Genomic DNA, 57671 nt, shown 5'->3' on the forward strand with positions numbered 1-57671 from the left:
TATTCTCTCCCGCTCACCTTAGCCACAGCTCAAGCGGACGATAGATTCTGAATCATGCTCGTCCCTCACTGTTCAGAATGACGGTTAAAATAGCAAGCTCTAGATCAAAAAAGCTAGTCATTCTAGCGAGCTCCAGCGAGACTAAGAATCAAGTAACAGCAAACTCCTATTCTTTCCCACTCACCTTAGCTACTGCTCAAGCGGACGATAGATTCTGAATCACGCTCGTACCTCGTTGTTCAGAATGACGGGTACAATAGCAAGCTCTAGATCAAAGGAGTTCGTCATTCTAGCGAGCCTCAGCGAGACTAAGAATCTACTTTCAGCACGCACGATACTTGAAGCGATTACTCCGGCTCAGGGCCATATTGGTTTGGTCCTGATGTTCCTTTTAATAAGCCACATTCAATTAGAATCCATAAACCACAAATCAGAGAAATGGAAGCAACGAACATTTGCGGTGTCGACGGCTCTTGTGCAACAGGGCTAGTCATTGGCGTAGCGATTCGTCCGATAATCAGCGGAATATTCAGTGCTAGCCAATAGATTGATTTGTTGCGGTCATGCCAACGCTTGGTGGTGATCGCCAAATCAGGGATTAACAAAATCACCAAGAAAATAGGGAGAAGTAAATAGGAGAAAGTAGGAAATAGCTTACTGATTCCAGCACCAAAACCTAGAATAGAGACATAGTAAATGACGTTCCAAATCCAGTAGGTTTTACGGTTTATACGTCCTTGAAAAGAAAACAGTAACTCTTTAGTCGACATCAAATTTTACCCCAAAATAGAAAGGTTATAGATTAGCCGAGTCGATATGGTTTGGAAAGTACACCTGCAGTGTAAGCGCCAACAACGCCGTTATAACAAGCAGAGCGAGAGTAAGCTCAAGCAACGATAAACTCTCGATAAGGCCTATTAGCTTTCAGCTCCCTTGCATCTCACGGTGCGTAGCCCTGCTCACTGCTCTCAAGAAACTCGGTTCAACCTAATTCACTATCTTTTGGAAACTGTCTACGTCCATGTCTCGGATATTGACCGTTAAGCTGTGCACGTGACTGGCTTGCTCTTGAAGAGTCGCCATCAAGGCTCGTGACAGTTCTCTCTTCTGCTCTTGGGAACGGCCAGATAGCAAATCAAAGTTGATATGGATAAAGTCGAGGCTATCACCCTCTTCCCCAATTAACCAATTGTGGCACCGGAGCGTTCTAGATTTCACTGACGCGAGCTCAAAAAGGCCACTCTCTAACGCCGTTTTATGTAAATCCTCCAGCAACCCCTGAACATTGACACGCTCTTCCACCGAGTTTGAATACTCTAAAACGAGATTTGGCATTTTGATTCCTTTCTACAACTATTAATTCCAGCGCGTAGTAATACCAATCTCAGCAGCAATTTCCGAGGAATGAACTATCATTCTGTCTACGTGATCACCAATCGATTGCTTTTGACAAAAATAACAGGATCGATGCTTGGTCGAATCAGTAAAGAAAGCCGGACAAGACATGACGCCAATCATGATCTGTTCACATTATTCTGTTATATTCCTACGTAGATTTTTTACATTAATTGACTATTTACATTAAAGATAAGGGAGATATTCCTATGCGTCGTCCTGTAGTGATGGGTAACTGGAAACTAAACGGCAGCAAAGCAATGGTAACTGAGCTGCTAACTGGTCTTAACGCTGAGCTTGAAGGCGTTGAAGGTGTTGACGTAGCAGTCGCTCCACCAGCACTTTACATCGACCTAGCAGAGCGCGTAATCGCTGAAGGCGGTAACAAGATCATCCTAGGTGCTCAAAACACTGACCTAAACAACAGCGGTGCGTTCACTGGCGATATGTCTCCAGAAATGCTGAAAGATTTCGGTGCTACTCACATCATCATCGGTCACTCAGAGCGTCGTGAATACCACAACGAATCTGACGAGTTTATCGCTAAGAAATTCAACTTCCTAAAAGAAAACGGCCTAACACCTGTTTTCTGTATCGGTGAATCTGAAGCGCAAAACGAAGCTGGCGAAACTGAAGCTGTATGTGCACGTCAAATCAACGCAGTTATCGACACTTACGGTGTTGAAGCTCTAAACGGCGCAATCATCGCTTACGAACCAATCTGGGCTATCGGTACTGGTAAAGCAGCAACAGCTGAAGATGCACAACGCATCCACGCTTCTATCCGCGCACTTATCGCTGCGAAAGACGAAGCAGTTGCAGCACAAGTAATCATCCAATACGGTGGTTCTGTTAAGCCAGAAAACGCTGAAGCTTACTTCTCACAACCAGACATCGACGGTGCTCTAGTTGGCGGCGCTTCTCTAGACGCGAAAAGCTTCGCAGCAATCGCTAAAGCAGCGGCTAAAGCAAAAGCTTAATCTCTGTTGTAATATCAGATAGCAAAAGGGCTGACGTAAACGTCAGCCCTTTTCAATATGCTTTAAATAATTTTACAAACAAAAAACCTAGAGTTCATACCTTTCTACTCATTTTCCGACGCAATGAAATATAGGCCACCAAACTCTTGTTTTATTTGTTGTAAAACTCTTTATACCAAGAAACAAACTCAGCAACCCCTTCTTTTACTGTTACTTTTGGCTTGTAACCAGTCGCAGCAAATAAGTCTTCGGTATCCGCATAGGTTTGATAAACATCACCAGGTTGCATATCGCGGAAATTTTTCTTAGCTTCAATACCCAGTTCGTCTTCAATCGCTTTAACAAAATCCATTAGGTTAATCGGTGAACCATGACCTATGTTGTAAACAGAGTAAGGCGCAGAGCTACTTGCTGGAGTACCTGCTTCAACGGTCCAGCTATCATTACGTGTAGGCAACACATCAGAAATACGAACCACACCTTCGACAATATCATTCACATGAGTAAAGTCGCGCCACATGTCACCATTGTTATTAATATCAATGGTTTCACCATCAAGAATCTTTTTAGTGAAAATAAAAGGAGCCATATCGGGACGTCCCCATGAACCGTAAACGGTAAAGAAACGTAGACCTGTGGTCGGAATATCATATAGATGAGAATAGCTATGAGCCATTAACTCATTAGACTTTTTGGTCGCCGCGTATAGTGATACCGGGTGATCAACACTATCAGATGTAGCAAATGGAACTTTGGCATTTAAGCCATATACAGAACTAGATGAAGCATATACTAAGTGCTTAACGCCATTTTGGCGACAGCCTTCAAGGATATTCAAATGCCCTACTAGGTTAGAATCTGCGTAAGCGTGGGGATTTTCTAAAGAGTAACGTACGCCAGCTTGTGCGGCCAAGTGAATAACACGATCAAACTTCTCTGTAGAGAAGAGTGTTTCCATTGCAGAGCGATCAGCAATATCAACGTTCAAAAACTTGAACAAAGGGTGCTCAATACGGGCCAGTCGAGCAAGTTTCAGGTTTACGTCGTAATAATCATTTAGATTGTCGATACCAACAACTTCATTCCCTGCCGCGTTTAGCTTCTCTACTGTTGCACTACCAATAAAACCGGCCGCACCTGTCACTAAGTATTTCATCAGATTAATTACCTTAATAAACCGAAAAGCCAGTCAATACGACTGGCTTACTATAATGTTATTTCAATTAGTCGCTACCAAACAGGTCACGTGTGTAAACTTTATCAGCCACATCAGCAAGCTCTTCAACCATGCGGTTAGAGACAATCACATCTGCACTTTGTTTAAACTCATTAAGATCTTTAATTACACGTGAGTTAAAGAATTCCTCTTCCTGAAGTACTGGCTCATACACCACGACTTCAATCCCTTTTGCCTTAATGCGCTTCATAATGCCTTGAATAGACGAAGCACGGAAATTATCAGAACCAGCTTTCATAATTAAGCGGTAAATGCCCACAACTTTTGGGTGGCGCTTGATAATTGAATCGGCAATAAAGTCTTTACGTGTACGGTTTGCATCGACGATAGCGCCAATAATGTTATTAGGAACTTCTTGGTAGTTTGCTAACAATTGTTTTGTATCTTTAGGTAAGCAGTAGCCACCGTAACCGAACGAAGGGTTGTTGTAGTGGTTGCCAATACGAGGGTCTAAGCCGACACCTTCAATAATTTGGCGAGAATCGAGATTATGTGCCTCAGCGTACGAATCTAACTCATTGAAATAAGCTACGCGCATCGCAAGGTACGTATTTGAAAACAACTTAACCGCTTCAGCTTCTGTAGAGTCAGTAAACAGGACTGGGATATCTTCTTTTACCGCCCCTTCAACCAGAAGATTGGCGAATGTTTTAGCACGCTCACTGCGCTCACCAACAATGATACGAGAAGGATACAAGTTGTCATAAAGTGCTTTGCCTTCGCGAAGAAACTCTGGCGAGAAAATAATGTTTTCACAACCAAACTCTTGCTTAATACGTGCAGTGTAGCCCACTGGTACCGTAGATTTAATCACCATGACTGCGTTCGGATTAATGGTCATCACGTCCTTAATTACCGCTTCAACAGAAGCAGTATTAAAGTAGTTGGTTTGTGGGTCATAATCCGTTGGCGTTGCAATGACAACAAACTCTGCGTCTTTGTAAGCAAGTTCTTTATCTAGCGTTGCGACAAAGTTTAGCTCTTTGTTTGCTAGAAAATCCTCAATTTCGGCATCCACAATTGGAGACTGCTTGTTGTTCAACAAATCCACTTTTTCTTGGATAATGTCAACTGCTACCACCTGATGATTTTGAGCTAAAAGCATAGCATTGGACAGACCTACATAGCCGGTACCTGCAACTGCAACTTTCATTTTTATTATTCCTAAAAGTGTAAAACTGTTCGTAGGATAACAAAACATCAAACTACAGGGTAGAGCGATAAAGACGCGAAACAAATTTGCATTTTTGATGTGTTCCACATTCGATACTTAGATAAAATAAAAGCGGCTCATTGGCCGCTTTTTGCAAATAGTATTACTCTATGGGTTTAGTCTAACTGAGTTGATAGGTAACGCAGGTAGGCATTACGTAAGCGAATCTTATTCTCTTCAAAGTAATCACTACCATAGCGGCCACGGTTGAAGTAACGACGTAGCATGCTGTTGTCCATGATAAGCTCATCACCTTGTCCATCACTTAAGTAATTCACATCATTGCCTACTCGTGTCATCACATTAAAGTCATAGGCCTCGTTGCCTCGAACCTGCAACAAACCAGGAGACATATCGCGCCAAGGTGTTAATGGTAGCTTGACTGAAACAGCCACAAACTGCTCTTCATCAGTATCTTTGTACTTAGTAACCTGATAAGTAGCGGAAACCTCAATATCCTCAAACCAATGAGAGGTTGTTAGCTTGGCACCGACATCACCTCGCCAAAACTCACCCGCTGTCGCGTTAAACTGCCAATCCCATTCAGGCATTGAGAAAGTATAACGAGCTAGCGAAGTTTGACGATCGAGAGTCTCGTAGCCATTTTCATCTTTCTCATCAACGTGCTGGAAATAACTCATTTCTAAGCTAAAGGCATGCGCACCGGACTGAGAAAACCATGTTGATTCACTTCTCGCGCCAATATAATCTGTTTTCGCCAAACCGACGGATACTTGGTTCGCGATATCAACATAAGGCAAACGGAAGAATTGATGCAACATTGCACGCTCGATATCATTCTCGTACGCGCTATCTTCAAAGTATCCCCATTTTTCATAATCGTCACTTTCTGCTAACGGCAGAATATGGCGAACATCGACAGCGGCACCAGGCCAAAGATACGTATATAAGTTGCTCGACATGGCAAAGGAGTAGTCATAGACCCCAAACTCTGTCGCAACGGCATGGCGAACCATAGGTGAAAAAACAAGTTGAGAGTCTAGTACACCGCTATTTACGCGCTCTGTTTTCCAATTAACCAGCTCAAGTTTCTCGGCTAAATTTCGTGTCGTGAACTTAATATCCTCGCACGCAGCAGAACCATTGATAAAACTTTGATAACAAGACGAATTCGCTTGCACACTAACAACAGGCTTTTGGTTTGCGAGCATAATTAGCTCAATGCGCTCCGACTCACCGCCCACTTCTGATACGGCATTTTGACCTAGGTGACTAGAAATGATCCCCATAGCAACACCTAAACCGTCAACTTGGTTATGGTTATAACGACGGTTCTCTAGTGCAACTACCGTCGTTTGGTTCAACAGACCAATTTGAATATTCACGAAGCCTTCATTACGAAGCGTGCTCACCAAAGTAGAGATAGAAGCCTCTTTGGCTTTCTTCTGCTCCAAAGACAGCCTTTCCATCAACGTGACATTATTGCGAGAGTAATCGCGAGAGCGCGTGTACCCGGTGACTAACGGTACTGAAAGTGCTGCGTTCCAGATATTTTGCTCATCTGTATTGTGGCCTGAATATAGCTGATAACTGAGCGAAGCTGTCACATCATAAGGCAGTGTGCCTTGTGGGGTAAAAAGTTTCACCGATGAGTTGAACTCCACAGCATCGTATTCCCCACTGACCTGTAAAAAGCTCAATGGTTGATACTCAATACCACCGAATGGGCCATCCATTACACCCAACTCGATATCAGAAAGCCCGTAGCCTGCCGACACTCGAACTGGAGCAAAGTCGAAAGAGTAGTCCGCGACCGCATATTTAGTACTGAACTGGTTACCAGCCCCTCCCAAGTCCTGAATACCCAAAGCAAAGTCTAGATTCTCCGCCCCCCAAAAGTTAGGAACCTGATATTTGAAAGACATCGATAAATCACGAATGTCTCCACAATCGTAAAAACAGTTTGAGGTGTAATCATCAGTGACAATTCTTCCGTGGGCCTCTAACCCCTCAAACATGCCAAACGAAAACTTAAGAGAATCCAAATCTTGAACTGCTGTTCGAAATGGCAAGCCTTGCGCATACGTAAATGAAAAGTCACCATAGTTTAACGACTGCGCATTAGGCGTAAAGGTTAAACCTGTAAAGCTTTGATTCGAAGGTAGCGTCACCAACTCCTGAGCGGTAAGAGAGGTACTTACCAGTAGCGGCAGCGATAATGCTGCTATCCCTATTTTAATCGTTTTCTGTGCCATCAGTTTTAGCCACTGTTAATGTATTGAATACAGAAAAAGGCACTCAGAAGTGCCTTTTTGAGATTGCAATATGCCGATACTGGGCTCGTCATAGGTAAATCTCCACAGCGAGCATCACGAAAGCATATCTTATTAATTTTTCTATTATTTACCAATCAAACAAAAGCATCAAGTTTCACTTGCATTACTTTGCTTTGGTTCAAAAGTATATAACTCCGCAGTGCGAGTATTTTGCTTCCATACAAGATCTTCAATGCCATCTACTGGGTTAAAACCTGTAGGGGCCTCGAGCAGTAAACGACGAATCACTTCGTGTTGGAAGTTGTGGCAAGCAACATCGAGCTTGTCGATCAAGGTCTCATACTCTTTCAATGGCAAGTAACTTTCTTGGGCTGTCATAATGCGAGCATGTGCCGTTTCGGAAACATTATCATCCCCAATCAACAGCTCTTCATATAACTTCTCTCCAGGCCTCAAACCAGTGAAGAGAATTTCTATATCGCCATGAGGATTGTTTTCATCTTTAACTTCAAGGCCTGACAGGTAAACCAAATTCTTCGCTAGATCGACAATCTTAACTGGCTCCCCCATATCGAGAACAAATACATCGCCACCTTTACCCATTGCCCCAGCTTGAATGACCAACTGAGCAGCTTCCGGGATCGTCATAAAGTATCGAGTAATGTCTTTATGAGTGACCGTAATAGGCTCTCGCTTTTCAATTTGTCTTTTGAATACAGGAATTACCGAGCCTGACGAACCCAGTACATTACCAAAGCGCACCATACAAAAGCGCGTGCCAAGGTTTGGGTTGCTCTCACGAATTCGATTTTGTTGCTCCGCCAACGCTTGTAACCCCAACTCAGCCATGCGTTTAGTCGCACCCATGACGTTCGTTGGTCTAACGGCTTTATCAGTAGAAATGAGAACGAAATTCTTCACACCAGCATCAATCGCTGCTTGTGCGGTGTAGTAAGTGCCAAATACGTTGTTTCGCACACCCTCAACAACGTTATACTCCACCAGCGGAACATGTTTATACGCTGCGGCATGGTAAACCGTGTCCACGTCAAACGCCTTCATGGTGGTTTCTAAACGATTTTGTCGCTGTACAGAGCCAACTAGAGGCACGACTACAATGTTTAGCTTCTTAGCCTTGATGATTTGGCTTAGCTCACTGTGAACCTGATACAAGGCAAACTCAGACAGCTCAAATAAGATCAATGATTTTGGTGAGTAGTTCAAAATCTGACGACATAACTCAGAACCAATTGAGCCACCAGCTCCCGTCACCATGACCACTTGGTTCTTGATGTTTGCTTCCATCAAAACTTGTTGCGGCTGAACAGGATCACGACCTAACAAATCACCAATCGGAACCTCTTTCAGTTCATCAATTTTCGCCTTACCCGTAAGGATATCTTTCATATCAGGAACGGTTTGGATTTCAACCGGAAGTTTAGAGATTCGATCCAAAACCTCCTTACGGCGTTTATTCGAAGCGCTAGGAATGGCAAGTAAGATTTTTTTCACTTCATGCTTTCTGATCGCCTTTATCGCATTATCTGCGGTATAGACTCGATAACCCATTAACATTGTGTTTTGCAGGGTTTTATCTTCATCCACAAAGCCGATAACTCGGTAGGTTTCTGATTGTCGCAGCGCAAACGCAAGCTCACGACCAGCACTACCTGCACCATAAATGAGGACTGGATCTCCGGCCTTATGTACCGATTGAGCAACCAAACTTCTTACTAACAGACGGCTAGTCCCTACCCCTATTGCTAGAAAAGCGGCATAAATAAAAGGAATCGAGCGTGGTAATTGGGCATCGAATGCGAAAGCAAAACTGGCCACACAAAGCGCAGATAGAATAGTACCTAACCCGACGACTGCCAGCACATGAAAGCCTAAATAGCGTAATACCGCTCGGTAGAGGCCAAACGCGACAAAGACAGCAAGGGTACAAACAACGGTGGCAAGCAATACGTAGTGACTGCTTGTATCTGGAAGTGAACGGAACTCACCGATGCGAGACCAATAAGCAAACATAAAAGCAGCAGAGATAATAAAGAAATCCACTCCGATACTAATAAGGCGCTTTTGATATCTCGGTAAAGACCAAATGACGTTAAGTTTGGAATTATTTTCAATCATGACAGTATGTAAGCCTCATTACCCCAAGTTTATTTTTTAAGAGTTTGGTGGTAATGCTAGTTAATGTTATGAGATAGCCTGAGCAAAGATTATACAACCTGATGATTATGTATAGAACCATTATTTGCATATTATCTCGCTGCATCGCATCTTTTAAGCAATATGCGTAACAGACGTTTTACATTTTTCATCAAGTGGTGGGACGCATTGGTAGGAAAAAATTATAGATAACGACGCGTTAAGGCATTGTTATTTATGCGTCCCACTCAGACTGAACAGGTTTACTTCTGCGCCTCTAACAACACTTCACGGATCACGCAGCTGGTTTTAGCCACTTCTTCAGGTGTTAAGGTCGGATGGACCAAAAACATCAAACTGGTCTCACCTAACTGCACCGCATTTGGTAGGCGTTTTTCTGGTCGCCATGGCGTATTATCAAATGCTTTTTCTAAATACACCTCAGAACAGCTCCCCTGATAAGCCGGAACGCCACGTTCTACAATGGTTTCCACAATGCGATCTCTCGTCCAGCCCTCTGCCAAATGTTCAGGCTCAACAAATAGGTAGTGTTTGTATTCTGCGTGCTGCGAATGCTCAGGCACGTGAACACGGCGAACGATATTGAGATCTGCAACCGCCTCATCGATTTGTGCCGCATTGGCTTGACGTTTTGCCGTCCATTCTGACATGCGAGTCAATTGAATACGACCAACCACGGCTTGTAGCTCAGTCATACGCCAATTGGTTCCAAAGCTGTCGTGCAACCAGCGAAAGCCCGGTGGATGTTGACGGTTATAAATCGCGTCATAGTTTTTACCATGATCTTTGTAAGACCACATTTTTGACCACAAATCTTTATCATTCGTGGTCACCATGCCACCTTCACCGCCTGTAGTCATGATCTTATCTTGACAGAATGACCAAGCACCAATGTGACCAATTGTGCCAACACTACGATCTTTGTATTTTGCGCCATGTGCTTGGGCACAATCTTCAATAACAAAAAAACCATGTTTTTCTGAAAGTGCCATAATGGCATCCATTTCTGCAGGCATGCCAGCTAAATGAACAACGATGACTGCTTTCGTCTTAGGGGTTAGCACCGCTTCAATTGACTCTGCCGTGATGGCTTGGCTGTTGAGATCCACATCCGCGAACACAGGGTTGGCGCCAGCCGTAACAATAGAAGACGCAGAAGCAAGAAACGTTCTAGGCGTCGTAATAACCTCGTCCCCTTCACCAATCGCTAACGCTTTAAGCGCGACATCGAGTGCAAGGGTACCGTTGCTTAGTGCAACAGCATGATCACATCCAACCCAAGCTGCGAATTCTTTTTCGAACTCACGGCACTCACTACCCGTCCAGTAGTTTACTTTGTTTGACAGTAGTACACGACTAACTGCGTCGGCTTCTTCTTGAGTAAAAGAAGGCCATGGAGAAAATGGAGTATTAAGCACGATGTCACCTAAATAAAAATTATTATGAGAATGTTATTTTGACTTGTTTACGAGCTGTGCAGGAGTACCCACAACAGTTTGCAAATCTGGTACATGGTTCAGGACAGTCGCGCCGGCTCCTACCATTACGCCCGTACCAATGGAAATAAGTTGTTTAACTTGGCTTCCGATACCGAGCCAAGAACCTTCCCCGACAGTTACCCCGCCCGCAAGATTACAACCAGGGCTAACATGTACGCCATCCGCTAAATGGCAGTCATGATCTATCGTTGAGGCAGTGTTAATAATGCATGCTTTACCAACTTTGACAAAAGGATTGATGACAGCACCAGCCATGACCACCGTACCTTTATCAAGCTGACTATGCCGACTAATTGTGGCCCTAGGGTGCTCTAGTACAGAGAATTTAGCGCCAGCTATACTCAGTTGCTTCTGCTTTTCTAACCTGACTTTATTATTGCCGATGGCTATCACCGTTAGATCAAACTGTGCCGCTATCTTTAACAAGGCTTCGGAATTCCCTTTGACTGGCCAATGCTCAACATTTTGCAACTCTGGCCAGCGGTCATCAAAAAACTCAATGTTTGTATAACCATTTAGCTCCGCAATTTCAGCAACGACTTTACCGTGACCACTAGCGCCTAAAATTGCGCAAGTTCTATTCATGGATTTCGCTCTGCTTTGATTGACCAGTAAAAGGTTCTATCGTGACATGGCCATCTGCCGATATTCCTTCCTTCACAAACACTTTTTTAACGGTTAGGAACAGAATTTTGATATCTAGCCACAGGTTACGATTATCGACATACCACACATCCAGCTTAAACTTATCTTCCCAGCTGATTGCATTACGCCCATTAATTTGAGCCCAGCCCGTTACGCCAGGCCTGACTTCGTGACGTCTCGCTTGCTCTTTACTATAAAGCGGTAAGTACTGCATTAATAAAGGACGTGGCCCCACTAAACTCATCTCACCTTTCAATACGTTCCACAACTCCGGAAGCTCATCGAGGCTCGAGTTTCTCAATTTGTCTCCGAACGGAGTCATTCGCTCGGAATCAGGAAGTGGATTTCCTTGTGCATCGACCGCGTCTTTCATGGTACGGAACTTAACCATTTCAAATGGTTTGCCATTCAAACCAGGACGTGTTTGACGAAACAACACTGGCGAGCCTAAGTTCTTGCGTATTTTCCAAGCCACGAGCGCGATAATTGGTGAAAGTAAAATAAGGGCAAATAAAGAAGCCGTGAAATCAAATATCCTTTTCATTAGATAATCCCATGATTTTTAAAATTTCCGCATTAACTTTATGGACATCAAATTTTTCATATGCCATATCGTGACTGCTTTTGCCCATTCCCTGCCACTTGTCTTGGTTCTCGATAAACCAGATCATTTTTTCTGCAAGCTGTTCTGCATTGGCTTTTTCAACTAACCAACCGTTTTCGCCATCAATTACCGTTTCTCTACAACCTGGCACATCAGTGGTTAAGATTGGTCTACCCATCGCCATCGCCTCTAACACTGTACGAGGCATTCCTTCATGATAAGAGGGCAGTACATAAATCGCGCAGTTTTCAATAAATGGACGCACATCTGTGGTCGCGCCGCTGTATTTAATTGCTCCCGACTCAGTCCATTGGTGAACCTCATCAAGCTTGATACCATCAGGAGATGGGTCTTCAGGGCCAACTAACTCAAATACAGCTTCAGGATACTTCTGCTTAACTAACTGAGCAGCTTGAGCGTATTCTCTTATCCCTTTATCGCCTAGTAACCGGGCAATTAACAAAAAGTGTGGAGTAGAAGGTAAAGGAGATAAATTGTAATGGCTGAGATCGACCCCCGAACCATTTACGAGAAAACATTTTTCTTTTGGGACAATACCTTCATCAATAAAGACTTGCATGTTGTCTCTGTTCTGAAAAATAACGCCTTTCGATTTCTTTAAAGCGGAACGATATAAGAACTTAACAAGAACATTAAGTAAGTTCTTTGCCACCCCACCTTTTTGAAAGGCATAGCCAAGCCCCGTGATCATTGCATAAAAGGAAGGGACATTTGCAAATCTAGCGGCAAACCCACCCCAAATAATGGGTTTTATAGTATAAGAGAAAATCAGGTCTGGCTTATTATTAATAAACTTAACAACCAGTGAAAAAAAAGTAAAAAGATCGCTAACAGGATTAATACCGTTTCTATTTACATAATATTTTAAATATGAACAACCCAATGCCCTTATAGAATTAATTTCATCTTCAGTAGCCAAACTAGATAAAGCAAAAGTACTTTCACAAATCTTACTGATACTTTTTATCATCTCTCCTCTAAAGTTCACCAATGAAGAAGGGTATGCTCCAATAATAAAAATTTTCATTAAAAGACCTTGATTAAGAAAAAATGTGTTGACGTTCTGATTTTATAACAAAAAAAGCATTCAACATTAGCAATGTAAATGCATTGATCAGGAAACTTTCATAAGCTCCTAAAATCCCATTTATTGAAATTAGGGTCCATGAGGCGAAAAGATTAAAAACAAAAAGAATTAAATTTATCCTAAAAAGTTCCTTAACTTTCTTTCTTGCTATCAATATAACATTGATAAAAACACCAAGAAACAAAAACATACCAGAGAAGCCAACATAACATCTAACATTTAGTTCATAATAAAAACTCACATCATAAAATGTAGATATAAAAATATTTGACATGATTAAAACAAAGAGTAAGTAAAAAATAGAAAACACTGAAATAAAAAACAAACCACCTTTAAAGTGCTTGGTCTTAAATATATTTATAGACTCTGAAAAAATAGGAATTGATATTTGACTGATGGCAAGAACAGCGATACTAGCAACATTATAGAAATATGTTATGTATACAAATTCAGCAACACCTTCAGCACCAATATAATAATTTATTAAAGTTCGTGTCACAGTAACGGATAATGCAGCTAAAAGGGCACTCACTCCAATCTTGTATGATTTACTTAGAAGTAGCCTAATTTTTATAATATCTACGTTACGGCTCAAGAACGTTAGAGACGAGTTTCTTCTATCATAAAAAAAGTATACGGCTAACAACGAAAGTGGTGAGAAATAGTAAAAATCATTTAAATCGAAATAAATCAAAAAATAAAGAAAAGATACGAAAGAAACCATTCTTAAAAGCTGAGATGAAAAATAATTTTTTATCAACTTACTTCTATTCCATGCGCCATATTCAAGATCAGAGAGGGAGTCAAATCCTTTAAGGAAATAACAAAAAGCAAAAGCACTTGGATTTTCAGAAAAATATAAGAATGGTAAAAGCAGTACAAAGTAAAGTACAAGAAAACAGTATCTAAGAATCAAATAAGACTCATCTGAATTTTCTTTCAAAACATCAGATGACAAATAAACTCTCAAGCCACCGTTGAGCAGTATTACAACAGGAGTTAAAAAGCTAAGATAAAGAGTATAGTGTCCAGCATATGATGCACCATATATGTTGGAGATATAAACTAATATAATCCATTGAAGAATGGCATAGCAAATTGTCCCCAGCATATACAATATTGAGTTTCTCATTTTATACTCTTTATTTTTTTTGCTGGAACACCGGCATATAAACAATATGGTTCTACATCTGAAATAACACTACTATTAGCAGCAATTACACTTCCATCTCCAATGCTTACACCCATTGTAACTGTAGAATTGCTACAAACCCAAACTCCAGAACCAATTGTTATTTTTTTGTTAACAGACTCCTTTAGCCTAACTGAACCATCTCGATACACATGCTTTGCAGAAGCAATTATCACCTTTGGTGAAACAATCACTCCATTTGAAAACTTTAAACCGCCAACACCATTAATCCAAACGCCGTGAGCCAAGTAGACATCATCCCCAACCTCTATATTTCTAGTCATTATTAATGTACAACTTCTGGCAATAGCAAAGTTACTCCCAACCTTTTTAAAAAAAATCCCTAAAACTTTGCCCCTGATTAAATTACACGCATGTAAATTTGGAAGGGTTATTTCACACAACAGCCAAAAAAAATGATATATAATAGTATAATATAAAAAATTAAAAATCTTATTAATCACTTTTAACCACCAAATTTATAAAATTAAGCCTTTTGTTTTTAATCAAACCTTCATCGAATTCATCTAATACTGAAAATTGATCAATCAATATACTTCTATATAAACGTTTAGAACTAGCTAGCTCTAAAATTTTCTTGGCCATATTGGGATAATCGTCTGTATCAAATAACTGTGATTTAGGAAGCAACTCAGGGATACCGCCTACATTTGTTGAGATTACGGGCTTACCTCGACTCATTGACTCAACTATTGCTCGCCCTTGAGCTTCCACTTTACTCGGTTGAAGCATAATGCTCATCTCGTCTATAAAATTAAATACTTCCTTTCCTGGTTTTAACACACCGACAAAATGGACAGAATCAAGAACACCAAGAGCCTTGGCATAATTCTGCCATCTACGACTATCTCCGCCACCTACAAAGTACAAAGACCATTTATTTCCATTACGATTTAGATACTTTAGAACATTGAGAGCAACCTCATGCCCTTTATAATCAACATCTAATGAACCAATTAGTCCAATTTTATTTTCTGTGAAAACATGCTTATCTCTATCATAACTAGTACTTTCTAAATAAGTATTAGGACAAACTTCTGTTTTGCCTTTACTCGGATATATTTTCTGAAGATAATTCTTTGTTATGTATATTGTGTTTTTCGATTTTTCTATCGCTTTTTTAGTTAAGTAGTGTTCAATAAAACCCAAATACTTACCCACCAAACTACCGTGAAGAAAATTAGACTCCTTAACATTACCAACGACTTCAACAATTATATTCTTGTTTAGTTTATGTAGAGAAAAGAATGCTACTAGCCCTGTAGTACTTGGTAGTCTGATTATGACCAAATCATCTTTCCGAGCAACACTTCTTATATTCTTTATCGATTTATTTATACTTAACAACCCACTAAAACTTCTTAAATTATCGATTGTTTTAAAAAAAATACCCTTCCCACTAGACTCTGCTAAATTCTCTTGATAGCTTTCAAGTCGATCTTCACGTGCAATAACATAAATCTCATCACCAAAGCTTTTGTAATAATTAAGAAATTTTCTATCAAAGCTAGAAGGTGTATAATAGCGACCATTAAACTCTTTAAATCTATGGTCGTGAATAAAAACCACTCTTTTCATGTTTTTTCGTCTTTAGTATTTTAATAAAGCTTAATAAGGCAAGAAAGATAAACAAATTCATTGATATATCATTAACAAAGTTCATTGTGTTTTGACCAAAAACAAATCCCAGCCTTGCTAAAATTAATGTAATAATGAACTTTAACTCTAGTGATATGTTTTTGTTAGACATTCCAATAAAATAGTATCCAATCATAACAAATAGTATCGTAAGTATCGGAGATAAAACCTTTCCAAAGAAAAGATTACCTTGAGCAATCATTGGAATGATTTGAGACCGTCTATCTACATGCCGCCATATTCTGTCATTATAATACATATTGGAGTATTTTAAGTTCCAGCTCTTAACTAAGATATTAACTCCGACCATAGGCCGTAATATATCATATGCAAGAACTGAAAATGATGAGGCTTCAGGGAAGTTTTTCTCTATTCCCAACCCAACAGCCACATTATACACCCCCCCAAAATATACTTGTGTGTAGTCATTTATATTAGCTAGCTTTGAATCATCTTGGACCACATACTCTCGATGCTTAGTTACAGCCACCAGTATCATTGGTACAATTACTGCGCCTAAAACAGCCATTTTAATGATCGGCTTTCCAAATAGTTTATATGCAAACAAAAGTAGGATAACTGCATTTACCAATATGTCAGTCCTATTTGTCCCCATATATATAAGCATTCCAATTATAATTGATAATAGTACTACAGCTTGATATTTCTTACTCTGAACTTTTGAATCTTTCAACTTAACATAATACATGACATTTATTACAAATATCGTTTTTGCAATAATAAATATAAATGCAAAAAGTCTAACCATGGAAGAAACATCTTCTTCAGCCATTTGAACTGGATTCGGAATAACGAAGCTAATTAAAAGAATAGATTTTGGACTAATAAAAAGCAGGAAGACTGAAGTTATCAAAAGAATAGAAGATGCCTTAATACCAAACGCTACTCTAAAATCTGAGCTTAGTAGAAATGGCTTATATCTATTTTTATATTCAAAAATTGCTATTATTATAGCAACACATATCAACTCATAAGACATAAGATATATTGCTGAAATATAATCTCCTTCATCAGGAGCTAGACTTGATCTCCCTTCATAGCCTCCTAAATAAACAGTAAGTACAGGGTGAACTATATATCTAAAAAATCCAACCAATGTCAAAACTTGAATAAATATACTTTTCTTAGTAAAACTGACCCCAGCATAAAGCGAAATAGAAAAGAGGCCGTATACAAAAGGCAGAAGACAAAGATACTCCTCTCCATAATTTATAGAATATATATATATATATGTCGTTGACAGCAAACTTATACATACTAATATTGGTACAGTAGTTTTATTTATAGCTCTCACAAAACTGTTATACATATGACTCCATACAGCGAGATAAACCAGTAGTTATAGAGATCGTATTTGAGTAGCCCAATATATCTTTAGCTTTAGTTACCTCAGCTTGAGAGTGTCTAACATCACCAGCACGAAAATCACGATAAATTGGTTCACCTTTAACTTGCACACCATTTCCGTTTAGCGCTTTCTTAATGGCGTAATAAAGATCCTTTAACGTCGTTCTATCACCAACAGCTACGTTGTAGACTTCGTCTTTTGCGTCTTCTTTTGCCGTTGCTGCTAGCAGGTTCATTTGTACTACGTTATCGATATAGCAAAAGTCTCGGCTTGTTTCGCCATCACCGTTAATGTAGACATCTTCACCATTGATCATTGCCGCTGTCCATTTCGGAATTACTGCAGCGTAAGCGCCGTTTGGATCTTGTCGGCGACCAAATACATTGAAATAACGAAGCCCTATCGTTTTAAAACCGTAAGTGCGGGCGTATACACCGGCATAAAGCTCGTTTACGTATTTAGTTACCGCATAAGGAGAAAGTGGGTTACCGATGTTTTCTTCCACTTTCGGCAGTGCTGGATGGTCACCGTATGTCGAGCTGCTTGCAGCATAAGTAAAGCTGCTTACCCCTTCTTCTTTTGCCGCGTCCAGCATATTTAAAAAGCCGGTGATGTTCGCTGCGTTTGTGGTTAGTGGATCAGCGATAGAGCGTGGTACAGAACCAAGTGCTGCTTGGTGTAGTACGTAATCAACACCTTTTACGGCTTGTTGGCATGTTTTCGGCTCTCGGATGTCTCCTTCAATAAAGGTAAAACGATCCCACTTTGCTTCACTTACTAGGCTTTTTACTTCATCTAAGTTGTGTTGATGGCCTGTCGCGAAGTTATCTAAACCCACTACGGTTTGATCAAGCTTGAGTAATTTTTCCAGTAGGTTTGAGCCAATAAAGCCCGCAACACCCGTTACTAACCACGTCTTTGGTGATTCAACTAGTTCTTGTTGGATTTGTTCGTATTTGGTCATTGTGTTTTCCGTGTGGGGAAGGTCTAAGATCTATGTACCTACATCTATAGCGATATAAGTCTGTGTAAGGTGTACCCCTAAAACGCTTTTAGCGTAATAAAGAAACCGCGCTTCTTCTTTCGCGGTTTCTCTTTGAAAGCCTTCAGCGATATTTGAAGGAACAGACAGAGCCGAGTGTGTTATTTAGTCTTTAAACCCATAATCTTGGCAATCTCACATGAATGTATAAACGAGGTTCGCCAAGCGTGATGGCCACTTCCAAACTTCTAACTGTTCGAATTTCATGGTTCGGCTCTGAAGCCCTAGGTTCTAGGTCCTTATAGACGCATATCTACGCTTTCTTTATCTAGAACGTATTTCAGGTCGTACAATACGTGTTCTGGTTTACCCAAAGTACGAATTTTCTCAACACCCATTTCTTTAAATTCGTTATGAGATACCGCCATGATGATCGCGTCGTAATGGCCTTGCTTTTCTTTTTCGCAAAGCGTTAAGCCATATTCATGCTGCGCTTCATCATTTGAACACCAAGGGTCCATAACATCGACGTTGATGTTGTACTCTTTTAGCTCAGAGATAATATCCACCACTTTGGTATTGCGTAGGTCTGGGCAGTTTTCTTTAAATGTTAGGCCCATAACAAGTACGTTTGCGCCTTCTACGTGAATACGTTTTTTCAGCATTTTTTTCACCAGCTGAGAAACAACGTATTGCCCCATACCATCGTTTAGGCGTCGGCCAGCCAAAATCATTTCAGGATGGTAGCCTACTGCTTGCGCTTTATGCGTTAGGTAGTACGGATCAACACCAATACAGTGACCGCCTACCAAACCTGGACGGAATGGTAAGAAGTTCCATTTAGTGCCTGCCGCTTCTAACACTTCTAGCGTATCGATACCAAGCTTGTTGAAGATGATTGATAGCTCGTTGATTAATGCAATGTTTACATCACGCTGTGTGTTTTCAATTACTTTGGCAGCTTCGGCCACTTTTATAGATGACGCTTTGTGTGTACCCGCAGTGATGATGGTTTTGTATAGCTGGTCGACAAACTCTGCGACTTCTGGCGTTGAGCCACTTGTTACTTTAAGAATGTTCGTGACTCGGTGTTCTTTATCACCCGGGTTGATTCGTTCTGGAGAGTAGCCTGCGAAAAAGTCTTGGTTAAACTTAAGGCCAGAAACACGCTCAACAACGGGAATACAATCTTCTTCTGTTGCACCTGGGTATACGGTTGATTCATAAACGATGATATCGCCCTGATTTACTACTGTACCCAACGCTTCTGAAGCTTTAATAAGAGGCGTTAAATCCGGTTGTTTGTGTTCGTCAATTGGAGTAGGAACGGTAACAATGTAAACATTGCACTCTTTGAGTTCTTGAAGAGAGGAAGTATAAGAAAGGTATTTTGCTTCTGCTAATTCATTATCGCTGCATTCTAGTGTGCTATCGCGTCCGGCAGAGAGTTCATCGATACGGTCTTGGTTGATATCGAAGCCAATCGTTGGTGATTTTTTGCCAAATTCCACTGCAAGTGGTAAACCAACGTAACCTAAGCCAATGATGCCAACTCTGGCGTTTTCTAATGAAAAGTTCATTTTTAGTTCCTAGCAAGTTTAGATTTTTAGAACGCCTTTAGGTCTGGTTAGGGTAACCAAAGGCGTAGATAGACGAAGGACGCACAGGGCATCCCTTGAGAAGTTCTTAATACTTGTAAGAGTGATTTGTATTCGAATAGCGAATATGGATGTTTTAGGCATGCCGTAGACACGTTGATAGAGCACAAGAGTATATGTGCAACGAGAACACTCTACGGAACTAGATACGTGGACGGTAAATAGAAGGGAGGAACCTTATGCCTAGCCAATTATCACTCAAAAACTGTCATCGCAGCTTTGAATTGCCCCTCTGACGTAATGGGACATTTAGTTAATTATTTGTTTAGGCGCACTTTTTATAAAAGCCGACCTTGCCAGAAATGCAACTATGTGCTTAATTGTATTTATATTTATCTGGTGACATTTTTATGTCACTTAGAGAGCTTTGTTTTGCTTTTTGGCACGCTACCGCCCTTAGGTCTGGCTCCTAAAGGCAGTGCATTTGGTTTTTTATCATTTGTGCTCAAGGCAAAGGATTGTATAGCAAACAGGTTGCAACGAAAAGCACAAGACTGACAAAAAAATGGCTTTTTTATGACAACTAACCAAGATATAAGGTGTCAGTTTAACCAGAAAATCGTAAATTCTACCTACCTAAAGCGCGTTTTATAATACGCATTTATTCGTTTATATTTATTACAAAATGCAAAAAGTTGCCTATGTGGAATATGCATCACAATTTAATGCAACTTAAAGCACCGCTTAACACTCCCCTAGCATTTTGACTCCTACTTTCGTGTTTATCTGGTCGGTTACCCTCCCTCTTCTTTCTTCGATTCATTACATTGATGCCTATGAAAAGGAGATAGCTATGAAAGTACTTCATCATGGTGGGAAGGATACGGTGACGGGCTCTTGTCACGAACTGCGACTTGAGCAAGGGAGCATTTTGATCGACTGCGGGTTATTTCAAGGTAAAGATGCATTGGTAGGTCGTCATGATCGTTCGCTGGCAATAGATTTTTCTTTAACCAAGGTAAAAGCGCTGGTACTGACCCATGCTCATATTGACCATATAGGCCGATTACCATGGTTACTCGCAGCTGGTTTTAAAGGCAAAATCTACTGCACACAAGCTACTGCTGAGTTGGTCCCTCTTATGTTAGAGGACGGATTAAAGCTACAGCTGGGTTTAGGCAAACATCAACGGCAACATATATTAAATCTAATTAAGCAACGATTGGTGCCATGTCAGTACAATACATGGCTTCCTCTTAAGGGGTTGGCTTATATACGCTTTCAACCTGCGGGCCATATTTTAGGTTCTGCTTATTTGGAATTTAAACTCTCAAATAATGACGTAGTGGTATTTTCTGGTGATCTCGGTCCAAGTGATACGCCTTTACTCCCAGATCCGAAACCTCCTGAAAAAGCAGACTATTTGTTTATTGAGTCGACCTATGGTGATAAGCACCATGAAAGCGTGAAAAGTAGAAGCACTCGATTGCTCTCTATTATCGAACATGCGCTGGAAGATGGTGGTGTGATTGTTATTCCTGCTTTTAGTGTCGGTAGGACACAAGAACTGTTATTCGATATCGAACAGCTTCTGCACCAGGAGTCTTTACATGGTGCCCTACCAATTATTCTTGATTCGCCTTTAGCACGAAAAGTGACAAAGACTTATCGGCGCTTTAAAAAGCTTTGGGGTAAAGAAGCAAAAAGGCGTTTGGAGCAACATCGTCATCCTCTCGGGTTTGAACAATGTATTACGATTGAGACTCATGCTGAACATATGAGATTGGTGAATCGTCTGGCAAGCACTTCTGAACCGGCTATTGTGGTTGCTGCTTCTGGGATGTGCGAAGGTGGTCGAGTGGTGAGTTACCTCAATGCGTTGTTACCAGATAGTCGTAATGATGTGCTGTTTGCTGGCTATCAAGCTGAGGGAACGCTAGGGAGAGAAATTCAAGAGGGTGCGAGTGAAGTTGATATCGAAGGAAAGAAAATTAAAGTGAAAGCTCAAATACATACGATGTCTGGCTATTCTGCTCATGCAGATCAATCCGATCTAATTTGCTTTGTAGAAGGAATTAATCCACCACCGAAAGAAGTGCATTTAATTCATGGTGAAAGTGTTGCAAAAGCAGAGCTGTATCAACATTTTGCCAGGAAAAAAATGAACGTTGTGCTTTAATTTACTGATAAGAAAATCAGGAGAAATTGGGTGAAAGTATCGTTTTGCTACCATTCTGTTACTTATTTTCTCCTTGAGATAGTTACCTTGTCGGTTAAAATAGCCGTCGAATAATTACAATGGCAGTTGGCACTATTATGTTTCTGGAACTTCTATTTATCTTCTTTTCTTCGTTTGCCACTTTGTTTCTCATGCGTAAGGTTGCTAAGTCGGTAGGCTTAGTTGATAAACCGAACGAAAGGAAGTTACATGACGGTGCTGTTCCACTTATCGGTGGGATCTCTATCTGTATTGTCCTTATCCAATTTCTGACCTTTAAACCAGAAGTTATCGAATATAGTTGGCTGTATGTATGTTCTATCGCACTCTTAACGCTTATCGGCGCCATTGACGATAAGATCGACTTGAGTTTCAAAATACGCATGGGAGTTCAAGCTGGGTTATCTTTGGTGATGGTTCATATTGCCGGTATTGAATTGCACAGCTTAGGTAACATGTTCGGCTTTGGGGATATAAATTTAGGTTGGACTGGTATCGCTATCACAGTGCTAGCGGTCATCGGTGCAATCAATGCTTTTAATATGGTAGATGGTATTGATGGTCTGCTAGGTGGGCTTTCTATTGTAACCTTTGGCGCTCTTGCCTATTTATTAAGAGTAGACGCCCAACACGGCTTGGCTTATCTCTGTGTGGTTATTATTGTTGCGATGCTGCCTTACATTTTCATGAACTTGGGGATATTGGGACGCGCTCGAAAAGTATTTATGGGTGACGCAGGCAGCATGATGATTGGTTTTACTGTTATCTGGCTATTGCTGGGTGTTAGCCAAGCAGAGAGTAAACCCCTGATGCGCCCAGTGACGGCATTATGGCTAATTGCGGTTCCGTTGATGGATATGGCTGCCATCATGATTCGTCGAGTTCGCCGAGGGGATTCGCCATTCAAACCCGATCGTGAACACTTACATCATATTTTCCAACGTATGGGTTTAAGCCCTAAGCAAACCCTAGTAGCAATCTGCGGTATCGCAACTCTTTACGCTGCTTTTGGTATTTACGGTGAGCTAAGCGGGATCCCAGAAGCTTTCATGTTCTATGCATTTATCGCCTGTTTTATTGTTTATTCCCTTTTGCTTTCTTATGTGTGGCGAATTACCACATTTTTAAGAGAGAAATTTAGCTCATCAAGTAAGGCTACCGTAAATAGTAACTAAAATACTGTCGACAGAGCTTAAAGTACTTTTTAGTTACTATTTAATCTCTAAGATTTAAGAAGTTTATTTCTTAGTGGAGAACGGTAAAGTACGCTAACCAAAGAAACTGGCATTAAACGAAATCCAAAGCGAGCTAAAGGAATAAAAGGAAACACTTTTAATTGTTTACAAATTCGTAAATAAACCTTTAATTCACTTTTCGCCTTCTTTAATGTCCGTCGATTGTAGGCCCCATCCATTCTGACTTGCACTAACGTAGATGGAATATTGTGTCCAACGGCCCCTTTTAGTAAAGCCTCCCCCCACAAAGCAATATCTTCATTCAGAGGGTAATCTGTTGGATAACAGCCAAACCTATCAAAAAAGTCACCTCTAAAGCAGGTCGTAACATGCGCGAATGGTGACCCTTTAGGTAAATAATTAGCATGAGCAACGTTTGGGTAGTCACGGTGTGCTACTACATTTACTGTGTCGCCTACAAACTCGTCAATTGCGCCACCGACTAAATCGACTTCTGGATTTGCTTCCATATAGTCAAGTTGAAGTGATATACGCTCTAGACAACAGATGTCATCAGCATCCATACGAAAGATGTAATTTTCACCTTCAAGACTTCCGATCAGTTTGTTTAACCCAACAGCCAATCCCACATTTGAAGCACTTTTCACGACTTTATAAGGGTTACATCCCTCAACCACAGCTAGGTGATCTTGGCTTACCTCACCATCAATATGGATATATATACGAACGTCATTTCCCGCTTTTTCTGCCGCAGAACGGACAGAGAGTAAAGCTTCTTTCAAGTGCTCAACATCATCATTTCTGTAAACACATATTAAGAATGCGCACTTCATTTTAACTATCCTTCTTAATATAAACAGCAGATAAACCATGGCAGAACATTAGTTTATGCAATACCTTTTCTAAAGCTTTTACTGCATTTAAATAGGCAAGAGTGAATTTGGAAGAGCTCACTTTATCCGTACTCACATAAAGGAATGAGAATATCTTCCATAAGAAGCATTCTCTTCTCTTTAGCTTAATGTTAACTCTTACTTTCTCTAGAGACAGGATACCTTGGCTATCAAAGAGTCGGATTGCGTTTGATATATCCTGTAAATTTGTACGATAAGTAAAATATTCAGATCGTTCTTGTGTCGATAATTTTTCTAAAATTTTATCGTGAAATTCCGCAATGAAAGGAATATTCAAAGAACAACCCCCTATTTTTTCTACCTTTACTGAATCAGAAAGCTTTCTAATTTGATAATTATCGCAAAAATCGTTATATATGAAAGTTGATATATATAAGAGTTTAGATCTCTTATTTTCTTTAACTCTCACTAATATATCGTCGAGTAAGTATCTTCCTCCCCATACAATAGTATCATTTTGAAGAGCTTCATCTATGGAGTAGTTTCTCGCCGATACTGATATGTTCAAGTCATCGGCCAATAAATTACAAAGGTGTTGGTTTAAAAGACCACTCTTACCTATATATGTTATTGTCATTTGCTACGCTAATCCTTTTAGATACTCACTAAGCTTTATCGTCAACTGAGCTATTGTCAGCCCGGTATTGCTATAACCATGCTCGTTTATGATTGAAGCATCACAAACATATAAATTCGAAGAGCCATTTACTTTAAAGTTGTGATCAACTGTTCCTGGTTCTGAACCAAACTCTACCGTCCCAGAATGGTGCGCGGCTGACCATACGTAACTATCAATATCTTCTTTTACAAAAGCTAATTTATCACAGTAAGGTGCTAACTTTTCTTCCATATCCATGATAGCTTCCAAATAAGATGCTTTCTCTGTATCGCTTAATGACCAACTTATTTTATTTGATGAGCTACTATCCAATATAATATGGTTATCATTAGCACTTTTCTTGTTTTGCTCAAAAACAAACCATACGGAAAAAGTTCGAGTTGAGATATTTCGTCCAGTGAGGTGAAGGAATATTTCAGAGAGGATATCAGGGTGTAATATCTTAGGGTTAAAAATACACTTAATCTTACCCAATAAGTTAGATGTCCCTAATTTCGATTTAAACTGATAAACACCGAGATCATTACTCATCGTAGCTGCAGGTCTAAAGTAAGTAATATGCTTGAGTCCATTACTTTTTGTAACAATACCGCAGCGACTTGTATAGTCTCCAACATTCTTATTAACAAACTGATCAAACAAGCTTTGATATTGTTTTTTAACTCGAATCTTTCCCAGAAAGCCCATAGGATGGTCTATCAAACACTTAGAAGTATTTGATTTTATTTCTTGAGGCAGAATGGTGTTTAGCACTTTCGGAGAAGAGATGCCACCAGCGCAAACAATGAAGAAGTCTGCAGGAAATACTTCTTCTTCTCCAGATTCATATGCGAGCTGTACTGAACGTAGACATTCACCAGAGTATGTCGCACCGACAACTCTACAACCACTCTTTATCTCTACTCTGTCATTCGCCTTCAGTAGCGGAGAGGTGTTTGGAATTAAAATAGTATCTAGCTCCGCATTCAATGATAGCTCACTAGAAACTTTACGATAATTATCAAGTGAGCGTTTATACTCTGCGGTATAACTCCCTGAGAACTGTAGTAAGCTTGCAGCCTTGTCTATTTTATCTTGAGTTGAGATAAGACTATTTGAAAACGGTCCCTGATCTAAGCTACTCGGTTTAAGAGGAATCAACCCGTTGTGCCACAAATGCGTTGTCCCACCTACGGCATAGCAGTATGTGTTGGAGCTACCAAATCGCCTCTGAAGGAAATTATGTTCTGGCAATTCCGTCCCCTCTTGGGGTCCCCGTTCAATTAAAGTAACTTTGAATTTATCAATCAATTGATTCGCCAGCGTAATACCTGCTAAGCCAGCGCCAACTATAACAACTCTTTTCATTTCTATTTACCAAGCATAGATTTTACAAATTCGTTCACTTGCTTAGAGTAACTAACATAGCTATATTTTTTATCAAAATTAAGCCGAGCATTCTCACCTAAGCTCAAGCGTTGAGCTTCATCGTTAATGACTTCGTATAGTTTTTTTGTTATATCTTTAACTTGTTCTGGTTCGGCAAGCAAACAATCAAAGTCTTCTTCAAGTAAGTCTGCCGTGCCGTCTAATCTAAAGCTTACGATGGCTTTCCCTAGGGCCATGGCTTCTCTGAGTATTCTCGATACCCCCTCTTCTTTAGATACTTGTAGAATAATATCGGAGTCATTCATATAACTGAGATAATCTGACTGGAAGCCGTGAAAGATAATTTTTTGAGAGAGTTCTTTTTCTTTAATAGTCTTTAGTAATTGGTCATAAAAATCTTGCTCTAAAACATTACCAACTACATTTATTACATAATCACATTCGCTTTCATTAAGTATCTCTGCAATGTCGATTAGATAGTCTTGACCTTTTCTTCTTTGAACTGAGCCAACCACTGTAATATTAGTTTTATTATTTTTAAATAATTTTTTGGCATGTTTCTGACAAGCTTTAATATCAGACTCTGATACCGATGGTCTAATTAATATGCTTCTTTCCTGCCCTTCTCCAAGTAGTGAATCAAGCTCTTCGGCTTGTGAAGGCGATTGAAAAAGGACTCGGTCATAAGTTTTAATGTGCGTTAGATATGCATTGAGTTGATTTTGGTTCTGATTGCTTCCCATAAAGTATTGAGAATAGGCTTTTACAGAACCAGCATGATTCAACACGACTTTGCAACCGATTGTCCGTAAGTATTGCTTGTAGTCATCAGGCAAGCCAAAAGAGTCAATAACGATAGAGTTACTTTTTATATTTCCAAACTTAGAGATGAATGAAATGACCTTATTGACAAAGTACTTTGGCTTTCCCACTTTTTTAATATCAACAAGAACATTGCTAATAGGTACTATATCAAGCTCTTTATTTACATTTGTAGTTCTGTATAATTTTTTATCAAAAGAGCCTAAAACCGTGTTAACTTTCACATCATAACCGAGCTCGGACATACAATTAGACAAGTCTAATATTGATGATGAACCTCCATTTTTTCGGCTAACTGAATGAGTAAATATATAAATTTTTTCCACGGATACACCTATTAAAACTAAAAAATGCCTTATGCTATAGTCTCATTATTTTCTGTTTTCTTTCTAAAAAGTTGAATTAGTAAAACAACAACACATGCACAAATAAAGACACTTACAAAATCGATTAAGAACGTGCCAAAGGATCGCCTCACAAAATAAGGTCCCTGCACAATAAAATATAATACTATTGAGTTACTGAATACTCTCCATTTAACAAACTTAGCCGATATAGCTAATAGAGAAACTCCCGTAAACAAAATAATAGCACCATAGAAGCTAAAGAAAAGGCTAGAGTTAGAACCATGCCTTGTACCACTGTCATATACGTTGCTTGTCAATCCAATCTTACCAATAGTATCAATTACACTTTCAAAACCGAAGAGTGACTTCAAAAATGGTACTGACTCGGCGATAAGATGTAACAAAGAGAAGTCCTGTTCCATTAATAGGTAACCACCAATATATATAGGCTGTAAGTGTTGATAGAAGTAAGCTAAATCAGTAAATACTGATGTTCCAACAAGAGGTAAATGCCCACTTCGCAACGGCTGCAATACAAAGACCAATCCAAACACCACCAACATGCCATACATGAATAATTTTACACTTGATATTCTTGATATGTATGGAATAAAGGCAAGTAGTGCAACTTGTATTACCGGAAACCTGTCTTCTCCGAGAACTAATTGTACAAATGCAACAAAAAACAATATTAAAAAAGTAAAATTATATGGCCTTCTTCTGCTATAAAGTATATACAACAACGGAAGAACTAGCATTTGTATATAACCAATATTAATTGTAAAGCTTGCTATAAATAATAGCACAACGACAATGTCAGAAAGTATTGACTTTTTATTTAAAAACACTAGCTCAAATTTAAACAGAGAAAGAAGCTTATAAGTCCCTAAGCCTAAAATAACATGACCAACCAACATCCTAAAAAAATAACTTTCTTCAATATAAAAAGTTTTATAGAAGTGAAGGCTAACCCCACCTGATTCTAAGCTAAGGAGATAGGGAGGTAAGTAGAAAAGAAAAGGAAGGACTATGTAAAACTGAACAAATAAATTTTTAACGTTAAAACGAACTGCTCTATTTGTCATTATCTTCACTTAAGCTCGGTCATAAATTTAATAACTAATGAAAGGTATACAACATCAAGAAGAATCGCACTCTTATTCTTATTCAAAGCCTGTAAAGAAATAATAATTGCGCTTTGTACAATACCAAACACAATTAATATAAAGAAAACTTGACGCTCAATAGCATGTTGGTAAGGAAAAGATACATTAAAAACACCAGAAACAAACTCAATATAAAATGGATATAACGATGGAATAAATAAAAAAGAAACAGCGATTAAAGAAAAGACAACCTTTAAATTTTTCCATTTATTATCGACCTTAGCAAGCTTCATTGAGTATGGTATTCGAGCATGAAGTCCACTTATCACTATAAGTATAGCACCATAAAGCCTAGAGACCATTATCACATAACTTTTACTATTTTCACTAACCCCAGGGAGAAATAGCGATAGTATTTGATTTTTCACTGCTATAAATACACTTAAAACATAAGCGAACACATCGAATTTTTCAGAGGTATGTCTAAAATCTATAGGAGAAGACAACTGTAATTTATTTACGGGCTTTAACCTCGATAATAATATAGAAACAAGTATTGGAAAAAGCAACAAAGCTAGTTCAAACCAAAAATACCCTAATACACAACCGATAATAACCGATGTTAACCTTAATATAGACAGAGAGAATTCACCAAATAAAACGCTTGTAAAAACATCTCCACTTCGCCTTTTTACAGTCAACCAACGCAGATTATAAACAGATGCGATAATAGATACTGGCATCAACAATATCACAAAATATGATATATCTTTTGAAAACCAATAAAAGCACACACCGAAATATATTAGCGCAACAAGAAAAAGTAAGAATATAGGCGTACGTTTAGGCTGAAATGTATTATTCTGAATATTTATATTCTTATTTGTAACGTTTTGACCAAAGTCTGTTGCAGATGTAAAAACAACCAGCAATGTTTGAATTACAACATAAGAGACCAAGTACTTTTCGCCTAAAAAGTGTGATAACAGCACTATAGTCCCTATAGATAATACAGCTGAAAATATCTTTAATATTTCAACTCGACCTTCATAGACTAAATTTTTCATACTATCGATTCTCAAAATACGATATATCTACTAGATCTTGTTTCTTTACTGCTAGTGATTCAGGTAAACTGTCTATACCATCAATGGATACCCAGCAACCGTACTCTCCGCCGTACCGTCGATTTAAACTCAGAGATGAACATGCGGAGACATAGCATACATTGTCCCCTAAATCTTTTATGTCATCTGACGAGATTGTCTCTTTCCCATAAAACTCGTCACAAATATACTCGCGATCTCTAGGATGAGGAAGGATATAGACTTCTAATCCATAGCCAGATAATGTGTCCACTATTTGTTGTGAGAATAAGTAATGCTTATCAGATTCCTTTCCAGTTGCTTTGTGAGAAAGAGCTGCAGGGAAGGCAACAACATATTTTATATCCTTTAAATTATCACGATTTGGTAAGTTGAAATCAAAAGCTTTCTGGGGTAAAGATGCTGAAAACACCTCTAGAGTAGATATAGTTACAGTATCAGAAACATATATCTTACCTTTATAAGCTTCCATAACTTTATTGAAAATTTTGTTATAAGATGAAGGATTACCAATAGTATTTGGCAAGAAAATATATGCATTTCCATACCATCTCATAAAGTAAGCTACAATTAACACCTCAAAGTTCAAACTAGAAAAATAAAGTTCATCGTTCCTATATATCGCTTTAAGAGAGACAAAGGCACTTTTGATTGTAACTAGAATTCGATTTATTAATTTAGTATTATTCTTATTACTACTAATAAAGAAATCATTATGCAAATATGATGAATGTAATGTTCCCAAACATAACTCAAAACATTCAGAATCCCAACTAGACTCACCAATAAGTGTTTTGGACATTTTTTTTCTCATATTCACAACTGCTTTAAACATACATAATGATATATGCGTAATTAATTTTATTATTTATGATACTTTCTCGATTGAGAAAGTATCATTTGCTAATCCAATATCTTTGTAGAAAAAATTCAGCCATATCAAAGTCAATTTGATTATCAATATCAATCGATGCTTCGTTTGGCATTTTATAGGCATACGTATCTTCCCGATAAGCCATCTCACCTATAGCTAACAATCTACAAATATCATAAACATAGATAGCACCATTTAAACGGAAAGCTTCGCCCAGATCTTGAGAACGCTTTCCCCTGCCAAAGCGAAGAAAATCTTTCATTGAACCATTGTCAGGTAACGTATTTGCCCACTGAGGTGGATGCTCACATGGCGTAACAGATACAACTGAAAAAGCAGACTTTTCAACCAAATATTCAATTGCTTGGTCGATATGATCGGAGCTACGAAATGGCGAGGTAGGTTGAAGTAAAACAACAATATCGGCGTCTTTGCCATATTTCTCTAAAGTATAAAAAAGAACACTTTGAGTTGTTGCAGTATCTGTCGATAACTCTTCTGGCCTCAGTTCGGGTATAGTTATTCCAAACTGGCGCGCGACATCGGCTATTTCTTGGTCATCAGTACTTATAAGAATATCATCTACATAAGCACTGTTTTGAGCAGCTTCAATTGTCCAACCGATTAGAGGTTTTCCTCCCAATGGAAGTATATTCTTCCTTGGAAGTCGCTTACTTCCTCCCCTTGCAGGGATGACAGCAATCACTTTCTTGTCATCTAACATTTACTCTAACCCCAGAGATAGTATATCCATCTGCGCACGGTTGAAGTCGTCCATACGGCCAATATCAAGCCAATACTCATGTATTGGGAACATAAGTACTTTTTGGCGATCTTTCATATGTTGCTCAAGCAACGTAGGCATATCTATTTTTTGATTTTTTTCTACCGATTGAATCACTCGAGGAGATACAACATAAATACCTGCGTTAACAAAAAAGCGCTGAATCGGTTTTTCGACCATACTAGTGATTTGGTTGCCTTCGCCATTAATCACGCCATATGGAATCTGATAGTCGTATTCTCGCACGCACATTGTCGCATCTGCGTTATTCTCCAAATGGAAGTTCAGCAGGCGTTGAAAGTCTACTTTGGTCAACACATCCCCGTTGATCATAATCAATGGTAGATCTCTTGGCATATCTTCAGGCAGTAAGCCAAGCGCCCCCCCGGTACCAAGCGGTGTATCTTCGTGTACATATGAGATACTGACACCTAAGTTACTACCATCACCAAAATGTTGGTGAATTTGCTCAGGCATGTAGTGCGTTGAGATGTAAAAGTTGCTAAAACCGGCTTTGATAAAGCTCTTGATCACTGTCTCTAAAATAGGTTTATCACCTACTTTTAGCATTGGCTTAGGGCAATTATCCGTTAATGGACGTAAACGAGTTCCGAAGCCACCAGCCATAATAAACACTGGATTTTGATATCTATCTTTACTCAAGGCACTATGAAGAGTCTCAAGGCCAACGACTTTGTTCTCTTGATCGAGCAATGGAACCGATAGAATTTGCTCTCGCTCCATCAACTCGACTAGCTGATCTTTTGAAGCTCCCTGCTTGGCAGTAATAGGTTTAGAGTTCATCACCTTCGCAACAGAGTCGCTTAGCATCAGATCATTGAGTAAACCGCGTCGAATGTCGCCATCAGTGATCATACCCAGCAGCTTCTTGTTTTGATCAACCACAACAGCGACGCGTAATGCTTCGCTGTTGATGATTTCTAATGCCTGCTTAATTGTGCTTGATTCAGATATTAGCGTTTTTTGCCAACAATGACTCATTCCAAGCCTCTATTAGTTAACCTAGAACCTATTTTAAATTTAGGAACATCTAGCTGTTCGGTCACACCGCTTTTTACACGTCCAACTAGTGTTAGAAGTATCGTGCTATCGCCTACTTTAACTACTATTCCGTTTTCATTTCTACCGACGACTTCACCGACAGTCGCAATATAGTTTGGAGCTTCAGGTATTAGCTCAGAGGATTCAACTGCATATTCTTCATTGTTGAAAAAGAATCTCGCACGAGGGCCCGGGTAGCTAATTGCTCTAACAAAGTTATAGATTCTCTCTGCACTCCAGTTGAAGTCGATAATTTCATCACCAAATGTTCTTATACCAAAATATGTACCCACAGGATGAATATCTTTTTGCTCTATAACATTTACTGCATTTTTAGAGATTTTGACTATCGCAGAGTACAAAACATTGGCACACTCGATAATAGCTTTATTGAGAAGAGTACCGTAATTATCTTTTCGTGTAATCGGATATAACCTCTGCTCGACTATATCGCCAGTATCGATACCTTCATCCACATAATGGACCGTAATACCAAAAGAAGATTCACCATTTATCAAGGCCCAGTTAAGTGGATTTCGTCCTCTATAAAATGGTAATGCACCAGCATGGCAGTTAATAAAGCCTAAGGGTGCATAATCGATAATGCTCTTCTTCAAAATCTGATTGAATGACATTGATACTAAAAGATCTGGTTTATAATCATCCATCACAGAAAGAAACTCGTTCGTGTTTACATTCTCTACAGGAATAAAAGGAACGCCCAATTTATCAGCCCACTCCCTTAATATGGGATCCTGTGTGTCATAACGAGGGACGATAAACACAATATCTAAGCCATCAGTTTCAGCTATCAATTCAATTGCTCGATGAGACCATGGCCCATCAGCAAAATAACCAATCTTCATTATATTTCTTCGTCCTGTTCGTATGTTTTTTGAGCGACACTTCCAAGAATATCCCAGTACCGAAATGGACTAATGCCTGTTCCCGGTCGTTTTACGGTCAGATTATTTGTTGTAAAACTATCTCCGACGGCAATACTGTCCAATGCAACAAGGCTCTTCCTTGCCACTGACTTATTCTTTATTTCTGATACAGTCGGAGCCTTTACACCTGAGCCTAAGGCTATCTCTACATTTCTAATTGCATCAACCATCAATTTGAGCTCATCTGGTTCCAGTGATGCTTTATGGTCAGGACCTTCCATTGTTTTATCTAAAGTAAAGTGCTTTTCAATTAGCACAGCTCCTCGCGCTACAGCTGCAATAGGAATTGTAATCCCTTCACTATGATCCGAATAACCAGCTCTTAAGCCAAAAGATGCCCCTAGAGTATCCATCGCTCGCAGGTTTATTTCATCCATTGGTGCCGGATATTCTGTTGTACAGTGGAGGATGGTAACTTTTTCTTGCAAAGCAATTTGCCCTTCGGAAGAAGCGTAAGCCTCTCTGAACGCAGTAATAGACGGTTTGGCATTTTTATCTTGAGTTAGACCAAACGCTATGACACTTAAAGCATCTTCTACCTCTGCTAATGTCGCCATTCCCGTAGATAAGATAATGTCACACCCAGTTCTTGCATGCTCTAGTATTAGAGGGGCATTAGTTATCTCTCCAGAGGGGAGCTTAAGAGTTTTCAACCCTAAGTCATTCACTAAAAAGTCTAAGCTCTCAGAGTCAAACGCCGTAGAAAGGAACTCGATACCAATTTCTTCACAATAATCTATCAACTCATGATGCAAATCGTAAGGCAATTCTAGCCTTTTCAGCATAGCGAGTTGCGACTCTTCTCTCTTTGTATTCTCTACCTGATATTCAGCTTGATGTGCAACTTTTGATGCCAAGTTCTTAGCTTTAAATGTTTGAAACTTAACGATATCAGCACCAGCATCCTTCGCTGCATCGATCAGTTTAAAAGCGAGTTCACGACTACCATTGTGATTAACTCCCGCTTCAGCAATTATTACCGTCATAAAACCTACTTAATATCGAAAAATCTTTTGCAAGGATTAAATTTCATCTCTTTAATCATTTTGATAACTTTTTTGCTCGCACAGCCTTGACCGTATGGATTCATTACCACTTCATTAGCTAGCTTATATTGTCTAGAAACTGCCTTCTTAAGCGCTGAAGAAATACTTGCCACTGTAGGCTCAGCATCTATAACACTTTTAGCAGCTAAACGACCTTTCTGTCTCACGCCTATATTAACGGTAGGGACATCAAAAGATGGTACTTCTATAATGCCACTGGATGAATTTCCAATGACGGCCGAGGCATTTTTTATTGCACTAAGGTAACGTATCTGTCCCAATGATGGAATTGCTAGAACTCTATCCGGCTGTGATGCTGCATAAGATTCAAGCATAGGAATTATTCGACGACCACCGTCATCGGCGTTGGGGTATGTCAATATCACTTGGTAGTCTGGATATGCATCTAAAGAATCAAGCAAAGCCTGAAAGCTCTGTTCTGGTTCTTCATCACCCAGTGTTACTGGATGATAAGTCACTACAAAGTATGGTTGCACAAGTTTAAAGTTTAGTGACTCACCTAATTGTTCAAGGTTCATAAAAGAGCCTCTCTTTAGATGATCTAAACCAATTGCACCAATATTTTCAACTCGCTCCGGAGATTCTCCCAGCTGAATAACTCTATTTCTGTATTCCTCCGTCGATGTACCGTGGAGATAGCTAAGCTTGGTAATCGCGTGACGAATTGCATCATCATACGCACCTTCTGTAATCTCACCACCGTGTAGATGAATTACAGGGATCTTCAAAATCATGGCCGTTTGAGCAGCAGCTAATGCTTCAAAACGATCTCCGAGAATAATAAGAACATCAGGATCTAGACGAGATAGAGCATCTGTAAAACCAAGAACCCCTAACCCTATACTCTTGGCGGTGCCTACAGCAGAGTTCGAGGAAAGAAGTATCTCTATTTTTTCGTCAATTTTGAAACCATCATCTTCTATCTGTTTAAAAGTTTCCCCAAACTCTGGTGATAGATGCATACCAGATACCAATATCTGCAGTATTAAACTTGGATCATCTTGGATGTCTTTGAGTAACCAGTACAGAAGACCATACTCAGCTCGTGTGCCTGTGAAGACTGCTACTTTCTTCATTTTACTTTATCTCGATAGGGGTACTTGGAAGGTTAATCAAGTGGGCTTCAATAAATTCAGAATATGTAAGGTCCCCACGTATTGCATTCTCAAACATTGGTAATCTGTGCATGAGTTGCCAAATTGGACGAGTCATAACACCTGAACGATTTGTGTCAGTAAGAACCTGCTCTCTACTTTCCTTATCTGGACAAATGATTGCATTCAACCAGTAGTTTGACTGTGCGTAATCTGGTTCAGTGACAAACTTAAAGCCAGTTCCTTTGAAAAACTCACTGTAGCACTCTGCAAGTTCTCTCTTTTGCTTCAAATACTGTTCGATTACTTCCATCTGAGCACAACCTAGAGCCGCATTCAAATTCGGCATACGGTAGTTAAACCCTGGCTCGTCATGGAAAAACTCATAAGGATGAGGAACTTTCGCTGTTGTTGTAACATGCTTAGTTCTTGCACCTAACTCTTGAGTTTTACATAGAACCATACCACCACCACCAGTAGTAATGATCTTATTCCCATTAAAGCTGACCGCACCAAAGTCACCGATAGTACCTGTATGTTTGCCCTTATAGAAAGAACCAAGGCTTTCAGCGGCATCTTCAACTAAAGTAATCTTCCATTTGAGACAAATGGCAACCAACTCATCGAGTTCTACTGGGTGACCAAATGTGTGCATAGGTACAACAGCTTTAATTCGTTTACCGGTTGTTTTATGAACACAACCAGTCTCAGTTACCTCAGCGTACTCATTTAAGAATTCATCGACTGCTTTAGGACAAAGGCCTAAACTAACTGGTGAGACATCCAAAAATATCGGCTCCGCCCCCATATGGTACAGAGCATTACAGGTTGCCACGAAAGTCAGAGCTTGCGTAATTACAAGATCTCCTCTTTGGACATCAGCCATATACAATGCAGCATGTAATGCTGCCGTGCCATTAACTGTTGCTACTGCTTTAGCCGTCCCAGTATAAGCCTCAATCTTTCGCTCAAAGTCATCAACAAACTTACCAACACTAGAAACAAACGTACTTTCAATCGTTTCCATTACGTAAGATTTTTCGTTGCCATCGAACTTTGGAGAGTGCAATGGAATAAACTCGTTGGTTTTGTAGGTATCCCTAACAAATTCAACAATAGATGTTGTTTTCACTGCTTTCTCCACTTACATCTTGCTATCGAGGTATTTACCCGTTTCTTTGTGTCCAAAATCAGGAATCATTGTAAAGAACAATTCTACAATTTGCTCTTTAGTCCAAGCTTGCTCACCTTTCATCTCAGAAATGCTGTTTTCAAACAAAGTAAGAAGCTCTTGCTTATAAAGAGGATCATTTTTGATAATGCCTAGATTTTCGAATCTAGACATATCCAACTCTTCTTTGTCTGTAAAAAACTCTTCAAAGTCTTTCTCGCCAGTGGTATCACTCGTCGTAAACAAGCATGGCCACTTACCCTGCTCTGGAAGCGTATGTGCTAGTTGACGCGCTTCTTCTTCTGTTTCACACAAGTGAGGCTTATAGCCCAATTGCTCTAAGTACTTCACTGCAATATCAGCAAACGAGATAAGGTGCAAAGCTTCACTCAGTTTCGGAAAGAAAATGTCACGGTTTTCACCAAAGATACAAGACATTAAACATAGTTCACCCGACTCTTGAGGCGTAACAAAGTAGCGTTTGATGTCATTTGGCGCCACGATAGGTTGGCGCTTTTGGATGCGTTGGTTAAATCCGTGCAGCAGCGAGCCATCAGAGAATGCCACATTTGCAAAGCGAGCAGTTGAGATCGTCATTTGCTCACTTTTACGCATCAAGAACATCTCCATAATTCGCTTTGACGCTCCCATCATATTAACTGGGTTTGCTGCTTTATCTGTTGAAACACAGAAGTATTTTTTCGAGCCCGCATCAATAGACTGCTGAATGGTTTTATCTGTATTAAAGACGTTTACATCAATCATACGCATCAATGTATAAGGATCTTTTTCACTTCTAACATGCTTGAGCGCAGATAAGTTCAATACATAGTCAAACTTACCATCGGCTTTTATGAATGCGTCGTACTCTAGAGAACCAATATCCAAAGCAAATGTCTGGAAATCACCATCAATGTAACCAAATGAGCTACGGATATCTCGAACAAGCTCTACCATGTTGTTTTCACTAATATCGACAACATGCAACTTCTTAGGATTACGCTTGAAGATTTCTTTAGTTACAGCTTGGCCAATGGAACCTGCACCACCAAGAACAAGGAAACTGGACTCAGAAACAATGCGTGAGAGTTCTACTTCATGGTTTTCAATATCTTGTGTGAATAAGGCTTCGGTACGGCCAATCAATGGCAATATACTACTCATCTTAAACGTTCCTAACTTGACGTTAATGTAAATTTTTTAACCCTCAGAACTTAATATGGTGAGGGCCAATCGAAAAACTCAAAATAAATCTAGAGAACTTTTCTAGACTGCTCACTCCGTTATAGAGCTGCCTCTTTCTGTGTTCCCAATTCACTTTCCCTTTTTAAAGCGAAGCGAACTAATACCATAACGATACTAAGCACTCCTCCTAAAAGGGTACCTAGAACGCAAATCATCGCACGATTAGGGCCATTTTTAACTTCCGAAACAATAGCTGGGTCAACTGTTTTGAAAATAAATTCTTCTTGAACTTCTGCGAGCATTAAGCTTTTTGTCTGCTCTTCAATAAGTTTGTAGAAAGTACTTTGCATATCCGCAACAGCTGTTTTTTGTAGTTGCGAGTTCAAATAAGCTAAGTTCTGTGAGGTTTCTGCGATAGTTCGCTCTCGCATAACTTTATTGATATCTTCAATCAACCAGTCAACCCACCGTTTGGCAATATGGGGAGAGTAGTACTTAATTGAAACAGTATATAACCCACTCTCTTTATCTTGGGAAACATCGAAAACATCTTTCATAAAGACTTCGTAGGCTTCCTGAGCTGTCGGTTTCGCCCCCCGTAAGCCATCAGGCTCTCTGAGCCACTTGTCTTCATTTACGTCATATAAATCTTCATCGAAGAGCAACTTATCGTTAGTCAAATCCCAACCATTTACAGCGACTAAAGGCACAAGTAAGTTATGTTTCTCAATAAATGTGTCTACGAATCGACGAGACTTCATAACTTGTACTGCTAACTCAGTCTGTGAAGACTCCCCCGCTCCAATGTTCACGCCAGCTAAAGCAGCTAGGCCACCTAGTTGACTAGCCATATTAGATAATCCACCACCATTTGATCGCTCAGTAGGGGAAAGTAATGCATCTGATTTATATATATTAGGTAAACTTAGCGCATAGATTACAGAGCCAACGGCAAAGATAAACGTAATAGCAATAATTATCCATTTCCCCCCCCAGAGGGCTTTGAATAGTTCAACTAAGTCAATTTCATCGTCTACTAAGGTGGAGGTATTTGTAAGAGATGATTGAGGTTCTTTTTGAGGTTCCATTGGGTAAAATCCTAAGGATCTGAGAGACTTGAGTCTACGTAGGCACTTTGTCCATACATTTTTATAAAACTGCGGATACTATAATATGGATACAATTTCCTGCTAAGTACGATATTCAACTCTTAACTGGCAAGCCAAAGTGGGAACGTTACGTCCCCACTCACTATCTTCATATTATTTTAATGCATTAATAGCTACACCAGTTTGATACAGTATCTGCGTTGCAGCTGTCCATGTACTTAACGCATCGCGGTAGTCAGTGTCAATTGGTACGACAATTGTGTCACCAGCCTTTAGCTCTTCTTTATTATTTCCAAACCAGTAGCCAGATGAAGGCTTATAAACAGAACCATCTGCACGTACTACAAAAATACGGTCTTCGTCCGCTTGCTTTTTAGCACCACCAGCTTTATTCAGATAATCATCAACATCGAGTTTGTTATCCAACAAGTAGGTAATTGGAACCTGAACTTCTCCCATGATTGAGACTGTGTTGCGGAAGGTCGGCACAAAGAGGAAGTCTCCATCTTCTAGCATAAAATCTGCTGAACGCTCACCCTTTAAGATACGGTTTAACTGTACCACCATACGGCCAAGTGCTTTGCTGCGACTTGCCTCCTCAACAAATGCTAACGTTTTTTCTGGGTCTGAAATTACAGAGCCTATATTACTATCTGCTCGAAACGTTTTCTTCGCGGTTTCTTTACGCATATCCGCTGCATATTGATTTAAGAGCTTCTGCTCTTGTAAGCGTAATGCTTCACGCGTAAATATTGCTCCTTGAGGGTGAGCAAACTCGGTTAGACCACCCGCTCGCTCCAATAACTCATTCAGAGTTTCACCTTGACGCACGGTATAGGTTCCAGGGAAACGAACTTCACCCTGTAAAGTGACTGTACTTTGTAGCTTCACATTTGGCTTTTCTAGGATGTTCAAACGATCTCGGCCTACGATAATTGCATCGTCCGAAGCACTGCCTTGGATTGCTTTACGCAAATCAATACGTTCAACATCAATATACGCACGCTCATCCGCACTATTAATCGCGGTTCGCGCTAGTTCTGCATTAATTGTGAATGCGTTGTAAGTCAAACCACCAGCAGCTTCAATAAGCGTTGATACCGTCATTCTTGGAGTGATCGGGTAGCGCCCTGGGTGCTTCACTTCACCAAAGACTTCAGCAATTTGAGGGGCTAGCCCCAAACGAGACTGTTGCTGAAGTTGTAACAACACTGGGGCAAGTAAAGTGCGACGAGTATTTTGCTTCAGCTTTTCAAAGTCTTCCTCTGTAATCTCTTTACCACGGAAAATGATTTTAGCTGGTTTCGCCTGCTCTGTGGCGTTCTGGTTGTTCAGCATACCGTTTTCTGAATGCGAAACGGCAACAGAAGAGCTCATCACTTCTTGCTCTTTCTGTTGTTCCAGCTCAGCTTGCTCTTGCGCTTGCTCCAATGTTTTTGCTTTTGAAACAGCCTCTTGTGTTGCCAATGTATCCAAATCTTCGTTATTAAAGCGGTTGAAAACCAATATACGATCTCGTGATTGTAACTGGAGGTTGTCTCGGCTACCTGGTGATAGAATTGCGTTGGCTAAACTTAGTTGGAACACTTCAATATCACGCTGTGGATTAATCTCTCTTACCACAACGGCATAGTTAACATCAGCTGTAGAATTAAAAGCTGAGTCAACAGATTTGAAAAGATCGGCAACACGAAGGCCATTGCGCCATTCCACATAGCCAGGATGACGAACATCCCCCTCTATCTGCACGTAACGAGTAAGCTCTTCGCTTTTTTTCAAGATCTTGATGGCATCACCATTTTTAACTTTACTCTGTCGATCTTGCGTTTTATTGAAATCAAGCGTCAAAGCCTCACGAGCGCCATGTGAAGCGTAGCGTTTTATCTCCAACTGCTCGACATGAGCATTCGCAGTAAAACCACCAGCCATCTGAATAAGTTGTTGGTAAGTTTCACCGGCCTTGACTTCATAAATTGCCGGACGGTTGATCTCGCCCTCTATAGACACTGTATCGTTAACAGAACCAATTAAAACAACATCATCCGGTAGTAAGCGCACATCATTACTTGCATCACCTTTTAGTAAAAGGTCATACATATCCAACTTACGAATGATTTTACCATCACGCTTTAGCTGGATATCTCTCAGCGCCCCACTCTCACCAAAACCGCCGCTGTAATAAATAGCTTGTGAAATTGTCGTTAATGCGCTAACCGTGTAGGCACCAGGCTTATATGCATCCCCCATGACAAACACTTGCATGGTGCGCAATTCACCCAATGAAATATCGCTACGCACACCAATCATTTGCTCTTTTACACGTTGCGTCAGAGAGTCTCGAACATCAGAAAAGTGCATGCCAGCAACATTTACCGGCCCAAGTGAGGGGAAGTTGATTGTGCCTGCGCGATTTACACGTAAGCGATGTGTTTCATTCTCCTTACCAAACAACTGCACAATGATTTCATCACCTGCACCCACGGTGTAATTTGCTGGCACAGGAACATCACTGATCGGAGCAAAAGTGCTTGGAGAACCAGCAAAAAGATCTAAACCAAAACGTTTAAGCTCTTCCTGCTCACCTTTTTTGAGCCATTGTTCTTCGATATTGGAAGATACAGCGCCACTAGATTCAGCTCTAGGTTTGATGACTTGCGGGTTTTCGTAAGGAGACTTGTTTGAAGATGAACTAGAAGGAATGGAGAAACCATATTTACTCGCCAAGGCCTGTTGTTGGTCGGCGGGTAGATTTTGAAACATTTTCATTTGTTCTGGAGTGGGTGTTTGTGCCATTGAATAAGACGCAAACGTACTTGCCAATATAAAAGCGGCAATAGAGAAATATCCTTTAAACATGGTATGTCACTATAATAATTGAATAAAAGACCCTAGCCCCAAGTTTGAGCTCTAGGTATTTAAATTAGAAACGGTGCTGAAAACCCAATGTAATCGAGTTAAGGCGAACTTGGTCTTCAGAGACGTTATCAACGAACTCAAATATCACCGCGCTTTGGTTATTTAAAGCGTAGTGCATACCTAACCCAAAACTAAATCCTTGTTCTTTGTGAGAACCTACATTTTGTAGATCAAGCTGAACGCTTGAATACCCAGCTAAACCATAAAGTGCAACTCGCTCTGAAACCGGCATATTCAACTTAACAAAGCCGCTCAAAGCGCTATCAACGGCAAGACCACTATCACGTTGAACTGATGTCCCATAACGTCCTTCGAGACCAATGTAGTCATTAAAGAAGTACCCTGCTTGCGCACTAAGAAGGAAAGGACTCCCCTCTTTTACGGACTCAGAAGACGAGCTTTTCAATTCTGCATTTGAGTAGCTCACTAACGCACCAGCATAAAAATCGGCTGACGCTGAAAAAGAACTCAGGCTTAAGCCCAGTGCACTAAGTATTCCTAAACAATGCTGCTTTCTTATCACGTAAAAGTCCCTAGTACTGGTAATAATATGGGCTGCCAAAGCAAAGTTAAGCGTGCTATGCAGGCCATTAAATACTGAAGAGTTGGCACGCTACCGCCCTGAGGCGTTGAGCGTAAGCCACTGTATCGCTTTCTATATGGTGTAAGTAAAAACGACCTATTGACTCCAAGCCTCTAGTGCTGGAGGAAATAGGCCGACAAATTATGCACTCTTGATAGTTTATCAGCAAGCAAGGGAGCAAGATAACCGCACAATGTCACGCTGGTGTTAGAAATGAGATCGTAAGCCATAGCAAAATAAGAAACTATTTACATGCTAAGGCTTTTTTATCTAGAATATAATTTGGAGCATTTTTTATGCTACCAAACATCGATGTTTTTATACCGGATATACAAGGATTAATAATGAAGAATACAGCTCTAGCTATTCTTATGGCTTTAAGCGCATCAACTGCATTTGCAGCAGAAGAAGCAGGTTCAGCAGGCGCAGCTTCTGCCTCTGCAACAGGCACAACAGCTGTAGCAGTAGGTGCGGCAGCAGCAGTAACTGTAGTAGCAGTTGCGGCGTCAGATAGCGACTCAACATCTACTTCAACATCTACTTCTACTTCTACTTCTACAAACTAATTTCGTTTTGTAGATAGAAGATAATCGCCCTGAATGACTCAGGGCGATTTTATTTGTAAGAGGGAATAATGAATATCTTCCGAACGTCTAAATGGATACGCCCACTTCTCACTCTTCCGCTATTCACCTTACTCTTTGGCTGTACACAAAAGTTCAATGATGTATCAGCCACAGTCCAAGAAGCATACGGTAACTACATCGATGTAGAGATGACCCCAGAAGAAATAAAAGCCGTTCCTTATGCCAGTGCCTATTTAAAACTTGGGAATCAAAAACAGGTCTTTGTTGTTTTAGCTTTTGCAGAGCGAAATCCTCTCAATGGAATAATACAACTGAAATGGGTAAGTGCTGACAAAGCTATGATCGTTACGGAGAATGGGCATATCGTCAAAACGATAGGTCTGCAGAATGGGGACTTAGCGGGTGTTTATGGTGACGTGCCAGATTTTTCTTCAGATTCAGCCTCCGTGAACTACACACTCTCATATGATTGGGCAAAACAATACCGTTATGGCTTTCCTGCACATGTAACGCGTTCTTACTCAGGTCAAGAAACGTTAACAACACCAATTTCTAACGCGATGACCAGTGTATATAAAGAAGTCGTTGAGTTTAGTAGTCTTTCTCAATCGGTCGAAAACCTTTATTGGGTTAATGAACAAGGTCAGGTTGTCAAAACCTTACAATATTTAGGACCGAAGATGATTCCGGTTGAGTTAACCATTTTAAAGGGGTATAGCAAATCATGAGCAAACGACTACTCACTTTATTCGGTTTGGTCATGCCGCTTTTGAGCACACATGGCTTCGCTCAAACAGAAAGCTCTACTACACAGCCATTAAATGTTAAGTTGCTGGAGGTAAGCAAACAGCTACAATTCCAAGGGCCTGCTCGTTTAGAAAGTGTGTTAGCACTTGCTACGGAGCAAAACGTCTCACTACAATATTCTCTTGGTACGACTTTGTTTGATAAATCAGATCATGCCGAGAAAACCTCTACCGCTTTAAAGAACTCGGTACTCAATCAAATGATTCAACACAATTTGGTTGCACATCCATTCTACAAATTTATTCAGAAGCAAAACTTTGCACCACGCTTACTGTCTGCGATCGATGTTGATAAAATTCGACTAAATAAATTCGACAACCCACTGTTGCGCGGCAATTACCTGCTCGCAAGCCCTCTACGCGAAGAAAAAGTGTACTTCCTGGGAAACCTAAATAGCGTGTATTCCATTAAGGAGCAGGCAGGCATCCCTTTGCAGAGACAATTAGAGAATTTGAAAAGTAACATTGGTACGTTATCAACACCGCCAGTGTTGATCTACCCAGATGGTCACGTAGTTAAGCCGCATCACGGAGCTTGGTTAACAACACAATATTACTTACCACCTCTGACATTGGTATATATTCCGTTTGGTGAACTTGAATACTCCGAAATGGACCAAGACATTGTCCGCCTACTCACTCAACTGATACCAAATTCCACAAAGAGACCGCAATGATGCCAATTAGAAAAAGCTTAACCCTTTCTTTAATGGGCCCAGCATTGGTTTGGGCTCAAGACATGCCCTTTGAGGCTCCCACGTTACAGCCTTCTCAGTCTGACTTTGGTGGTGTTGGCTTAATGCAGATGCCAACCGGACGTATGGCACCAGAAGGTGAGTTCAACTTTTCTGTCACTGGAAGTGATGAATACCTTTTTTACAATGTCACTCTGCAACTCATGCCTTGGTTGGAAACAACCATTCGTTACACTTCCGTTCGAGATTTACTTTATAGTAGTGATCCGAGTTTCTCCGGAGATACTAACTTCACCGATAAAGGTATTGACTTCAAAATTCGTTTACTGAACGAATCAGAATACCTTCCCGAACTTTCGCTTGGAGTGAGAGATTTTGCGGGCACTGGATTATTCGATGGAGAATACATAGCGGCAACCAAGCGATACTCCAATCCAAAGTTAGGTACCTTTGATTTTACCTTAGGTATGGGCTGGGGTTCGCTAGGCACTCGTGACAATATTTCTAATCCGGCTTGTAAACTATCAGAGCGATTTTGTGAACGCCCTGCCGATTTTTTAGAAACGGGTGGGACAACCAACTTTGACCGTGTGTTCAAGGGAGATGCAGCATTGTTTGGTGGTGTTGAATATCAGACATTACACGCCCCTCTTCGCTTCAAGCTTGAGTACGACAGTAACGATTACAGCGAAGAATTCCCTGTGGTAAGCGGTGGCGTAGACATGACTCCACATACACCGTGGAACTTTGGTGTGCTCTATCGTCTAGGAATGGCTGATTTTCGTTTAAGTTATGAACGCGGCGACACTTTGGTCGCAGGCTTAACACTAAACACTAATTTCAATGACATGCCATCTTTTTGGCGAGACACACCTACGCCAGAAGTAGAAAGCAATCAGCCAGAAGAACTGTCTGATGTTGACTGGGAACGTGTAACAGAAGATTTAGACAAAATTGCAGGTTACCAAAACACGCGCATTTATGTTGATGACAACACCGTAACTGTCGTTGGTGAACAGAAGAAATATCGTGACCGTACAGAGGCACATGAAAAAGCGGCGGCTGTACTTCATAATGAAATGCCTAAAAGTATTGATACCTATGCGATCAATGAACGTAGCCGAGGCTTAGTCGGCGAACAAACGATTATTTCCAAGGAGAAATATCGCGACTTTGCCCAAGTTAATTACATCAACCCCAAAATAGAAGATGCAACCGCAAAAGCTAACAATAAGCCAAGTGGAGAATCTGTCTATGATGGTTTTGAACGTTTTGATTGGGGCTTTGCACCGAAGCTTGTTCAAACTCTCGGTAACGCAGAAGATTTCTACCTCTTTAGTGTGGGGCTAAGCGGTAATGCCTCATACTGGCTGACAGACAACCTTGAAATTGGCGGCTCGTTGTACTGGGATTGGTATAACAACTACGATAAGTTTAACTATGTAACTCCACCTGATGGTACTACTGTTCCTCGCGTTCGTACCATGTTCCGCGCTTACCAAAATGAACATGCTATAACCATGTCAAACTTACAATTGACTTGGTTCCAAGAGTATTCCGATACCATGGATCAACAATTCTACGCGGGTTATCTGGAGAGCATGTTTGCTGGAGTCGGTACCGAGTTTCTTTACCGACCACAAGGAGCTAACTGGGCGATTGGCGCTGACGTCAACGTAATTTCTCAACGTGATCCACAAAGTTACTTCGGTGTTTACGATGAGAAATGGCAAAACGTGCCAGAATATGGACGTCCGTTCCAAGTTATTGATAAAGGATTCACTGGTTTTGTATCTGGTTACTACTACCCTCAATGGGAATTCCTGCAAGATTTGATGATCCAAGTCGATGTTGGTCAGTTCCTAGCTGGCGATGTTGGTACACAAATCAATGTTTCTAAGCAGTTCAAGAGTGGCGTAATTGCTGGCGCCTTTGCCTCATTTACAGACTTGTCTGCGGACGAATTTGGTGAAGGTAGCTTTACTAAAGGTTTCTACTTGTCGATTCCGTTTGACATCATGACCGTTAAGCCAAGTAACAATCGTGCGAACTTTAGTTGGCAGCCTCTTACTCGTGACGGAGGGCAGAAGCTCGGCCGCAAATACAGCTTAATTGAGTTAACCGACGAACGAAATCCTTGGTACCAAAGACCTAACCGTTCGGATGTGGAATAATAAAGTAATCAAGGGAGCTGCGGCTCCCTTTTTCATATCTAGATACTGAGTCATAGAAGACTAAAACCTATCTTCCTGCTTCCAATAGCGCTACTTTTCGTTTCTTGCTAGAATTCCTGAGAAAATTTTAATCTATGGTGGAAGTTCTATGATCATCGTAACTGGTGGCGCTGGCATGATCGGCAGCAACATTGTTAAAGCACTAAACGAAGCTGGTATTAACGATATCCTGGTTGTCGACAACCTAAAAAATGGAAAAAAATTTAAGAACTTAGTTGATCTGGACATCACAGATTACATGGATCGTGACGACTTTCTGACCCAAATTATGGCGGGCGATGATTTTGGTCCGATTGAGGCAATTTTCCACGAAGGTGCTTGCTCTGCAACGACTGAGTGGGATGGTAAGTACATGATGCTAAACAACTACGAGTACTCTAAAGAGCTGCTTCATTACTGTTTAGATCGCGAGATTCCATTCCTATACGCTTCTTCAGCAGCAACTTACGGCGATACAGATACTTTCGTTGAAGAACGCGAATACGAAGGCGCACTGAATGTATACGGTTACTCGAAACAGCAGTTTGATAACTACGTTCGTCGCCTATGGCAAGACGCTGAAGAACATGGTGAGCCCCTTTCTCAAATCACCGGCTTCCGCTACTTCAACGTATATGGCCCACGTGAAGACCACAAAGGTAGCATGGCATCAGTTGCGTTCCACCTAAACAACCAACTTAACGCAGGTGAAAATCCTAAATTGTTCGCGGGCAGCGAATCATTCAAACGCGACTTCGTTTACGTTGGTGATGTCTGTAAAGTAAACCTGTGGTTCTTAGAAAACAGCGTATCAGGCATTTTTAACTGTGGCACTGGCCGTGCTGAATCTTTTGAAGAGGTAGCAAAAGCAGTTATCAAGCATCATGGCAAAGGCCAAATTGAAACCATCCCATTCCCTGAGCACCTAAAAGGCGCTTACCAAGAATTCACACAAGCGGATCTGACCAAACTGCGCACCGCAGGCTGTGATGTTGAATTCAAGACAGTTGCAGAAGGCGTTGCCGAATACTTGACTATCCAAAACAGTTAAGCACCACAAGGTGGTAGAACCATAACCTGCCACCTTTACTCAAGTGCAATAGCCTGTATCATTCCTAACTATCTTTTTTCTCATTTAAACCACTTCGCCCGTACACGAATAGGTAACTAGACACGCCATGACCATAAAACGTGATGACTTCGACCCTAAAGCATATAACCCTGAGTTTAAGCGCCACTTTCTGTCGCCTAAGTACTGGGGCACGTGGTTAGGTGTTCTCTTATTTTTACCTTTATCATTAATGCCACTGGGTTTACAAAAGTGGTTGGCGAAAACCATAGCCAAAAAACTGTCGAAATCCCACAAAGGGCCAGCTCACCGAGCGAGGGTTAACTTTGAGCTGTGTTTTCCAGAAAAGTCGTTCCAAGAACGTGAAGCTTTGATAGAAAAAACACTCTACACAGCAGCCATGTTCTTTTTTCGCTTCGGATTACTAAGTTTACGCTCACCAAAGTGGCTTCAGAACCGTTGCCAAATTCGCGGCCTAGACATTTTACGACAGCACATTGATAACAACGAAAATGTGATTTTAATGGTTCCCCACTCTTGGGCAATTGATGTGCCTGCTATCTTGCTCGCTTCAATGGGAATGCCAGTTTCTGCAATGGCGAAGAAACAAAAGAATGATGTTGCTGACTGGCTGATGCACAAGCAAAGAGTTCAATACGGTGGTCGTGTTTATGAACGCTCAGGTGGCATTAAGCCTTTTCTGAAATCCATTCGAGATGGCTATGTGGGGTATTATCTACCCGATCAAGATCACGGCCCAGAGCATAGTGTGTTTGTCGATTTTTTTGCCACACGTAAAGCAACGCTACCTGGTTTAGGCAAAATTGCAAAACTATCACGCTCAAAAGTACTGCCTCTATTTGCGTCGATGAACACTGAAGATGGTACGTTTGATATTGAGATTTTACCAGCGTTTGAGCTGGATAAAGGCGAAGAGCAAGATGCTCGTACCTGTAATGAAGCCATTGAATATTTTGTCGATGATAAACCCGAACAATATATGTGGGTACTGCAGTTGCTGCACTCTCAAGAAGACGGCAATAACTATTACAATTTGTTTAAACCAAGATATAACAGCGACTGGAAAGTGCAGTGAAAGTATTTGTCGTAAGCTTGGCTCGATCGCTAGATCGCCGAGAACGTATTGAAGAAAAGTTAAAACAACAAGGCATTAGGTTTGAGTTTTTTGATGCCGTAGATGGCTCTGTTGGCCGTTTTCTTCATTCAGAAAAAAGTCGTCCAACCATTACTCTACGCCGCAAAGGGTATCAATTAAAAACCAGTGAAGTCGCCTGTTTTGCAAGCCATTACGAGTTGTGGGTTCGCTGTATTGAGCTTGATGAACCGATCGTCATCTTAGAAGACAACGTCGACCCCGTAGAGGGGCTAAAGCAAGTACTCGAACATACCCTTCCATTGACTTCTAATTATGACTATATCAAGTTGTCTGCTACTCAGAAGCGTGTATTCACCCCTATCGTACCGATTGATGATAATCATATGTTAGGGGGCTACTCTGCTGGAACTTGTGGTACCACCGCATATATTGTCACACCTAAAGCAGCCTCAAAGTTTGTTATGCATGCTCAAGAGTTTATTGAACCAGTCGATGACTACATGGAAAAACCATGGAGACATGGTGTTCAAGTTTACAGCGTGTCTCCAGATCTTTTTACTAGAGCTGAGATTGCTTCGACGATTGGTTGTAAAAGAAAAGATAAATCCAAAATGACTCTTGCGAATAAAATATACGCTGAACTTTTTAGAACTTATGAGTCAATTTTGAAATTCCTATACTGGAAAAACAAAGCATGAAGATTTTAGTCATTGGCCCTGCGTGGGTCGGCGATATGGTAATGTCGCAATCGTTATATATCGTATTAAAGCAACGCCATCCAGATAGCCAAATTGACGTTATCGCTCCAGGATGGTGTAAACCGATTCTTGAGCGTATGCCAGAAATCCACCAAGCGATTGAAATGCCTATCGGTCATGGTGAGTTTAACTTATTAGGCCGCAGGGAAATTGGTAAATCATTACGTGAAAAGCAATATGACCATGCCTATATCTTGCCTAAATCAGCGAAATCAGCACTGATCCCATGGTTTGCAAACATTCCTCTTCGTACTGGCTGGAAGGGAGAAATGCGCTATGGTTTATTGAATGACTTACGCCCTAACATGAAGTCTTTTCAGTACATGGTAGAGCGCTATGTAGCGTTAGCTTATCCAAAAGCAGAAATGGTGGATTCTAACTCTCTTGGCGGGCTTGAAACCTTGCCTCGCCCACGCCTTGCAATCAACGCGGCAGAGCAACAAGCCTCGCTCAAAAAGTTCAACTTAACGCAAGACCAACCAATCATTGGACTGTGCCCAGGAGCAGAGTTTGGTCCTGCCAAAAAATGGCCCGAAACACACTACGCTGAAGTTGCGACGCAAATGGCTCGATCTGGGCATCAAATCTGGTTGTTTGGTTCTCAAAAAGACTTAGAGACTTGTAACAATATCCGCGCACTTGTCCCGACGCAATTCCATGAGAACATTCATGTTCTAGCAGGCCAAACCAGCTTAATTGAAGCGGTCGATCTACTTGCTGCATGCAAGACTGTTGTCGCGAATGACTCAGGCTTAATGCATGTGGCTGCTGCGGTTGGTTGTAATGTTGTTGCCGTGTATGGCTCAACTTCACCGAAGTACACCCCCCCACTCGCAGAAAAAGTGGAGATTGTTCATACCGATATTGATTGTCGCCCTTGTTTTCAGCGTGAATGTCAATACAAACACCTTAAGTGCTTGACAGAACTTTCGCCTAAGCAAGTGCTAGATAGTATCCAAAAACTTGACGCCATTACGATAAGCTCATGTTAGTTCGTATTGTTTATACCTTACTACTCGCTCTAGCGTCACCGCTGCTTTTATTTGGTTTGTACAAGAGCAAACCAAATAAGCCTAAGTTCGGCTCTCGCTGGAGAGAGCACTTTGGCATAACTCCCAAGCTAAAAAGCAACGACAAACCTATTTGGATACATGCCGTATCTGTTGGTGAAAGCATAGCAGCAACACCTTTAATCAAAGCCCTTAAGGAACAAAACCCCGAACAATCTATTCTAGTTACTACAACAACAAGTACCGGAGCTGAACAGATTGCTAAGTTGGGTGATTTAGTTGAACACCGCTATATGCCAATTGACTTTGGGTTCGCTATCAAAGGTTTTCTTAAAGCAGTGCAACCAAAACAGATGTTGATCATTGAGACTGAGCTGTGGCCAAACACGCTTCACAATGTTCACAAAGCGGGTATCCCTATAACTGTCGTGAATGCGCGCCTATCTGAAAAATCGTGTAAGAACTACACCAAAATACAGCGGCTTTTTAACCAACTTCATCCATGCCTAACTCAAGTACTCTGCCAAACAGCTTCAGATGCAGAGCGCTTTGAACGCCTAGGCGTCGAGAAAAAGAAACTATCCGTTACCGGTTCTATTAAGTTCGATATTCAAATATCAGAGCAAGTGAAACAGCAAGGACAGCAACTTCGTGCTCAGCTCGGAAACGATCGTCCGATTTGGATTGCAGCTAGCACCCACAAAGGCGAAGACGAGCAGGTATTAGATGCGCATAGACAAGTTTTAAAATCTCATCCAAATGCTTTACTTATTTTGGTTCCTCGACATCCAGAACGATTTGATGATGTATTCACGCTTTGCCAACAGCAAGGCTTTAGCACTGTGCGTCGTACTTCAACGCATGCAGTAGAGACAAATACTCAAGTCTATCTCGGCGATACAATGGGTGAGATGCTAACGTTGATAGGCGCAGCGGACATCTGCTTTATGGGTGGAAGCCTAATTGGAGATAAGGTTGGTGGGCACAATGTGCTAGAGCCTGCCATGTTAGAAAAAGTCATCATTACTGGCCCCAGCTATTTCAACTTTAAGGAGATTGTTGAAAACTTACTAGCTGTGGATGGTATCTTAATTGTGCCAGACTCAACGACCCTTGCCCTAAGGACTACAGAGATCATTTCTCAACAAGATAAATATTTACTCCGAGCTTTGCATGCTAATAAATGGGCCTCATCCAATCAAGGCGCTCTAAACCGAACAATGAGCTTACTCCCCCAAAGTGATAAGTAATAACTTAATAATTAGTTTGATAAATACCTCACTTTTACTATTAAGCTTGTATGTTTTACTGTACTAAGCACTTTACCTGTTTAACTTAAAAAGAATATCCATTATGCAAAAAATTTTAGACTGTACTCTTCGCGATGGTGGCTACTATAACCACTGGGACTTTTCACCAGAAGTCGTTGACGCTTACCTCACAGCAGTTGCAAAAGCTAAAATTGATTATGTTGAGTTAGGGCTTCGTAACTATCCTAAGTCTGTTTACAGTGGTCCATTTGCTTATACGACTGAAGAGTTTCTAAACACGCTACACCTACCGAAAGGTCCGACATACGGCGTAATGGTTGACGCAAGAACTTTGCTAGATGCGGGTAAACCTGTTGTCGCTGCCATCAATGATCTTTTTGTACCAGCACAAGAAAGTAAAGTTGATCTCGTTCGTATCGCGGCACATTTCAATGAAGCAGAGCAGTGTGAAAGCATGATTAAAGCTTTCAAAGAAATGGGATATATCGTTGGTTTAAATCTGATGCAAGCGGGCGGAAAACCATCCGAGGTTATAGCGGAAAAAGTACAGGCGGTAGCAAAAGCAAACCCTGACGTCATCTATTTTGCTGACTCTCTCGGTAATATGGATAGTGCAGAAGTCACTCGCATTGCCGAAATTGTAAAGCAAAACTGGGATGGCGACATTGGCATCCACACCCATAACAACATGGGTCAAGCAATGTCTAATACGATGACAGCTCGTTCGAATGGTGTTACATGGTTGGATGTAACCGTTACCGGAATGGGACGAGGCGCTGGGAACGCCCAGACCGAAAACCTGCTCGCTGAACTTGATGGACTAGATAAATACTTGCCAACAGCAATATATGAACTAGTTATTCGCCATTTTGAACCAATGCAAAGAAGATACGGTTGGGGTTCAAGCCTTCTATATTACTTGGGAGCCAAAAACGATATTCACCCAACTTATATTCAAAATATGCTTTCTAATCCTAATTACGGAACAGAAGAAATTGTTGGCGCTATCGAGCATTTAAAAAAACTAGAAGGTACGACAAGCTACAATGGTGATGTCTTAGAAGAAGCGCTTACTGTAGGGAAAATAAGCCAACCAACTGAAAGCCAATCAGACCTATCAGGGATCTTTTCAGGAAAAGAAATTTTACTGGTCACTAATACGCCCAATGCTGCAACACATAGAGTCGCGATCGAGACATACATTAAGACTAGAAAGCCTATCGTAATTGGCATCAATACAAAGCATGAGATTAACACTGAGCTTTTCGATTACTTTGCTGTATCTCATAACTCTAAATACTTGTCAGAAAGCAGCCATTACTCAGAGGTAGCCAAACCCGTATTTTTGCCAAAGAACCGCTTTGACGAAGACGAGCTAAGTAAATTTAGTAATATTTCTATGATTGATTACAGTAGCACCATAGAGAAGGATACTCTCACCGCCCATAAAAACTACTGTACACTACCGTATGACAATACCGCTGCATATGCGTTATGTATCGCTTTTATAGGTCAAGCGCAGAAGATATCTCTCGTTGGTTTTGATGGTTATGATGTGACTGACCGACGCCAAATGGAAATGAATGAGATCTTTAGCATGGTTAGTCAGCAGTTTGGAAGTACATCAATTCAAGCGTTAACCCCAACCACTTATCCAGTAAAAGCAGGGTCTATTTATGCACCCGCTATTTAATGGCTATGATACTGTTATTTTTGACTGCGATGGCGTGATCCTAGACTCAAATAACCTAAAAATTGATGCCATGCGTAATGCTTTACGCATGGCCCAAGTATCAGAGCTCGAAATAGACAATTGTTGCAATTACTTTAAAGCTAATTTTGGCAAATCGCGTTTTCATCATGTGAGTTACTTTGTTGAACATTTCATCTTAAATACAGATGAAGCATTGTACGAACGTATATTAAGCTTCTACTCAAAGCAGTGTGAAGAGCTATACATGGAAGCTCAACTAACGCCTAATTTTATTGCAGCAATTACAGATTGCCCAGCCAAACTCTATGTAGCGAGTGGATCTGCTCAAGACGAATTACGAGAAGTATTTGTTAAAAGAAAGCTGGCGCAATATTTTACGTTAATTCTAGGATCACCTACCGCGAAAGCAGATAACGTTGCAACCATCCTAAAGGAGTCTTCAGGCACGGCTCTAATGATCGGTGACGCATTATCAGACTTTCACGCAGCCAAAGAGAATAATATTGATTTTCTTGGCTATCTTCCTTTTTCAAATGTAAAAGAAGAGCTTGAAAGCTTATCAAAAAGTGAAGGTTTCAATATTCTAAGGAGTTGGTAAGCATGAGTGTCCATGTCTTTTTACCATGCCGAAAAGGCAGTGAACGTATCCCAAACAAAAACACCAAAGACTTTGCTGGTGTAAAAGGTGGGTTGCTAAAAATCAAACTGGATCAGTTAATCAATATAACTGATCTAGATTCGATAGTCGTATCTTCAAACGACGACGTTGTTCTAGAGTTTGCTTCAACATATAAAGATTCTCGCATACGAATAGATGAACGCCCAGAGCACTTAGGCTCAAGTTCAACAAGCACTGATGATCTTATTAGATACGTTCCTTCGATTATTACTACAGGTCACGTACTTTGGACTCATGTAACCTCGCCTTTCCTCGATGAATCCGGTTATCGTGCAATTCTAAAACAATATCTCGCGAGCCTCTCTGAAGGATATGATTCATTAATGACAGTCAAAGAGCTACGCGGTTTTATTTGGAATAAAGACAGACCGATTAGCTACGATCGTAATATAGAAAAATGGCCAAGAACTCAGACGATTGAACCTTTGTATGAAATCGATAGCTCAGTCTTTTTAAATAGCGTCGAAAACTACAAAAAACTAAATGACCGAATTGGACTAAAGCCTTCGATGTACATACAGGATGCAGAGAGCTCAATTGATATAGATTGGCCAGAAGACTTTACTTTCGCAGAGTCCGTTTGGTTACAGAAAAATAGATAAATAATCATAGGTAAGTGGGCATTACCATTGTAGCGTCTACTTACCTGTAATACTTACCTGTAATTTCACCGCCGAGGGTAAGCATCGATCATAGAAAAATTAGACCTATTTATGACTTTTACCCCTTTTAGCTCTGCCCATTTATTCAGCAGTTGATGTGCATAAAACGTCAGAAAAGTTAATCGCATCAAGTCCGTCATGTTAAAAGGTTTGATCTTTTGAGGGTTTTCTAGAAGTGGCAACTTCTCTTCTTTTCCATAGAAATGCTTGTAGACCATATAAAGCTGGTTATTTTCTTGATCGACATGGACATCATTATGGAAGCTCATATCTGCCCCAAATATTTCCACTGAATCATATTCACATAAAATTGCCACATACACAGCAAAGATAAGAACATTTACAGCTGGAGGTGCAACAATACCTGAAGATAATGCTATTGGCCCATATTTAATATTGGTTACATTACTAGGAATTGCTCGAAGCACTTTTACAGCTATGTTGCTATTTTTGATATTTCCCTGAATGAACGCTATGTCTGCAAAGTCAGGAATAATCAATTGCATTTTCCAAGACACAAGTTCGTTTAGATCTTTAAACAATTTATCTCTTTTTTCCACCAACGAACTATGAGTGGCTTCATCCCAGAAATAGCTATCAATCAAAATATATTTATTGGGCTTCAAAGTCGTAAAGTGCTCAGACTCCGAAAAGTGATTCACAGCAATCACATCAGTATCTGTACTGATATTATTAATATCTGATTTTAAGGATGGTCCATTACCTAAAACTGTACATTTCTCATATGTACGATAAAAGTCTTTAGGTGAGTCAGTACTTTTATCACTTCGTTTTTTGAATGAACGGAAAGTTGAAGCAAAATGCCTCTTCATACTTATCGATTGCTTTATATTTCTAATTGTACTCATTTTAACCTACGCAAAACTTTTAAAACCGTTCGATAATCCAATGTTTTAACAAGATAACAAATCGCTTCGCTGTACAAAGCAAAATTTGATTGTGGAAGCGATGCCATAAACTCAGCGGAACGCATCCGTTTTTTAATCGCACTCACAGCTTCATTGGCATTTTTACTCTGTGCATCTCGTAAGTTCATTTTAAGATCTTGCAGCTCACGCTGAGCATTGATAACTGTGTTGTTATATTTTTCTTCGCGTGTTTCTTTTGCGAACGTTGATATGCCACCTAGTCGATATTGAATCCATTTTTTGTTTTCATGATGAATACCATTTAACAAAAAGGCTCGGAGGACATTGATGCGATCTTCATTGATGATGTCTTTGTTGTAAGGAGCAAACTCGTTCAGTACATCCGAGGTAAAAGCGGCGCAACAACCATCTACTGCACACTTTCTATTAATAATATTTTCGAGTGTGTAAGGCTTTTTATTTTGCTTGATCGATTCAAATGGCTCAATGATATCGCCTTGCTCAGAAATTTTGTCGTAACCACCAATAATTAAGCTTGGTTTACCATTTTTCAACCAAGTTTCATAAGTTTCCTCAACTCGGTTAGGCATCGCTATATCATCGCCAGCTTGTACAATAATGAGCTTATTTTGGTATTGCCCCCGCAAGGAGTTGATTTGGCTAACTAAACCAACATTTTGCGTATTGTGGCGATATTCAATATTTAATCCTTTAGGCGCAAACTCTAAAAGCGATAGAATCTTTTCATGGCTATCATCTGGAGAGCAATCGTCCAATACTAACAGCTGGCTCGGCCATGCTGTTTGATGTAATGCCGCCGGAAGCGTTTTATCGAGATAACTTGATTGTTTGTAGCAAAAGAAGACATAAACCACATCTTCTAATACTTGCACATGCTCTTGTGTCATTGCTCAACCTTAAAAGAGTTGATTGCATCGACCACTTTTTGACTCTCGTCTTCACTCAAGTAGGGCGACATCGGCAATGACAGCACTTCATTTTGCAACTGCTCCGTCAGCGGCAATGACAGATGACTGAACTCTTTATAAGCCTGCTGTTTATGCGGCGCTATCGGGTAATGTACTTGTGTCTGAATACCATGCTCTGATAAATGCTTAACCAATGCATCTCGGTGTGAAGTTCGCACCACAAACAAATGCCATACATGTGCCTCAGGCTCAGCTACTTCCGGTAAGATAATATTCGGGTTGTTGATTTCACGTAAGTAAAATTCCGCCAACTCCTGACGCGCTTTCGTCTGCGCTGGAAGGTAGTTCAGTTTCACTGACAACATCGCCGACTGAATTTCATCCAAACGACTGTTCAATCCTTGATAAAGATTCTGGTATTTAACATGAGAGCCGTAGTTACGAAGGGCACGCAAAGTTTCTGCCAGCTCATCATCGCTGGTCGTAATAGCACCACCATCACCTAACGCACCTAGGTTTTTACCCGGATAGAAGCTAAAACCTGAGGCATCCCCCCATGCGCCAGATTTCTTACCAGCAAGTGTCGCACCATGAGACTGAGCGCTGTCTTCCAGCACGAGAAGATTGTGTTTTGTCGCCAACGCCATAATCGCTGGCATATCGGCTAACTGACCATACAAATGCACCGGCAAAATCACTTTAGTCTTTTCTGTAATCGCCGCTTCAATCGCTTCAGGACTGATATTGTGAGTCTGCTCATCCGGCTCCACAAACACCGGTACCAAGTCCGCTTCGGTGACCGCCAATACCGATGCGATATAGGTATTACCCGGTACGATAACTTCATCACCTTTGTTGATTTTTCCTAGCTCTCGCCAAGCCTTTAACGT

At 40.5% G+C, this 57671-nt stretch carries 51 protein-coding genes (1 of these 51 only partly in view); 15 read left to right on the top strand and 36 right to left on the bottom strand.

The window, feature by feature from the left end; genetic code table 11:
• Positions 1–347: 347 nt before the first annotated feature.
• Together L3V27_RS13965 and L3V27_RS13970 are read right to left on the bottom strand one after the other, a co-directional pair.
• Positions 348–770 carry a DUF805 domain-containing protein gene (locus L3V27_RS13965; protein ID WP_047009013.1) on the bottom strand — a complete coding sequence of 141 codons (423 nt, stop codon included), beginning with the start codon at positions 768–770 and terminating at the stop codon, positions 348–350.
• A gap of 217 nt (positions 771–987) precedes the next feature.
• A complete protein-coding gene (locus L3V27_RS13970) occupies positions 988–1335 on the bottom strand; it encodes a 5-carboxymethyl-2-hydroxymuconate Delta-isomerase (protein WP_237312077.1) in 348 nt (115 codons plus the stop codon).
• Between the two features lie 269 nt (positions 1336–1604).
• Here L3V27_RS13970 and tpiA point away from each other — a divergent pair, with 269 nt between their 5' ends.
• The gene (gene tpiA / locus L3V27_RS13975) at positions 1605–2375 is read left to right on the top strand and encodes a triose-phosphate isomerase (RefSeq protein WP_005384863.1); all 771 of its coding nucleotides are present in this window, start codon (positions 1605–1607) and stop codon (positions 2373–2375) included.
• Positions 2376–2526: 151 nt separating this feature from the next.
• On the opposite strand, the gene L3V27_RS13980 is transcribed toward tpiA, so the two are convergent.
• From L3V27_RS13980 to tviB, 14 genes are all read right to left on the bottom strand, one after another.
• Positions 2527–3531: an NAD-dependent epimerase gene (locus L3V27_RS13980; protein WP_047009011.1), complete on the bottom strand. Its 1005-nt coding sequence runs from the start codon at positions 3529–3531 to the stop codon at positions 2527–2529.
• Between the two features lie 67 nt (positions 3532–3598).
• A complete protein-coding gene (locus L3V27_RS13985; RefSeq protein ID WP_047009010.1) occupies positions 3599–4765 on the bottom strand; it encodes a nucleotide sugar dehydrogenase in 1167 nt (388 codons plus the stop codon).
• Positions 4766–4941: 176 nt separating this feature from the next.
• Positions 4942–7041, bottom strand: coding sequence for a YjbH domain-containing protein (locus L3V27_RS13990; RefSeq protein ID WP_237312079.1), 2100 nt, complete (start codon positions 7039–7041; stop codon positions 4942–4944).
• Between the two features lie 168 nt (positions 7042–7209).
• Positions 7210–9198 carry a nucleoside-diphosphate sugar epimerase/dehydratase gene (locus L3V27_RS13995; RefSeq protein WP_237312081.1) on the bottom strand — a complete coding sequence of 663 codons (1989 nt, stop codon included), beginning with the start codon at positions 9196–9198 and terminating at the stop codon, positions 7210–7212.
• 281 nt (positions 9199–9479) lie between these two features.
• The gene (locus L3V27_RS14000) at positions 9480–10655 is read right to left on the bottom strand and encodes a DegT/DnrJ/EryC1/StrS aminotransferase family protein (RefSeq protein ID WP_237312082.1); all 1176 of its coding nucleotides are present in this window, start codon (positions 10653–10655) and stop codon (positions 9480–9482) included.
• Between the two features lie 33 nt (positions 10656–10688).
• Positions 10689–11321, bottom strand: a complete 633-nt coding sequence (locus L3V27_RS14005) for an acetyltransferase (protein ID WP_053809489.1) — start codon at positions 11319–11321, stop codon at positions 10689–10691.
• Entirely contained in the window at positions 11314–11925 is a 612-nt protein-coding gene (locus L3V27_RS14010; protein ID WP_237312083.1) for a sugar transferase, read from the bottom strand. The genes L3V27_RS14005 and L3V27_RS14010 overlap by 8 nt, the downstream gene beginning before the upstream one ends.
• A complete protein-coding gene (locus L3V27_RS14015; RefSeq protein ID WP_237312084.1) occupies positions 11909–13033 on the bottom strand; it encodes a glycosyltransferase family 4 protein in 1125 nt (374 codons plus the stop codon). The genes L3V27_RS14010 and L3V27_RS14015 overlap by 17 nt, the downstream gene beginning before the upstream one ends.
• A 13-nt stretch (positions 13034–13046) precedes the next feature.
• On the bottom strand, positions 13047–14225 hold the full coding sequence (locus L3V27_RS14020; protein ID WP_237312085.1) for a hypothetical protein: 1179 nt from the start codon (positions 14223–14225) through the stop codon (positions 13047–13049).
• Positions 14222–14749 (bottom strand): acyltransferase, encoded by a 528-nt coding sequence (locus L3V27_RS14025; RefSeq protein ID WP_237312086.1) that lies wholly within the window; start codon positions 14747–14749, stop codon positions 14222–14224. Before L3V27_RS14025 ends, L3V27_RS14020 begins: the two co-directional genes overlap by 4 nt.
• On the bottom strand, positions 14742–15884 hold the full coding sequence (locus L3V27_RS14030; RefSeq protein ID WP_237312087.1) for a glycosyltransferase family 4 protein: 1143 nt from the start codon (positions 15882–15884) through the stop codon (positions 14742–14744). Before L3V27_RS14030 ends, L3V27_RS14025 begins: the two co-directional genes overlap by 8 nt.
• Complete coding sequence (locus L3V27_RS14035) at positions 15853–17274, bottom strand: hypothetical protein (RefSeq protein ID WP_237312089.1); 1422 nt, start codon at positions 17272–17274, stop codon at positions 15853–15855. Before L3V27_RS14035 ends, L3V27_RS14030 begins: the two co-directional genes overlap by 32 nt.
• Positions 17267–18277: an NAD-dependent epimerase/dehydratase family protein gene (locus tag L3V27_RS14040; protein ID WP_237312091.1), complete on the bottom strand. Its 1011-nt coding sequence runs from the start codon at positions 18275–18277 to the stop codon at positions 17267–17269. Before L3V27_RS14040 ends, L3V27_RS14035 begins: the two co-directional genes overlap by 8 nt.
• A gap of 317 nt (positions 18278–18594) precedes the next feature.
• The gene (gene tviB, locus L3V27_RS14045) at positions 18595–19875 is read right to left on the bottom strand and encodes a Vi polysaccharide biosynthesis UDP-N-acetylglucosamine C-6 dehydrogenase TviB (protein ID WP_006742489.1); all 1281 of its coding nucleotides are present in this window, start codon (positions 19873–19875) and stop codon (positions 18595–18597) included.
• Between the two features lie 871 nt (positions 19876–20746).
• Between tviB and L3V27_RS14050 the strand changes: the two genes are divergently transcribed.
• Together L3V27_RS14050 and wecA are read left to right on the top strand one after the other, a co-directional pair.
• On the top strand, positions 20747–22072 hold the full coding sequence (locus L3V27_RS14050) for an MBL fold metallo-hydrolase (RefSeq protein WP_237312093.1): 1326 nt from the start codon (positions 20747–20749) through the stop codon (positions 22070–22072).
• A 137-nt stretch (positions 22073–22209) separates the two neighbouring features.
• Positions 22210–23286: a UDP-N-acetylglucosamine--undecaprenyl-phosphate N-acetylglucosaminephosphotransferase gene (gene wecA / locus L3V27_RS14055; protein ID WP_047009460.1), complete on the top strand. Its 1077-nt coding sequence runs from the start codon at positions 22210–22212 to the stop codon at positions 23284–23286.
• Positions 23287–23333: 47 nt separating this feature from the next.
• Here wecA and L3V27_RS14060 read toward each other — a convergent pair whose 3' ends face one another.
• The 17 genes from L3V27_RS14060 to L3V27_RS14140 all read right to left on the bottom strand — a co-directional run bounded on the left by L3V27_RS14060 (position 23334) and on the right by L3V27_RS14140 (position 42321).
• Complete coding sequence (locus L3V27_RS14060; protein WP_237312094.1) at positions 23334–24140, bottom strand: glycosyltransferase; 807 nt, start codon at positions 24138–24140, stop codon at positions 23334–23336.
• 1 nt (position 24141) lies between these two features.
• Positions 24142–24798 (bottom strand): hypothetical protein, encoded by a 657-nt coding sequence (locus L3V27_RS14065; protein WP_237312096.1) that lies wholly within the window; start codon positions 24796–24798, stop codon positions 24142–24144.
• A gap of 3 nt (positions 24799–24801) precedes the next feature.
• Positions 24802–26187 (bottom strand): GMC oxidoreductase, encoded by a 1386-nt coding sequence (locus L3V27_RS14070; RefSeq protein WP_237312098.1) that lies wholly within the window; start codon positions 26185–26187, stop codon positions 24802–24804.
• A 2-nt stretch (positions 26188–26189) separates the two neighbouring features.
• Positions 26190–27356 carry a glycosyltransferase family 4 protein gene (locus L3V27_RS14075; RefSeq protein WP_131813750.1) on the bottom strand — a complete coding sequence of 389 codons (1167 nt, stop codon included), beginning with the start codon at positions 27354–27356 and terminating at the stop codon, positions 26190–26192.
• 29 nt (positions 27357–27385) lie between these two features.
• Positions 27386–28462 carry a hypothetical protein gene (locus L3V27_RS14080; RefSeq protein WP_237312100.1) on the bottom strand — a complete coding sequence of 359 codons (1077 nt, stop codon included), beginning with the start codon at positions 28460–28462 and terminating at the stop codon, positions 27386–27388.
• Positions 28463–28467: 5 nt separating this feature from the next.
• Positions 28468–29550 (bottom strand): hypothetical protein, encoded by a 1083-nt coding sequence (locus L3V27_RS14085; protein ID WP_237312101.1) that lies wholly within the window; start codon positions 29548–29550, stop codon positions 28468–28470.
• A 1-nt stretch (position 29551) separates the two neighbouring features.
• Complete coding sequence (locus tag L3V27_RS14090) at positions 29552–30403, bottom strand: hypothetical protein (protein ID WP_237312103.1); 852 nt, start codon at positions 30401–30403, stop codon at positions 29552–29554.
• An 82-nt stretch (positions 30404–30485) separates the two neighbouring features.
• On the bottom strand, positions 30486–31187 hold the full coding sequence (locus tag L3V27_RS14095) for an acylneuraminate cytidylyltransferase family protein (RefSeq protein WP_237312104.1): 702 nt from the start codon (positions 31185–31187) through the stop codon (positions 30486–30488).
• A complete protein-coding gene (locus tag L3V27_RS14100) occupies positions 31188–32249 on the bottom strand; it encodes a nucleotidyltransferase family protein (protein ID WP_237312106.1) in 1062 nt (353 codons plus the stop codon). It lies immediately after the preceding gene.
• Positions 32246–33175: a methionyl-tRNA formyltransferase gene (locus L3V27_RS14105; protein ID WP_047009450.1), complete on the bottom strand. Its 930-nt coding sequence runs from the start codon at positions 33173–33175 to the stop codon at positions 32246–32248. Before L3V27_RS14105 ends, L3V27_RS14100 begins: the two co-directional genes overlap by 4 nt.
• Positions 33175–34242 (bottom strand): N-acetylneuraminate synthase, encoded by a 1068-nt coding sequence (gene neuB, locus L3V27_RS14110; RefSeq protein WP_047009449.1) that lies wholly within the window; start codon positions 34240–34242, stop codon positions 33175–33177. Before neuB ends, L3V27_RS14105 begins: the two co-directional genes overlap by 1 nt.
• A 5-nt stretch (positions 34243–34247) precedes the next feature.
• Positions 34248–35399 carry a UDP-N-acetylglucosamine 2-epimerase gene (neuC, locus tag L3V27_RS14115; protein ID WP_047009448.1) on the bottom strand — a complete coding sequence of 384 codons (1152 nt, stop codon included), beginning with the start codon at positions 35397–35399 and terminating at the stop codon, positions 34248–34250.
• A 1-nt stretch (position 35400) separates the two neighbouring features.
• Complete coding sequence (locus L3V27_RS14120; protein WP_237312108.1) at positions 35401–36549, bottom strand: LegC family aminotransferase; 1149 nt, start codon at positions 36547–36549, stop codon at positions 35401–35403.
• Positions 36550–36561: 12 nt separating this feature from the next.
• Positions 36562–37752 carry a UDP-N-acetylglucosamine 4,6-dehydratase gene (locus L3V27_RS14125; protein ID WP_047009447.1) on the bottom strand — a complete coding sequence of 397 codons (1191 nt, stop codon included), beginning with the start codon at positions 37750–37752 and terminating at the stop codon, positions 36562–36564.
• A 119-nt stretch (positions 37753–37871) separates the two neighbouring features.
• Positions 37872–38861 (bottom strand): Wzz/FepE/Etk N-terminal domain-containing protein, encoded by a 990-nt coding sequence (locus L3V27_RS14130; RefSeq protein WP_047009446.1) that lies wholly within the window; start codon positions 38859–38861, stop codon positions 37872–37874.
• A gap of 174 nt (positions 38862–39035) precedes the next feature.
• Positions 39036–41738, bottom strand: a complete 2703-nt coding sequence (locus L3V27_RS14135) for an SLBB domain-containing protein (protein WP_047009445.1) — start codon at positions 41736–41738, stop codon at positions 39036–39038.
• A gap of 64 nt (positions 41739–41802) precedes the next feature.
• Entirely contained in the window at positions 41803–42321 is a 519-nt protein-coding gene (locus L3V27_RS14140) for an outer membrane beta-barrel protein (RefSeq protein ID WP_025795463.1), read from the bottom strand.
• A 404-nt stretch (positions 42322–42725) separates the two neighbouring features.
• Between L3V27_RS14140 and L3V27_RS14145 the strand changes: the two genes are divergently transcribed.
• From L3V27_RS14145 to L3V27_RS14200, 12 genes are all read left to right on the top strand, one after another.
• On the top strand, positions 42726–42947 hold the full coding sequence (locus tag L3V27_RS14145; protein WP_005535462.1) for a hypothetical protein: 222 nt from the start codon (positions 42726–42728) through the stop codon (positions 42945–42947).
• Positions 42948–43015: 68 nt separating this feature from the next.
• Positions 43016–43696, top strand: a complete 681-nt coding sequence (locus L3V27_RS14150) for a YjbF family lipoprotein (protein WP_047009444.1) — start codon at positions 43016–43018, stop codon at positions 43694–43696.
• Positions 43693–44451: a capsule biosynthesis GfcC family protein gene (locus L3V27_RS14155; RefSeq protein ID WP_237312109.1), complete on the top strand. Its 759-nt coding sequence runs from the start codon at positions 43693–43695 to the stop codon at positions 44449–44451. The genes L3V27_RS14150 and L3V27_RS14155 overlap by 4 nt, the downstream gene beginning before the upstream one ends.
• Positions 44448–46643 (top strand): YjbH domain-containing protein, encoded by a 2196-nt coding sequence (locus L3V27_RS14160; protein WP_237312111.1) that lies wholly within the window; start codon positions 44448–44450, stop codon positions 46641–46643. The genes L3V27_RS14155 and L3V27_RS14160 overlap by 4 nt, the downstream gene beginning before the upstream one ends.
• A 148-nt stretch (positions 46644–46791) precedes the next feature.
• On the top strand, positions 46792–47733 hold the full coding sequence (gene rfaD / locus L3V27_RS14165; protein WP_237312113.1) for an ADP-glyceromanno-heptose 6-epimerase: 942 nt from the start codon (positions 46792–46794) through the stop codon (positions 47731–47733).
• A 127-nt stretch (positions 47734–47860) separates the two neighbouring features.
• On the top strand, positions 47861–48847 hold the full coding sequence (lpxM, locus tag L3V27_RS14170) for a lauroyl-Kdo(2)-lipid IV(A) myristoyltransferase (protein ID WP_237312115.1): 987 nt from the start codon (positions 47861–47863) through the stop codon (positions 48845–48847).
• The gene (locus tag L3V27_RS14175; RefSeq protein WP_237312117.1) at positions 48844–49566 is read left to right on the top strand and encodes a glycosyltransferase family 25 protein; all 723 of its coding nucleotides are present in this window, start codon (positions 48844–48846) and stop codon (positions 49564–49566) included. Before lpxM ends, L3V27_RS14175 begins: the two co-directional genes overlap by 4 nt.
• Positions 49563–50618: a lipopolysaccharide heptosyltransferase II gene (gene waaF / locus L3V27_RS14180; protein WP_237312118.1), complete on the top strand. Its 1056-nt coding sequence runs from the start codon at positions 49563–49565 to the stop codon at positions 50616–50618. Before L3V27_RS14175 ends, waaF begins: the two co-directional genes overlap by 4 nt.
• Positions 50612–51886 (top strand): lipid IV(A) 3-deoxy-D-manno-octulosonic acid transferase, encoded by a 1275-nt coding sequence (waaA, locus tag L3V27_RS14185; RefSeq protein ID WP_237312120.1) that lies wholly within the window; start codon positions 50612–50614, stop codon positions 51884–51886. The genes waaF and waaA overlap by 7 nt, the downstream gene beginning before the upstream one ends.
• A 103-nt stretch (positions 51887–51989) precedes the next feature.
• On the top strand, positions 51990–53600 hold the full coding sequence (locus L3V27_RS14190; RefSeq protein ID WP_237312122.1) for an aldolase catalytic domain-containing protein: 1611 nt from the start codon (positions 51990–51992) through the stop codon (positions 53598–53600).
• The gene (locus L3V27_RS14195; protein WP_047009435.1) at positions 53584–54219 is read left to right on the top strand and encodes an HAD hydrolase-like protein; all 636 of its coding nucleotides are present in this window, start codon (positions 53584–53586) and stop codon (positions 54217–54219) included. Before L3V27_RS14190 ends, L3V27_RS14195 begins: the two co-directional genes overlap by 17 nt.
• Positions 54220–54221: 2 nt before the next feature.
• Entirely contained in the window at positions 54222–54902 is a 681-nt protein-coding gene (locus L3V27_RS14200) for an acylneuraminate cytidylyltransferase (RefSeq protein ID WP_047009434.1), read from the top strand.
• Positions 54903–54967: 65 nt separating this feature from the next.
• On the opposite strand, the gene L3V27_RS14205 is transcribed toward L3V27_RS14200, so the two are convergent.
• The 3 genes in view from L3V27_RS14205 to L3V27_RS14215 are tightly spaced (each overlapping or abutting the next) and all read right to left on the bottom strand, a layout consistent with a single transcriptional unit that may run on beyond the window.
• Complete coding sequence (locus tag L3V27_RS14205) at positions 54968–55831, bottom strand: hypothetical protein (protein ID WP_086046452.1); 864 nt, start codon at positions 55829–55831, stop codon at positions 54968–54970.
• Positions 55828–56760, bottom strand: coding sequence for a glycosyltransferase family 2 protein (locus L3V27_RS14210; protein ID WP_047009432.1), 933 nt, complete (start codon positions 56758–56760; stop codon positions 55828–55830). The genes L3V27_RS14205 and L3V27_RS14210 overlap by 4 nt, the downstream gene beginning before the upstream one ends.
• Positions 56757–57671, bottom strand: the 3' portion of a protein-coding gene (locus L3V27_RS14215; RefSeq protein ID WP_213904777.1) for a DegT/DnrJ/EryC1/StrS family aminotransferase. It continues 195 nt past the right edge of the window; 915 of the gene's 1110 nt are visible here — the last part of the coding sequence; the start codon falls outside the window, past its right edge; its stop codon occupies positions 56757–56759. The genes L3V27_RS14210 and L3V27_RS14215 overlap by 4 nt, the downstream gene beginning before the upstream one ends.

This window comes from Vibrio sp. J2-3(2022), assembly GCF_021725735.1.
GTDB classification, from domain to species: domain Bacteria; phylum Pseudomonadota; class Gammaproteobacteria; order Enterobacterales; family Vibrionaceae; genus Vibrio; species Vibrio diabolicus.

Bases quoted from the DNA above. Each gene is read 5' to 3' on its own strand.
- L3V27_RS13965 (WP_047009013.1), bottom strand. From the start codon at position 770: ATGTCGACTAAAGAGTTACTGTTTTCTTTTCAAGGACGTATAAACCGT.
- L3V27_RS13970 (WP_237312077.1), bottom strand. From the start codon at position 1,335: ATGCCAAATCTCGTTTTAGAGTATTCAAACTCGGTGGAAGAGCGTGTC.
- tpiA (WP_005384863.1), top strand. From the start codon at position 1,605: ATGCGTCGTCCTGTAGTGATGGGTAACTGGAAACTAAACGGCAGCAAA.
- L3V27_RS13980 (WP_047009011.1), bottom strand. From the start codon at position 3,531: ATGAAATACTTAGTGACAGGTGCGGCCGGTTTTATTGGTAGTGCAACA.
- L3V27_RS13985 (WP_047009010.1), bottom strand. From the start codon at position 4,765: ATGAAAGTTGCAGTTGCAGGTACCGGCTATGTAGGTCTGTCCAATGCT.
- L3V27_RS13990 (WP_237312079.1), bottom strand. From the start codon at position 7,041: ATGGCACAGAAAACGATTAAAATAGGGATAGCAGCATTATCGCTGCCG.
- L3V27_RS13995 (WP_237312081.1), bottom strand. From the start codon at position 9,198: ATGATTGAAAATAATTCCAAACTTAACGTCATTTGGTCTTTACCGAGA.
- L3V27_RS14005 (WP_053809489.1), bottom strand. From the start codon at position 11,321: ATGAATAGAACTTGCGCAATTTTAGGCGCTAGTGGTCACGGTAAAGTC.
- L3V27_RS14010 (WP_237312083.1), bottom strand. From the start codon at position 11,925: ATGAAAAGGATATTTGATTTCACGGCTTCTTTATTTGCCCTTATTTTA.
- L3V27_RS14015 (WP_237312084.1), bottom strand. From the start codon at position 13,033: ATGAAAATTTTTATTATTGGAGCATACCCTTCTTCATTGGTGAACTTT.
- L3V27_RS14020 (WP_237312085.1), bottom strand. From the start codon at position 14,225: ATGAGAAACTCAATATTGTATATGCTGGGGACAATTTGCTATGCCATT.
- L3V27_RS14030 (WP_237312087.1), bottom strand. From the start codon at position 15,884: ATGAAAAGAGTGGTTTTTATTCACGACCATAGATTTAAAGAGTTTAAT.
- L3V27_RS14035 (WP_237312089.1), bottom strand. From the start codon at position 17,274: ATGTATAACAGTTTTGTGAGAGCTATAAATAAAACTACTGTACCAATA.
- L3V27_RS14040 (WP_237312091.1), bottom strand. From the start codon at position 18,277: ATGACCAAATACGAACAAATCCAACAAGAACTAGTTGAATCACCAAAG.
- tviB (WP_006742489.1), bottom strand. From the start codon at position 19,875: ATGAACTTTTCATTAGAAAACGCCAGAGTTGGCATCATTGGCTTAGGT.
- L3V27_RS14050 (WP_237312093.1), top strand. From the start codon at position 20,747: ATGAAAGTACTTCATCATGGTGGGAAGGATACGGTGACGGGCTCTTGT.
- wecA (WP_047009460.1), top strand. From the start codon at position 22,210: ATGTTTCTGGAACTTCTATTTATCTTCTTTTCTTCGTTTGCCACTTTG.
- L3V27_RS14060 (WP_237312094.1), bottom strand. From the start codon at position 24,140: ATGAAGTGCGCATTCTTAATATGTGTTTACAGAAATGATGATGTTGAG.
- L3V27_RS14065 (WP_237312096.1), bottom strand. From the start codon at position 24,798: ATGACAATAACATATATAGGTAAGAGTGGTCTTTTAAACCAACACCTT.
- L3V27_RS14070 (WP_237312098.1), bottom strand. From the start codon at position 26,187: ATGAAAAGAGTTGTTATAGTTGGCGCTGGCTTAGCAGGTATTACGCTG.
- L3V27_RS14080 (WP_237312100.1), bottom strand. From the start codon at position 28,462: ATGACAAATAGAGCAGTTCGTTTTAACGTTAAAAATTTATTTGTTCAG.
- L3V27_RS14085 (WP_237312101.1), bottom strand. From the start codon at position 29,550: ATGAAAAATTTAGTCTATGAAGGTCGAGTTGAAATATTAAAGATATTT.
- L3V27_RS14090 (WP_237312103.1), bottom strand. From the start codon at position 30,403: ATGAGAAAAAAAATGTCCAAAACACTTATTGGTGAGTCTAGTTGGGAT.
- L3V27_RS14095 (WP_237312104.1), bottom strand. From the start codon at position 31,187: ATGTTAGATGACAAGAAAGTGATTGCTGTCATCCCTGCAAGGGGAGGA.
- L3V27_RS14100 (WP_237312106.1), bottom strand. From the start codon at position 32,249: ATGAGTCATTGTTGGCAAAAAACGCTAATATCTGAATCAAGCACAATT.
- L3V27_RS14105 (WP_047009450.1), bottom strand. From the start codon at position 33,175: ATGAAGATTGGTTATTTTGCTGATGGGCCATGGTCTCATCGAGCAATT.
- neuB (WP_047009449.1), bottom strand. From the start codon at position 34,242: ATGACGGTAATAATTGCTGAAGCGGGAGTTAATCACAATGGTAGTCGT.
- neuC (WP_047009448.1), bottom strand. From the start codon at position 35,399: ATGAAGAAAGTAGCAGTCTTCACAGGCACACGAGCTGAGTATGGTCTT.
- L3V27_RS14125 (WP_047009447.1), bottom strand. From the start codon at position 37,752: ATGAGTAGTATATTGCCATTGATTGGCCGTACCGAAGCCTTATTCACA.
- L3V27_RS14130 (WP_047009446.1), bottom strand. From the start codon at position 38,861: ATGGAACCTCAAAAAGAACCTCAATCATCTCTTACAAATACCTCCACC.
- L3V27_RS14135 (WP_047009445.1), bottom strand. From the start codon at position 41,738: ATGTTTAAAGGATATTTCTCTATTGCCGCTTTTATATTGGCAAGTACG.
- L3V27_RS14145 (WP_005535462.1), top strand. From the start codon at position 42,726: ATGAAGAATACAGCTCTAGCTATTCTTATGGCTTTAAGCGCATCAACT.
- L3V27_RS14150 (WP_047009444.1), top strand. From the start codon at position 43,016: ATGAATATCTTCCGAACGTCTAAATGGATACGCCCACTTCTCACTCTT.
- L3V27_RS14155 (WP_237312109.1), top strand. From the start codon at position 43,693: ATGAGCAAACGACTACTCACTTTATTCGGTTTGGTCATGCCGCTTTTG.
- L3V27_RS14160 (WP_237312111.1), top strand. From the start codon at position 44,448: ATGATGCCAATTAGAAAAAGCTTAACCCTTTCTTTAATGGGCCCAGCA.
- rfaD (WP_237312113.1), top strand. From the start codon at position 46,792: ATGATCATCGTAACTGGTGGCGCTGGCATGATCGGCAGCAACATTGTT.
- lpxM (WP_237312115.1), top strand. From the start codon at position 47,861: ATGACCATAAAACGTGATGACTTCGACCCTAAAGCATATAACCCTGAG.
- waaF (WP_237312118.1), top strand. From the start codon at position 49,563: ATGAAGATTTTAGTCATTGGCCCTGCGTGGGTCGGCGATATGGTAATG.
- waaA (WP_237312120.1), top strand. From the start codon at position 50,612: ATGTTAGTTCGTATTGTTTATACCTTACTACTCGCTCTAGCGTCACCG.
- L3V27_RS14190 (WP_237312122.1), top strand. From the start codon at position 51,990: ATGCAAAAAATTTTAGACTGTACTCTTCGCGATGGTGGCTACTATAAC.
- L3V27_RS14195 (WP_047009435.1), top strand. From the start codon at position 53,584: ATGCACCCGCTATTTAATGGCTATGATACTGTTATTTTTGACTGCGAT.
- L3V27_RS14200 (WP_047009434.1), top strand. From the start codon at position 54,222: ATGAGTGTCCATGTCTTTTTACCATGCCGAAAAGGCAGTGAACGTATC.
- L3V27_RS14205 (WP_086046452.1), bottom strand. From the start codon at position 55,831: ATGAGTACAATTAGAAATATAAAGCAATCGATAAGTATGAAGAGGCAT.
- L3V27_RS14210 (WP_047009432.1), bottom strand. From the start codon at position 56,760: ATGACACAAGAGCATGTGCAAGTATTAGAAGATGTGGTTTATGTCTTC.